Annotated in this window: 50 protein-coding genes and 1 pseudogene (2 of these 51 cut by a window edge); 17 read left to right on the forward strand and 34 right to left on the reverse strand. The window is 73.4% G+C overall.

The annotated features are described in order from the left end of the window. A protein-coding gene (locus ABZ865_RS08435; protein ID WP_361225873.1) for an aldo/keto reductase crosses the window boundary here: on the forward strand, positions 1–161 show its 3' portion. Its footprint begins 676 nt before the window's first position; only the last 161 of its 837 coding nucleotides appear in the window; its start codon lies off the left edge, out of view; its stop codon occupies positions 159–161. Between the two features lie 71 nt (positions 162–232). Here ABZ865_RS08435 and ABZ865_RS08440 read toward each other — a convergent pair whose 3' ends face one another. After that, positions 233–835 carry a hypothetical protein gene (locus ABZ865_RS08440; protein WP_361225876.1) on the reverse strand — a complete coding sequence of 201 codons (603 nt, stop codon included), beginning with the start codon at positions 833–835 and terminating at the stop codon, positions 233–235. A 192-nt stretch (positions 836–1,027) separates the two neighbouring features. On the opposite strand from ABZ865_RS08440, the gene ABZ865_RS08445 reads away from it, so the two are divergent. Further along, a complete protein-coding gene (locus ABZ865_RS08445; RefSeq protein WP_361225879.1) occupies positions 1,028–1,732 on the forward strand; it encodes a glycoside hydrolase family 75 protein in 705 nt (234 codons plus the stop codon). Positions 1,733–1,745: 13 nt separating this feature from the next. Here the strand turns inward: ABZ865_RS08445 and ABZ865_RS08450 are convergent, their stop codons facing one another. After that, the gene (locus tag ABZ865_RS08450; protein WP_361225882.1) at positions 1,746–2,447 is read right to left on the reverse strand and encodes an SDR family oxidoreductase; all 702 of its coding nucleotides are present in this window, start codon (positions 2,445–2,447) and stop codon (positions 1,746–1,748) included. Positions 2,448–2,522: 75 nt separating this feature from the next. After that, entirely contained in the window at positions 2,523–5,903 is a 3,381-nt protein-coding gene (locus ABZ865_RS08455) for a hypothetical protein (RefSeq protein ID WP_361225885.1), read from the reverse strand. Between the two features lie 270 nt (positions 5,904–6,173). On the opposite strand from ABZ865_RS08455, the gene ABZ865_RS08460 reads away from it, so the two are divergent. Continuing rightward, positions 6,174–7,748: a glycosyltransferase family 39 protein gene (locus tag ABZ865_RS08460; RefSeq protein ID WP_361225888.1), complete on the forward strand. Its 1,575-nt coding sequence runs from the start codon at positions 6,174–6,176 to the stop codon at positions 7,746–7,748. A 33-nt stretch (positions 7,749–7,781) separates the two neighbouring features. Here ABZ865_RS08460 and ABZ865_RS08465 read toward each other — a convergent pair whose 3' ends face one another. Beyond that, complete coding sequence (locus ABZ865_RS08465) at positions 7,782–8,690, reverse strand: methyltransferase (protein WP_361225891.1); 909 nt, start codon at positions 8,688–8,690, stop codon at positions 7,782–7,784. Between the two features lie 137 nt (positions 8,691–8,827). Here ABZ865_RS08465 and ABZ865_RS08470 point away from each other — a divergent pair, with 137 nt between their 5' ends. Together ABZ865_RS08470 and ABZ865_RS08475 are read left to right on the forward strand one after the other, a co-directional pair. Further along, positions 8,828–9,601 carry a phytanoyl-CoA dioxygenase family protein gene (locus ABZ865_RS08470; RefSeq protein ID WP_361225893.1) on the forward strand — a complete coding sequence of 258 codons (774 nt, stop codon included), beginning with the start codon at positions 8,828–8,830 and terminating at the stop codon, positions 9,599–9,601. A gap of 71 nt (positions 9,602–9,672) precedes the next feature. After that, a pseudogene (locus ABZ865_RS08475) lies at positions 9,673–10,054 on the forward strand (hypothetical protein); the annotation flags it as partial. A gap of 31 nt (positions 10,055–10,085) precedes the next feature. Here the strand turns inward: ABZ865_RS08475 and ABZ865_RS08480 are convergent. Beyond that, positions 10,086–11,036 carry a YafY family protein gene (locus tag ABZ865_RS08480; protein WP_361225896.1) on the reverse strand — a complete coding sequence of 317 codons (951 nt, stop codon included), beginning with the start codon at positions 11,034–11,036 and terminating at the stop codon, positions 10,086–10,088. A 40-nt stretch (positions 11,037–11,076) separates the two neighbouring features. Between ABZ865_RS08480 and ABZ865_RS08485 the strand changes: the two genes are divergently transcribed. Then, the gene (locus tag ABZ865_RS08485) at positions 11,077–11,556 is read left to right on the forward strand and encodes a hypothetical protein (protein ID WP_361225898.1); all 480 of its coding nucleotides are present in this window, start codon (positions 11,077–11,079) and stop codon (positions 11,554–11,556) included. Continuing rightward, entirely contained in the window at positions 11,553–12,032 is a 480-nt protein-coding gene (locus tag ABZ865_RS08490) for a hypothetical protein (protein ID WP_361225901.1), read from the forward strand. The genes ABZ865_RS08485 and ABZ865_RS08490 overlap by 4 nt, the downstream gene beginning before the upstream one ends. Here the strand turns inward: ABZ865_RS08490 and ABZ865_RS08495 are convergent. The 3 genes from ABZ865_RS08495 to ABZ865_RS08505 are packed head-to-tail and all read right to left on the reverse strand — an operon-like array spanning position 12,010 to position 14,195. Continuing rightward, entirely contained in the window at positions 12,010–12,759 is a 750-nt protein-coding gene (locus tag ABZ865_RS08495; RefSeq protein ID WP_361225904.1) for a class I SAM-dependent methyltransferase, read from the reverse strand. The two genes, ABZ865_RS08490 and ABZ865_RS08495, sit on opposite strands and share 23 nt — an antisense overlap. A gap of 5 nt (positions 12,760–12,764) precedes the next feature. Further along, positions 12,765–13,070, reverse strand: a complete 306-nt coding sequence (locus ABZ865_RS08500; protein ID WP_361225907.1) for a 4a-hydroxytetrahydrobiopterin dehydratase — start codon at positions 13,068–13,070, stop codon at positions 12,765–12,767. Positions 13,071–13,118: 48 nt separating this feature from the next. Then, positions 13,119–14,195 carry an ADP-ribosylglycohydrolase family protein gene (locus ABZ865_RS08505; protein ID WP_361225910.1) on the reverse strand — a complete coding sequence of 359 codons (1,077 nt, stop codon included), beginning with the start codon at positions 14,193–14,195 and terminating at the stop codon, positions 13,119–13,121. A gap of 153 nt (positions 14,196–14,348) precedes the next feature. Between ABZ865_RS08505 and ABZ865_RS08510 the strand changes: the two genes are divergently transcribed. The 3 genes from ABZ865_RS08510 to ABZ865_RS08520 all read left to right on the forward strand — a co-directional run bounded on the left by ABZ865_RS08510 (position 14,349) and on the right by ABZ865_RS08520 (position 17,050). Then, the gene (locus ABZ865_RS08510) at positions 14,349–15,197 is read left to right on the forward strand and encodes a helix-turn-helix transcriptional regulator (RefSeq protein ID WP_361225914.1); all 849 of its coding nucleotides are present in this window, start codon (positions 14,349–14,351) and stop codon (positions 15,195–15,197) included. A gap of 98 nt (positions 15,198–15,295) precedes the next feature. Then, positions 15,296–16,159 carry a helix-turn-helix transcriptional regulator gene (locus ABZ865_RS08515; protein ID WP_361225917.1) on the forward strand — a complete coding sequence of 288 codons (864 nt, stop codon included), beginning with the start codon at positions 15,296–15,298 and terminating at the stop codon, positions 16,157–16,159. 90 nt (positions 16,160–16,249) lie between these two features. Next, positions 16,250–17,050, forward strand: a complete 801-nt coding sequence (locus ABZ865_RS08520; protein ID WP_361225920.1) for an SAM-dependent methyltransferase — start codon at positions 16,250–16,252, stop codon at positions 17,048–17,050. Between the two features lie 99 nt (positions 17,051–17,149). Here ABZ865_RS08520 and ABZ865_RS08525 read toward each other — a convergent pair whose 3' ends face one another. The 3 genes from ABZ865_RS08525 to ABZ865_RS08535 all read right to left on the reverse strand — a co-directional run bounded on the left by ABZ865_RS08525 (position 17,150) and on the right by ABZ865_RS08535 (position 20,325). Beyond that, positions 17,150–17,575, reverse strand: a complete 426-nt coding sequence (locus ABZ865_RS08525) for an OsmC family protein (protein ID WP_361225923.1) — start codon at positions 17,573–17,575, stop codon at positions 17,150–17,152. Between the two features lie 118 nt (positions 17,576–17,693). After that, positions 17,694–19,736 (reverse strand): alkaline phosphatase family protein, encoded by a 2,043-nt coding sequence (locus ABZ865_RS08530; protein ID WP_361225925.1) that lies wholly within the window; start codon positions 19,734–19,736, stop codon positions 17,694–17,696. A gap of 157 nt (positions 19,737–19,893) precedes the next feature. After that, complete coding sequence (locus ABZ865_RS08535; protein ID WP_361225928.1) at positions 19,894–20,325, reverse strand: hypothetical protein; 432 nt, start codon at positions 20,323–20,325, stop codon at positions 19,894–19,896. Between the two features lie 84 nt (positions 20,326–20,409). On the opposite strand from ABZ865_RS08535, the gene ABZ865_RS08540 reads away from it, so the two are divergent. Together ABZ865_RS08540 and ABZ865_RS08545 are read left to right on the forward strand one after the other, a co-directional pair. Beyond that, positions 20,410–21,183: an MBL fold metallo-hydrolase gene (locus ABZ865_RS08540; protein WP_361225931.1), complete on the forward strand. Its 774-nt coding sequence runs from the start codon at positions 20,410–20,412 to the stop codon at positions 21,181–21,183. Further along, complete coding sequence (locus ABZ865_RS08545) at positions 21,180–21,815, forward strand: VTT domain-containing protein (RefSeq protein WP_361225934.1); 636 nt, start codon at positions 21,180–21,182, stop codon at positions 21,813–21,815. Before ABZ865_RS08540 ends, ABZ865_RS08545 begins: the two co-directional genes overlap by 4 nt. Positions 21,816–21,834: 19 nt before the next feature. On the opposite strand, the gene ABZ865_RS08550 is transcribed toward ABZ865_RS08545, so the two are convergent. The 6 genes from ABZ865_RS08550 to ABZ865_RS08575 all read right to left on the reverse strand — a co-directional run bounded on the left by ABZ865_RS08550 (position 21,835) and on the right by ABZ865_RS08575 (position 28,265). After that, entirely contained in the window at positions 21,835–22,956 is a 1,122-nt protein-coding gene (locus ABZ865_RS08550; RefSeq protein ID WP_361225937.1) for an MBL fold metallo-hydrolase, read from the reverse strand. Continuing rightward, positions 22,953–24,209, reverse strand: a complete 1,257-nt coding sequence (locus ABZ865_RS08555; protein WP_361227245.1) for an aminotransferase class I/II-fold pyridoxal phosphate-dependent enzyme — start codon at positions 24,207–24,209, stop codon at positions 22,953–22,955. The genes ABZ865_RS08550 and ABZ865_RS08555 overlap by 4 nt, the downstream gene beginning before the upstream one ends. Before the next feature lie 274 nt (positions 24,210–24,483). Next, on the reverse strand, positions 24,484–25,230 hold the full coding sequence (locus ABZ865_RS08560; protein ID WP_361225940.1) for a hypothetical protein: 747 nt from the start codon (positions 25,228–25,230) through the stop codon (positions 24,484–24,486). 226 nt (positions 25,231–25,456) lie between these two features. Then, positions 25,457–25,744: a DUF6158 family protein gene (locus tag ABZ865_RS08565; protein WP_100829159.1), complete on the reverse strand. Its 288-nt coding sequence runs from the start codon at positions 25,742–25,744 to the stop codon at positions 25,457–25,459. A gap of 103 nt (positions 25,745–25,847) precedes the next feature. Further along, complete coding sequence (locus ABZ865_RS08570; protein ID WP_361225944.1) at positions 25,848–27,467, reverse strand: ATP-binding cassette domain-containing protein; 1,620 nt, start codon at positions 27,465–27,467, stop codon at positions 25,848–25,850. 141 nt (positions 27,468–27,608) lie between these two features. Then, positions 27,609–28,265, reverse strand: a complete 657-nt coding sequence (locus tag ABZ865_RS08575; RefSeq protein WP_361225947.1) for a histidine phosphatase family protein — start codon at positions 28,263–28,265, stop codon at positions 27,609–27,611. 188 nt (positions 28,266–28,453) lie between these two features. On the opposite strand from ABZ865_RS08575, the gene ABZ865_RS08580 reads away from it, so the two are divergent. After that, positions 28,454–29,299 (forward strand): class I SAM-dependent methyltransferase, encoded by an 846-nt coding sequence (locus tag ABZ865_RS08580; RefSeq protein WP_361225950.1) that lies wholly within the window; start codon positions 28,454–28,456, stop codon positions 29,297–29,299. A gap of 45 nt (positions 29,300–29,344) precedes the next feature. Here the strand turns inward: ABZ865_RS08580 and ABZ865_RS08585 are convergent, their stop codons facing one another. From ABZ865_RS08585 to ABZ865_RS08595, 3 genes are all read right to left on the reverse strand, one after another. Then, positions 29,345–30,019 carry a GvpL/GvpF family gas vesicle protein gene (locus ABZ865_RS08585; protein ID WP_361225952.1) on the reverse strand — a complete coding sequence of 225 codons (675 nt, stop codon included), beginning with the start codon at positions 30,017–30,019 and terminating at the stop codon, positions 29,345–29,347. Between the two features lie 146 nt (positions 30,020–30,165). Continuing rightward, a complete protein-coding gene (locus ABZ865_RS08590) occupies positions 30,166–32,181 on the reverse strand; it encodes a transketolase (RefSeq protein ID WP_361225955.1) in 2,016 nt (671 codons plus the stop codon). Positions 32,182–32,237: 56 nt separating this feature from the next. Further along, positions 32,238–32,648, reverse strand: a complete 411-nt coding sequence (locus ABZ865_RS08595) for a phage holin family protein (RefSeq protein WP_361227248.1) — start codon at positions 32,646–32,648, stop codon at positions 32,238–32,240. A 160-nt stretch (positions 32,649–32,808) separates the two neighbouring features. Between ABZ865_RS08595 and ABZ865_RS08600 the strand changes: the two genes are divergently transcribed. Next, a complete protein-coding gene (locus ABZ865_RS08600) occupies positions 32,809–33,156 on the forward strand; it encodes a VOC family protein (RefSeq protein ID WP_361225959.1) in 348 nt (115 codons plus the stop codon). A gap of 16 nt (positions 33,157–33,172) precedes the next feature. Here the strand turns inward: ABZ865_RS08600 and ABZ865_RS08605 are convergent, their stop codons facing one another. From ABZ865_RS08605 to ABZ865_RS08670, 14 genes are all read right to left on the reverse strand, one after another. Beyond that, positions 33,173–35,134, reverse strand: coding sequence for a DUF5107 domain-containing protein (locus ABZ865_RS08605; RefSeq protein ID WP_361225962.1), 1,962 nt, complete (start codon positions 35,132–35,134; stop codon positions 33,173–33,175). Positions 35,135–35,174: 40 nt separating this feature from the next. Continuing rightward, positions 35,175–35,744, reverse strand: coding sequence for a GNAT family N-acetyltransferase (locus tag ABZ865_RS08610; protein ID WP_361225965.1), 570 nt, complete (start codon positions 35,742–35,744; stop codon positions 35,175–35,177). A gap of 133 nt (positions 35,745–35,877) precedes the next feature. Next, positions 35,878–36,123, reverse strand: coding sequence for a LapA family protein (locus ABZ865_RS08615; protein WP_361225968.1), 246 nt, complete (start codon positions 36,121–36,123; stop codon positions 35,878–35,880). Positions 36,124–36,231: 108 nt separating this feature from the next. Continuing rightward, on the reverse strand, positions 36,232–37,158 hold the full coding sequence (locus ABZ865_RS08620) for an LD-carboxypeptidase (RefSeq protein ID WP_361225971.1): 927 nt from the start codon (positions 37,156–37,158) through the stop codon (positions 36,232–36,234). Further along, on the reverse strand, positions 37,155–39,107 hold the full coding sequence (locus ABZ865_RS08625; protein ID WP_361227250.1) for a prolyl oligopeptidase family serine peptidase: 1,953 nt from the start codon (positions 39,105–39,107) through the stop codon (positions 37,155–37,157). The genes ABZ865_RS08620 and ABZ865_RS08625 overlap by 4 nt, the downstream gene beginning before the upstream one ends. Positions 39,108–39,145: 38 nt before the next feature. After that, the gene (locus tag ABZ865_RS08630) at positions 39,146–40,450 is read right to left on the reverse strand and encodes a M20/M25/M40 family metallo-hydrolase (protein WP_361225974.1); all 1,305 of its coding nucleotides are present in this window, start codon (positions 40,448–40,450) and stop codon (positions 39,146–39,148) included. Further along, complete coding sequence (locus ABZ865_RS08635; RefSeq protein WP_361225977.1) at positions 40,443–41,276, reverse strand: M55 family metallopeptidase; 834 nt, start codon at positions 41,274–41,276, stop codon at positions 40,443–40,445. Before ABZ865_RS08635 ends, ABZ865_RS08630 begins: the two co-directional genes overlap by 8 nt. 56 nt (positions 41,277–41,332) lie before the next feature. Next, the gene (locus ABZ865_RS08640; protein ID WP_361225979.1) at positions 41,333–43,213 is read right to left on the reverse strand and encodes a glycosyltransferase family 39 protein; all 1,881 of its coding nucleotides are present in this window, start codon (positions 43,211–43,213) and stop codon (positions 41,333–41,335) included. A gap of 13 nt (positions 43,214–43,226) precedes the next feature. Then, complete coding sequence (locus ABZ865_RS08645) at positions 43,227–44,249, reverse strand: glycosyl hydrolase (RefSeq protein ID WP_361225982.1); 1,023 nt, start codon at positions 44,247–44,249, stop codon at positions 43,227–43,229. Then, the gene (locus ABZ865_RS08650; RefSeq protein WP_361227253.1) at positions 44,246–45,661 is read right to left on the reverse strand and encodes a glycosyltransferase family 2 protein; all 1,416 of its coding nucleotides are present in this window, start codon (positions 45,659–45,661) and stop codon (positions 44,246–44,248) included. Before ABZ865_RS08650 ends, ABZ865_RS08645 begins: the two co-directional genes overlap by 4 nt. Positions 45,662–46,047: 386 nt before the next feature. Then, a complete protein-coding gene (locus ABZ865_RS08655) occupies positions 46,048–46,788 on the reverse strand; it encodes a class I SAM-dependent methyltransferase (protein WP_361225985.1) in 741 nt (246 codons plus the stop codon). 148 nt (positions 46,789–46,936) lie between these two features. Further along, positions 46,937–49,486, reverse strand: a complete 2,550-nt coding sequence (locus ABZ865_RS08660; RefSeq protein WP_361225988.1) for a SpoIIE family protein phosphatase — start codon at positions 49,484–49,486, stop codon at positions 46,937–46,939. Between the two features lie 154 nt (positions 49,487–49,640). Further along, positions 49,641–52,034, reverse strand: coding sequence for an MFS transporter (locus ABZ865_RS08665; RefSeq protein ID WP_361225991.1), 2,394 nt, complete (start codon positions 52,032–52,034; stop codon positions 49,641–49,643). A gap of 176 nt (positions 52,035–52,210) precedes the next feature. Next, a complete protein-coding gene (locus ABZ865_RS08670) occupies positions 52,211–52,654 on the reverse strand; it encodes an SRPBCC family protein (protein WP_361225994.1) in 444 nt (147 codons plus the stop codon). 147 nt (positions 52,655–52,801) lie between these two features. On the opposite strand from ABZ865_RS08670, the gene ABZ865_RS08675 reads away from it, so the two are divergent. The 3 genes from ABZ865_RS08675 to ABZ865_RS08685 all read left to right on the forward strand — a co-directional run. After that, on the forward strand, positions 52,802–53,866 hold the full coding sequence (locus tag ABZ865_RS08675) for an Rv2578c family radical SAM protein (RefSeq protein WP_361225997.1): 1,065 nt from the start codon (positions 52,802–52,804) through the stop codon (positions 53,864–53,866). A 136-nt stretch (positions 53,867–54,002) separates the two neighbouring features. Beyond that, positions 54,003–55,583, forward strand: a complete 1,581-nt coding sequence (locus ABZ865_RS08680) for an alpha/beta hydrolase (RefSeq protein WP_361226000.1) — start codon at positions 54,003–54,005, stop codon at positions 55,581–55,583. Positions 55,584–55,662: 79 nt separating this feature from the next. Beyond that, on the forward strand, positions 55,663–55,769 hold the 5' portion of the coding sequence (locus ABZ865_RS08685) for a RidA family protein (protein WP_361226002.1). The gene runs 292 nt beyond the window's last position; only the first 107 of its 399 coding nucleotides appear in the window; the start codon lies at positions 55,663–55,665; the stop codon falls past the right edge of the window.

A 55,769-nucleotide genomic window follows, 5' to 3' on the forward strand; every position in this document is an offset into this window, starting at 1 on the left:
TCGGCAACATCGTGATCCCGAAGTCCGTGACGCCCTCGCGGATCAAGGAGAACATCGAGGTGTTCGACTTCAGCCTGGACGCCGAGGACCTCGGGGCGCTCGGCGCGCTGAACGAGGACCGGCGCCTCGGCCCGGACCCGGCCACGTTCGACGTGGGCTGACGCCCGCGCCCGTACGGCACAGGGCCGTGTGGCCCGTACGGCACAGGGCCCTGTGCCGTACGTCGGTCGCGTCACGCGTCCGCGTGGACGACCTCGAACTCCTCCAGACCGACCACGTTCACATGGGCCTTGGCCGCGCCCTCGTGCCGGGCGGCCGCCTGGCCGCCCCGCGCCGCCGCCATGGACTCCCGGTCGACGAACAGGATGCCGGCCTGACCCACACCGCGCTCCCGGTCGATGAGCAGGCCCGCCCTGGCCAGACCCGGCAGGGTCTCCAGCCGCGGGACCACGGTCGACCGGAAGGTCTCGGCGATCAGGTCGGCGTCACCCGGCTCGAACTCGACTCGGGTGACGCGCAGTCCGCCGCCGATCCTGGGCGGCTGGACCACGTGGTGGACCACCGCCTCGAAGTTCTGCACCGTCAGCGTGCCCGCGAACGGCTCCAGCAGGTCCCCGCGGTGCTCACGCATCACCTGGTCGCTGTTGCGCCGTGCCTCCACCGAGTCCCACCAGCTCATCCCGAGCAGCTTGCCGAGCTCCCGGTCCACGAAGACGCCGGCTCCCCGGTATCCGGGACGCTCCTCGAGCAGTTCCCGGCCTCCCGTGTTGAGCGCTCTGATGGCGATGTCGATCTTCGCGGGGTCACCGGTCGCATAGATGGTGCGTACGAACATCACGTTTCGCCTCCCACCTCCACATGACCAGTCTTGTCCCGGGGAGAGAACCCCGCAAAACAGAACCGGAGTCACGGCTCACCCGGAGGGACGCTCCTGACTTGCCCTCCAGGTCTTGACGAGGGCATGTGGAAAGCGCCACCTTGTACGGCACCCGGTAAGGAAACTTTCCTAACAGAAGGGTCCCCCACAGTGCGCCTTCGTTCACTGACCCTCGCCGCGGCCTCCGGGGCCGCTCTGCTCGCCGCCGGAGTACTCCCCGCGAGCGCCTCCGGCAACTCCCCGGGCAACGCCCCGACTTCGGCCCAGGAGGGCACGGTCAGCGCCGCCGACCTGCTCGCCAAGGTCACATCCTGTTCGCAGATCTCCCACGGCAAGTACAAGACCGACGACGAGACTTCGGCCACCGTCCCCGTCTGCGGCAAGAACGGCGCGGTCTTCTGGAAGGCCGACATGGACATCGACTGCGACGGCCAGCGCACCACCAACTGCAACGAGAACCGCGACCCCTGGTTCCAGGCCGACACCGCCTTCCACCAGTCCGACGGCAAGCCCCTGCGGGCCGAGTCCCTGCCGTACGTCGTGGTGCCCAGCTCCAGCAGCATCTGGAACTACTCCGGAGCCGGCATCAAGGGCGGCGGTGTCGTCGCCGTCATCTACAACAACAAGGTCGAGTACGCCGTCGTCGGCGACACCGGCCCCACGAAGATCATCGGCGAGGCCTCGTACGCCACCGCCAAGGCCCTCGGCATAGACCCCGACCCGGCCACGGGCGGGACCGACTCCGGCGTGACGTACATCCTGTTCAAGAACTCCAAGGTCTCCCCCATCGAGAGCCACAGCGCGGCCGTCTCCCTCGGGGACCAGCTGGCCAAGCAGTTCCTCGCCAACAACTGACGCCGTCCGTCCGTCAGTTGGGCTGACCCAGCGGACGTACGACCATGGTGTTGACGTCGACCCCGGCCGGCTGCCGGATCGCCCAGACCACCGAGTCGGCGATCTGGTCCGCGGTCAGGAGGTGCCCCGGGGGCAGGCTGCCGTAGCTGTCCCAGAACGGGGTCTCCACCCGGCCGGGGGCGACCAGCGTCACGCCGATGCCGAACTCCGTGACCTGGCGCCGGGTGTTCTCGGCGAGGCCGGTGACCGCCCACTTGGTGGCGCCGTAGATGTTGCCCGGAGTGTTCACGAACCCGGCGACGCTGCCGATCAGCACGATCCGGCCGCCGGTCTCCTTCAGCGCGTCGACGGAGGCGCGGATGAGGAGGGCGGGGCCGAGGACGTTGGTGAGCACCATCTCGGTCCAGCCGGCCGGGTCGCCCTCGGCGACGGTGTCGTGCGTGCCGAAGCCGGCGTTGGCGACGACCGTGTCGAGTCGGCCGTACGCCTTGAGCGTTCGGTCGACGGCGTCCTGTACGTCGTCGAAGCTCGACGCGCTGCCGACGACCGTCTGCAGCTCGGCGGGATTGCCCAGACCGTCCGCGAACTCCCGCAGGCGCTGCTCCCCGCGCCCCGTGACGGTGACCCGGTGTCCCGCGGCCAGCAACTGCCGTGCGACGGCGGCGCCGATGCCGCTGCCGCCACCGGTGATGAGCGCGACCGGAGCATCGTTCATGGTGTCCCCCTGTGTGTCGGTGACCCCCGTGTGTCGGTGATCGAAGCGAGTCCATCACTTCGAGAGGACTCCAAGTCAAGGTCGGCCGCAGGTGCGGAGGTAGGGCACCGAGGGCAGGTAGCGGTGCCACTCCACCTCGGTCAGTCCCCTCCCGGCCCGCGCGCACACCGTCGCCGCGGCCCGGGCCGGCGCCAACGGGCTCGTACGGTCCGCCAGATGAGCGGTCGCCACGTGCAGGTCCTCGACGTCACCGGGCGGGAAGCCGAAGGCCAGGACCGGCCCGTCCCCGACCGGCAGCCGCGCCGCCGGCAGGCGCGGTGAAGCCGTCTCCCACACCTCGACGGACCCGTCCGGCGCTCCGGCCGTGACCAGCGAGCCGTCGGCCGGGAAGGCCAGGGCCGTCCGCTGCGTCGTGGAGCCGGCCGTCCGCAGCACGGCGGTCCGGCGCCAGCTCCGCGCGTCCCACAGGGTGACCCGGCCCCGGAAGTCGGCGACCGCGGCGTACCTTCCGTCGGCACTGAAGGCGCCCGCGACCAGAAGGTCCTCCCCCGTCACGCCCCCGACGCCCGTGCGGCGCCTGCCCGTTGCGGCATCGACGAGCGTGCCGTCGGCGGTCAGGGCGAGACGGCCGGACGGATCGACGGCCAGGCGTTCCCCGGTCGGCGGCGGACCCGGCCGCACGGGCCGGCCGTGCCGGTCGAAGGCGGCCCGGGTCACCGCCTTCTCCCGCCACCCACCGCCCACGAGTCCGTGCAGCGCGACGGTGCCCACGACCGGGGTGCGCGACTGCTCCTCGTACCGCAGCACGCCGTCGGCGAGGTCCAGGCGCAGCCCCGTGAGGGACGGGGTGGCGAGGGGGACGGTGAGCAGGGGTTGGCGCGGACCGTCGTCGGCGGGGGCCGGCAGGTCCGTGCGCCACAGGGCGAGGGAGGAGTGCGCGGTCCAGGTCAGCGCGTAGTCACCGACGAACTCCACGGCCGTGCCGCCCGGCAGGGGCAGCCGGGGGCGTTCCCGGCCGGTGTGGAAGTCCCAGGTCACGACCGCGTCGGAGGCCACGGTCGCCACGGCCCGGCCGTCGGAGGTGAAGGTCAGCTCGTCGCCCCGGCACAGCGACCGCTCGGTCGCCGCGGGGACCGGGACGGTCACCGGGCGCCGTTCGGCGACGTCGAGGACGCGCAGCCGCCTGTTATGGCCGGTGCACCAGGCGAGGTGGCGCTCGTCGGGGCTGAGCACGGGCAGCGGGCCGTCAGGGTCGGCCCGGTCGTAGCGGAGCAGGACGCGCTGTCTGCCGATGTCCCACAGTTCCAGCGTCGCGTGCTCGCCTGCCGTCTGGCGTCGTAACAGGTAGGTGCGGCCGCTCGGCCCGAACGTGCCGTCGGTGTCGGTCCAGGAGCCGGTGCCGAGGCGGTGAGTGCTGCCGTCCGTCAGGTCGGCGATGACCATGTCCCGGTGGTTCGGGCCGCGGTAGGCGATCAGCCGGCCGTCGTCGCTGACCGCGCTCACGCCCGCGGACAGCCCGTCATGTCGTACGGCACGGACACGGCGGTGAGTGCGCACGTCCCACTGCACGGCCCGGTCGTGCGCCACCGTCGTCAGGACGCGGCCGTCGGAGCTGAGCCAGGAGGGCGCGTTGAGCGAGCGGCCGCCCTCCTCGGGGACGGTGAACACGTCCTGTTCGCTCTGTGCCGCGGCGGCGCGCAGGGCCTGCCGGGTCTCGGGCAGGTCGGCGGTGCGCCAGGCGGCGAGGGCGAGACGCATGGCGGTGCGGGGTTCGGTGCCGCGCAGGGCGGCGGCGTAGGCGGCGACCCGGCGGGCCTCGGCCTCGTCGCGCTGCCGGGCGCTGACCCCGCTCTGCCGCCAGGCGACCGCGCCGGTGACCAGGGCCGCGCTGAGCAGCACCGCGAGCGCGACGACGAGCCCGCGCAGCCGGCGCGCGGCCCGTGCGGCACCGCGTCGGCCGCGTTCGTACGACTCGACGCTCGCCGTGAGGAACTCGCGTTCGAACCGGTTCAGGTCCCGTGCGGCGGGCCGCTCGTGGAACAGCTCTCGGGCCTCGGCGAGCCGCACGCCTCGGTACAGCGCGCCCGGGTCCCGCTGCAGCCCCTCCCAGGCCCGGGCGGCTTCGGTGAGGCGGCGGTGGGTGCGCAGGCGTTCGCGGTCGGTGTCGATCCAGCCGCGCAGCCGGGGCCAGGCGTGCAGGAGGGCCTCGTGGGCGAGGTCGACCGTGCCGCCGTCGACGGTCAACAGGCGGGCGCGGACGAGGCGTTCGAGGACGCGCGTGGTGGTGTCGTCCGTGTCGAGTTCGGTGCGGTCGGCCGGACGGCGGGTGTCCTCGGTGCCGTCGCCGGGGCTGACCAGGCGCAGCAACAGCGCGCGGAGAGCGGTGGTTTCGGCCTCGGTGCAGCGGGCGTGGACGTCCTCGGCGGTGTGGGCGACCGCTCCCCGGACTCCGCCGATGGCTTCGTACGCGGCGAGGGTGAGCGTCTTGGCGGTACGGCGGCGCCAGACCTCGCGCAGGGCGTGGGCCATCAGCGGCAGTCCGCCCGGCTCACCGGCGACGTCCGCCACGATCCGGGCGCTCAGGGCGCGTTCGACGACGAGCCGGTGCGCGGCGGCGGGCCGTACGACCGCCTCGCGCAGTTGCCGCTCGGTCATCGGTCCGAGCAGGAGCGTGGAGTCGCGGAGCGCGTGAGCCAGTTCGGCGTGGTCCGCGCAGCGGCCGTAGAAGTCGGCGCGGACGGCCAGGACGACGCGCAGCCGGGACGCGGGGTCGAGTGCGGCGAGCAACCGGCCGAGGAACAGTGCGCGTTCGTCCGGGTCCGCGCACAGCGCGAAGACCTCCTCGAACTGGTCGACGACGAGGACGGTGTCGCCGGGACCGTCGTGCGGGGTGAACAGGGCCTCGTGGGTGCGGGCCGGGTGGGGACCGGGGGTGAGGACGCGGATCGCGGCGGGCCGCACGGCTGGGTCGGTGCTGCCGCTGAGTTCGGGGATCAGTCCGGCGCGCAGCAGGGACGACTTGCCGCTGCCGGAGGCGCCGACGACGGCGCAGACGCGGGTGCGACGGGTCAGGGCGGCGAGTTCGGCGATCAGGTCGTCGCGGCCGTGGAAGTGCTCCCGGTCCGCGGTGTCGAACCGGGCGAGCCCCGGATAGGGGCCCTCGGCCTCGTCGTCGGGGGCGGGGGTGGCGGCGGCCTCGGCGGCGGCCGCGTGCCAGCGGCGTTCCCATTCCTCGGTGTCGCCGCCGCAGGCGGTGACGTAGGCGCGGAGCACGGGCAGCGTGGGCAGCCGCTCGCCGGCGGCCGCGGCGGACAGGGTGGGGCCGGAGTAGCCGGCCCGTGCCGCCATGGCGCGATAGGTCGGGGTGCCCGCCTCGTCGCGCAGTTTGCGCAGGGCGTACGCGAACCGCTGCACCGCCCCCGCCCCCGGATCCAGCGGTTTCTCCCGGCGCCCCATGCAACGTCTCCCCCGTCGACTGTGAACGGCTTCCACGCTACGGCCTGACAACGCCCGTGCGGCGATTGATCGGTGGGCCGGGCGGGGGCTGCCTATCAACGGTCCGGCGCCTGGACTCGGGGGTGTACCCCGGCGCGCCCTCCTCGCGGGGCCGCGCCCTCCCGACCCGCACCGGAGTCCGTCATCGCCACCGTCCAGATTCCCGGCACACCGCGCCCGCCCGCCCCGCCGGCCGTCCCGCGCCGGGCCCGTCCGCTCCCCGTGCTCGCCGTGCTCGTCCCCGTCCTGCTCTCACTCGCCCTGGGTCTGTGGCGGGTCCGGCGTGCCGGCAGCCTGTGGCGGGACGAGGCGGTGACGTACGACATGGCGCGCCGCTCGCTGCCGGACCTGGGCCGGACCCTGGAGCACGCCGACGCGGTGCACGGCCTGTACTACCTGCTGATGCACGGCCTCTTCCGGCTCGTCCGCGTCTTCGGCACCGCCGATCCGCTGCTGGTGCTGCGGCTGCCGTCGGTGCTGGCGACCGCGGCGGCGGCCGGGCTGCTCGCCCTGCTCGGGCTGCGGCTCGCGGGACCGCGGGCGGGGCTGCTCGCGGGGGTGGTGTTCGGGCTGCTGCCGCCGGTGCAGCGGTACGCGCAGGAGGGCAGGTCGTATGCGGTGGTCTGCGTGCTGGTGATCTGGGCGTCGTATCTGCTGGTCCGCGCGGCGGACGTGCGGACCGTGCGGGCCTGGGCCGGCTACGCGGCCGTCCTGTGGACGGCCTGTCTGCTGCACGAGTTCGCCGTGCTGGTGCTCCCCGCGCATGCGTTGGCCGTGCCCCGGGCGGCCCGGCGCGGGTGGGCACGGGCCGCGGGTGCGGTGACGGCCGGCGTCGTGCCGTTGGCCGTGTGCAGCGCGCGCCAGTCGGAGCAGGTCGCCTGGATCGGCGGCCTCGGCGCCGGATCGCTGCTCGGCTTCGCCGGGGTCGCCCTGCTCGCAGCGGCCTGCGCCGCGCTGCTGTCGGGACGGCGCATACCCGGGCTCGGAAAGGGCGTGGGCATGCCCGAGCCCGGTAAGGCCGTGGGCACACCGGGGCCCGGGAAGGGCGTGGGCGCACCCGGGCCCGGTAAGGCCGTGGGCACACCCGGGCCCGGAAGGGGCGCCGGCACACCCGGTCGGTACGGCGGCGCATCCGGCCGGGGCGAGGCCACCCCCGTCCTGGGCGGGAGTCTGGTCGCTCTCGCCCTCCCCTTGTGCGTGCTGCCGGGGCTGCTGCTGATGCTGGTGTCCCTGGTCAAGCCGCTCTACGTCGACCGGTACGTGCTGTACGGCCAGGCCGGGACGGCGCTGCTGGTCGGCGCGGCACTGGACCGGCTGCTGCGGGGCGGCGGCGCGCTCCGGGCGGGAGCCGTGCTCACCGCCGGGGCGGCGCTGGCCGCGCTGGTGCCCGTCACCCTGTACCTGCGCACCCCGGCCAGCCGTCTCGACGACGTGAGCGCCGTGGCCACCGCCGTCCGGGCGTCCGGCGGCCGCGCCGACGGGGTGCTGTACCTGCCGGGCCGGCGTCGTGTGTGGTCGCTGGTCGACCCGCGGGCGGTGTCCGGTCTGCGCGACCTCGCCCTGGAGCGCACCCCCGACGACTCCGGCACGCTGTACGGCACGGAGGCACCGCCGTCGGTCGTCCGCGCCCGGATGCTCGCCGCCCGGCGGGTCGTTGTCCTGCGGGACCCCGCCGGGCAGCCCCTCGACGCGAACCTCCGGGAGGCGGTGAAGGAGCGGGTGCTCGCCGCGCACTTCGAGGAGTGCCGGACGCGGACGGTGCGAGGCGCGCGGGTGAGCGTGTACGCGCGGCCGGGCCGGTGCTGAGCATCCGCACGCGCACCCGCCGCCCCGGATACGTCAGGCCGGGCGGACCGCCGTGTGCACGGTGTAGGCGCCCAGGACGAACACGTCCGGTCGCCGGTGCACGCTCGCCGGGTCGGCGGGGTCGAGGAGGCGGTCCAGGGTGGCCCGGTCCTCGGCGTCCAGGTCGTCGGCGAGGCCTTCGCGGAGGCGGGTGAGGGAGGCGGCGACGTAGGCGCGGGCGCGGTCGGACGCCGGGGCGGGGAGGTCGAGGAGGAAGCTGCGGGTGCGGGTGTGCTTCAGGCCGGCGGAGGTCAGCAGCGCCGGCCAGTCCTCGGTCACGGCGACGGAGCCGGGCAGGTCGGCCCGCATCCTGGCGAACCACTCCTCCTGCACCACGTCCAGCCTGGCCTGCAGGCCGGGCCGTCCGATGCCGATGTCGCGGGGCAGGAAGCGGGAGGGCAGGCCGCCTTCGAGAAGGGCGAGGGTGCCGCCGGGGGCCAGCCGGTCGGCGAACGCGGCGAGCCCGGCCCGCTGGTCGCCGAGGTGGTGCAGGCTGCGGCTGGCCCACAGCAGATCGGCCGGATAGTCCAACTCGGTCAGGACATCCGGCAGTTCACCGGCGAGGGTGTCGAAGCGGTCGGCCACGTCCAGGCGGGCGGCGCGGGCGCGGGCCCGCTCCAGCAGCGGTGCGGCGCTGTCGACGGCCACGACCCGGGCCCCGGGGAAGGCCTCGGCGAACAGGCACGCGACGACTCCGGGCCCGCTGCCCGCGTCCACGATCAGCCCCGGCTCGGTCACCTCGCGGGCCAGCCAGGCCATGGCCCGCTCGTAGACGGGGGTGAACAGCTCCGCCTGGGTCTCCAGCAGGGGGCCCATCTCGGACCAGTCGAGGTCCGTGCCGTGCGCGTGCCCGTGTCCGTGACCGTGCCGCTGCCGGTGGTGGTCGTGGTCCTCGTGCGCCATGGTGTTCAGCCTCTCGTCGGTGTGCCGTCAGCGTGCGACGGCGCACCGGCCGCGGGCCAGCCATGTTGCCGGTACGGCAAACGGGAGCGGCAAAAAACCAGGTGCTGCCGAGCCCGCCGGTGATCGACGATGGTCCGATGGACGACGGACTGGTGGAACGGTTCCTGACCGACGGCTTCGTGAAGATCGAGGGCGCGTTCCCGCCCCGCGTGGCCGAGGACTGCGCACGTCGGCTGTGGCAGGAGACGGGATACGACCCCGACGACCCCGGTACCTGGAAGGATCCGGTGGTGCGGATCAACGGGCTGGCGCAGGGGCCGTTCGCCGCGGCGGCCAACTCCCCCGCCCTGCATGAGGCGTTCGACGCGCTCGTCGGCGAGGGCCGGTGGGAGCCCCGCTACTCGCTGGGCACCTTTCCGCTGCGCTTCCCGCACCCCGAGGAGCCGGGCGACACCGGCTGGCACATCGAAGGCAGCTACCTGCCCGAGGGCGCCGCGCACTACCACACCAACCTGCGCTCCCGGGACCGTGCCCTGCTGATGCTGTTCCTGTTCAGCGAGGTCACCGAGGCCGACGCCCCGACCCGGATCCGGGTCGGCTCGCATCTGGACGTGCCCCGGATCATCGCGCCGTACGGCGAGGCGGGCGCGTCGTTCCTGGAGCTGGGCCCCCTGGTGGACGCCGCCTCCGGACACCGGCCGCTCGCCCACGCCACGGGCCGTCCCGGCGACGTCTACCTCTGCCATCCGTTCCTGGTGCACGCGGCCCAGCCGCACCACGGCACGCATCCCCGTTTCATGGCGCAGCCCCCGCTGCACCCGGCGGTGCCGTACGAGCTGGAGCGCCCGGACGGGGCGTACTCGCCGGTGGAGCGCGCGATCCGCCGGGGCCTGGCCCTCGGCGAGGGCTGACCCCGGCGGACGCTCACCGCGCCGGTGTCCTGCGACAGCGGCGTGCGGGTTTCCCGTTCTCCCGTGGGGAGATGTACACCTCCCCCGCGTTCACCACGACCACCAGCCTGGACTTCGCCGAGACCAACCCGAACACCGTGGTCCGCGTCGGCGATCTCGACTCCGGCCCACACATCGCGTTCTCGACGGACAACGGCGCCAACTGGTTCGCGGGAACGGACTTTTCGGGAGGCGGCGAGCGGCGCCTCGTACCAGACCCTCTACACCAGCGCGAAGATCGGCGGCGTACGCGGCATCTTCCGCTCCACGGACAAGGGAGCGACCTGGATGCGCATCAACGACGACGCCCACCAGTAGGGCTGGACGGGCGCCGCCATCACGGGTGACCCGCGGATCTACGGCCGGGTGTACGTCTCGACCAACGGCCGGGGCGTCATCCACGGCGACACCAGCCGGCGATGGTGTTCACGGACGGGTCAGCCTCTCAGTCGTCACAGCCTTTCGCCACGCCGCCGTATCTCTCGGCCAGTTCCGTCACCGTCCGGGCGATCTTCTCGCGCAGCTCGGCCGGTTCCAGCACCTCGATGTCCGTACCCAGGCGCAGGAACTCCCCGTGGGCGTGCTCGACGGACTCGACCGGGACCCTGGCGACGGTCCAGCCGTCGTGGTCCGTACGCCCGTCGAACGCCCTCGGCAGCTTCACCCCCGGTGCCAGCCGGACCAGCGCCTCGGCGCGGTACAGCCGGTCGTGGAAGTCCCGCTGGTACGCCGTCCAGTAGGCGGCCAGGTCGAAGTCGAGGGGGCGGACGAACTCCTCGTCGGAGGTGGTGAGCCGGAGGATCTGGTCGACGCGGAAGGTGCGCGGGCCCGGGCCCGCGACGACGTACCAGCGGCCCCCCTTGAGCACCAGTCCGTACGGCTCCAGGCGCCGTTCCACATCGGTGGGTTCGGCCCACCGGCGGTACAGGACGTGCAGCACCCGGCTGTGCCAGACCGCGGCCGCCACCGCCGTCAGATGCGGCACCTCGTCGGTGTCCGCGTACCAGCCGGGGGCATCGAGGTGGAAACGGCCGCTGATCCGGTCGGCATGGGCGCGCAGTTCCTCGGGCAGGGCGGCGCGGACCTTGAGCCGGGCGGCGGCGAGGACCGGACCGAGACCCAGCTCGGCGGCGGGGCCGGGGGCACCGGCGAGGAAGAGGGCCTCGGCCTCGTCGGCGGTGAGACCGGTCAGTCGGGTCCGGTAGCCGTCGAGGAGGCGGTAGCCGCCCGCGTGACCCGCGTCGCCGTACAGCGGGACGCCCGCCGCGCCGAGCGCCTCCACGTCCCGGTAGACCGTGCGGACCGAGACCTCCAGCTCCTCGGCGAGCTGGGCCGCGGTCATTCGGCCCCGGGTCTGGAGCAGGAGCAGGATCGAGACGAGTCGGCTGGACTTCACTGACACAGGATGTCAGTGAAGCGGGCCTAGCGTCGCGTTCATGGTCTTCCGAGAGAAATTGCTGACCGTGCCGCCGCCGATCGAGGTGGCCGGGCGGCACGTCAAGCGCTACCACGTCACCGCCGACCCGGCGGGCATCGCGCCCGACGTGGCGAAGGCGGCGTACGCGATCCTGCCCGAGTTGCTGCCGGAGCCGGACGGGACGCCGCCGGCGACGTTCGTCGTGCTGCACCGCGGCGGCGACGACGGCGCTTATCTCAACGCGTACAGCTGGGTGTGGGACAACGTGCTGCACTTCCGGGGCGCCGCGGCCGGCCAGCCGGTGCTGGGCTGTCCGGACCGCGATCCCACGCACTTCGTCAGGCCGGACCTGCCGTGGATCGGCTGTGTCTGGGAACTGCCGCCGATCCTGCACGAACGGGACGCCTGGGTACGGCACCTGCTCGCCGCCGAAGTCCCCGACCTGGACGCCTACCTGACCGACAGCCTGCCCGAGGGATCGACAGGAGACCGCTCATGAGCAGCCCGCACGACTTCGACTTCCTCCACGGCTCGTGGCGGGTCCTCAACCGTCGCCGCACCAATTTCCTCGACCCGGGCAGCGACTGGGAGGAGTTCCCCGCCACGAGCCACTGCCGGCCACTGTTCGACGGCGCCGCGAACATCGACGAGATCGACATGCCCCACCTCGGCGCCAAGGGCCTCACGCTGCGGCTCTTCGACCGGGAGACCGAGCAGTGGTCGCTGAACTGGTCCGCCAGCCGCACCGGCAAGCTCTTCCCGCCCGTGACCGGCCGCTTCGCGGGAGCCCGCGGCGAGTTGCGCGGCGAGTTCCACGGCGACGACAGACACGACGGCAAGGACGTGCGGGTGCGGTTCGTCTGGTCGGGGGCCTCCCCGACCGGTGCCCACTGGGAGCAGGCGTTCTCGGTGGACGGCGGTGAGACCTGGGTGACCAACTGGACGATGGACTTCAGCCGGACGCCGGCTTCCTGAAGGCGCGGACGCGGAAGACGGGGTCCGGGCGCGGGCGGTCCTGGTCCGGGAGGCGGGCCAGGAGCGCGGCGAACTCCTCGGTGCGCGGATCGCCGGGCGGCAGCACGGTGAACCAGCCGCGCCGCAGATCGGCGATGGTGGAGCGGGGGCTGCGGCCCTGGCCGAGGCCGGGAAAGGCGGCCTGCCCGGCGGGCCGCAGCCCGTGCTCGGCCGCGTGGTCCGTGAGGACTTCGGCGGCGTCGCGGGCGGGGCGGCGCGGGCGGGAGGCGAGGACGGCGTCGATGTCGCTGCCCACATCGTGCGCCGCGGCCTTGTCGACGGTGGTGACGTAGACCCCGCCGGGCCGCAGCACGCGGGCGCACTCGGCGACGACGGCGCGGACGTCGGCGGGGTCGGACAGCAGGTGCAGCAGCCAGATGCTGGTGACCGCGTCGAACGTGGCCTCGGCGAAGGGCAGCCGACGGCTGTCGGCGCGCAGGATCGCGCCGGGCAGTCGGGCGGCGGCCATGCGGGTCATGGCGGGGGCGAGGTCCGCGCCCGTGACCCGCAGACCGGGGCGGGAGGCGGCCAGGCACCGGGTGACGATGCCGGTGCCGCAGGCGATGTCGAGGAGACGGCCCGGCCGGTCGGGGACCAGGCCGAGGACGGCTTGTGCGGCGGCTTCGGCGCGCGGCTCGCCGCCGCGGGACGCGTCGTAGGCGTCGGCTTCCTTGTCGTAGTCGAGCACACGCCTCAGTGTGCCGCGTGACCTGGGGCGATGTCCTCCACCCTGCGGGCGAGTTCGAAGTCCTTCCCGGTGACGGCGCCGCCCGCGCTGTGGGTGTTCACGCTGAGCCGGACGGTGTTGTAGCCGAGGGTGAGGTCGGAGTGGTGGTCCAGCTCGTCCTGGACGGCCGCGATGTGCAGGACCAGCGTGGCCGCGGCGAAGTGCGAGCCGAGCCGGTAGGTGCGGGTGAGCCGGTCCCCCTCCAGCGCCCAGCCGGGAAGCTCTGCCAGCCGGTCCTCGATCTCCTTCTGCGACAGCGGTTCGACGGCCATGGCTGGTCTCCCTTCGGGGCGGGCGGGTACCCGTTCAGCCTGCCACGTTCAGTCCCGCGCGCACTCCGCCGCGAGGTCGTCCGCCAGTGCGGCGATGCGGGCCCGGCCCTCCACCCGCTCCACCCAGGTGTGGGGAAGGCCGACGTCGCCGTGCCGGGCGCCGAGCAGGTTGCCGCAGATCGAACCGGTGGAGTCGCTGTCACCCGAGTGGTTGACGGACAGCAGCAGGGCGTCCTCGACGCGAGGCTCGGCGAGGGCGCAGTAGACGCCGATCGCGAGGGCCTCCTCGGCGACCCAGCCCGCGCCGAGGGACTCGGCCTGCTCCGCGGTCGGCGCTCCCTGCGCTGCCAGGTCGAGGGCCTCGCGCAGGGCGGCGGAGGTCTCCTCGTGCCCGGGGTGGCGCTCCAGGAGCCGCAGGGTGCGCAGCACCGAACCCTCCAGGGAATCGCCGCTGACGAGATGCGCCACGATCGCGGCGAGGGCGCCCGCCGCGTAGTAGCCGGTGGGGTGGCCGTGGGTGATCTGGGCGCCGCGTGCCGCCATCGCGAAGGCCCCCTCAGGGGTGTTGACCAGGCCGAACGGGGCCGAGCGCATCACCGCGCCGCAGCCCTTGGAGTCCGGGTTGACCTGCCCCGGCCTGCCGTCGAGCGGGAGCTGGGGGTCGGGGGCGTACATCTGGGCGACCCCGGACAGGCAGGCGTTGCCCGGGGCTCGACGGGAGTACAGCCAGGCCTCGGCGAGCAGACCGGCGGCGGGCTGCGGTTCGGCCGCCTCGGGGCCCGGCTTCGACTGGGTCTGCAGCCACCGCTCGTACGCCTGGCGCAGCAGCAGGGCCCAGCCGCCGCCGATCCCCTTCTGCCGCTCCCGGGCATGGGCCTGGACGAGGGCCTCGACGGTGAACAGGGTCATCTGCGTGTCGTCGCTGATCCGGCCGGTCACGCCGTGTGCGCCGGGCACGAGACCGGTCACCCCTCGCTCGCCGTGCTGGGAGCGGATCCGGTCGAGGGAGGCGAACTCGACGGGGAAGCCGAGGGCGTCGCCGACGGCCCCGCCGAGCAGGCAGCCGCGGACCCTGGCCCGGTACACCGCCGCCGCCTCCCAGGACGACTTCCACGGCTGGTTCATGGGTGTGCTCCTCAACTCCGGTGCCTGGTCGCGGCCGTGACTCCGGTGCCTGGTTCCGGTCGTCACTCCGGTGCACTGCGGTGCCCGGTTTCGGTCGTCACTCAGGTGCCCGGTTTCGGTCGTTCGGCGGACGGGTCGACTACGGTCGTCCGTATGACCATTGTCGCGACCGGCCCCTCCGCATCCGCCACCGCCCCCGCAGCCAGGAACGACAAGGCCGACAAGGGCATCGGCCCGCTGCTGCGCTCCTGGCGGGAGCGGCGCCGGATCTCCCAGCTGGAGCTGGCGCTGCGCGCCGACTCCTCGGCCCGGCACATCAGTTTCATCGAGACCGGCCGGTCCCGGCCCAGCGAGGAGATGGTGCTGCGGCTGGCCGAGCATCTGGACGTGCCGGTGCGCGAGCGCAACGCCCTGCTGCTCGCGGCCGGTTACGCCCCGCACTACCCGGAGACCCCGCTGGACGATCCGGCGCTGGACGCGCTGCGCGACGGCATGGAGCGCCTCATCCAGGGCTACGAGCCCTACCCCGCGCTGGTGGTCGACGCCTCCTACACCGTCGTCGCCGCGAACCGGGGCATCACGATGCTGCTGGAGGGCGTTCCGGACAAGCTGATGACTCCGGCGCCGAACGCGATGCGGCTCACCCTGCACCCGGAGGGTCTCGCGCCGCGCATCCGCAATCTGCGCGAGTGGCGCGGGCATCTGCTGGCGCAGATGGAGCGGGAGATCGCCCTGCACCGCTCGGACCAACTGCGCGCCCTGTACGAGGAGGTGTCCGCGTATCCGGTTCCCGAGGACGCGCCGGGCGACGAACCGGCCGAACCGGTGCCGTACTTCGCGCTGCCGCTGCGCATCGAACACGACGGCCGGATCCTGTCGTTCGTGTCGTCCATCTCCACCTTCAACACGCCGATGGACGTGACGGTCGCCGAACTCGCCATCGAGACGTTCCTGCCGGCGGACCCGGCGACCACCAAGTACCTGCACACGCTGGCCGGTTGAGGCCGGGGACGCCGAACGTCCCTCCTCGACCACGTGTGCGACACGGCCGTCGCATGGCAGACTGCCCGGGTACGACGGCGCGTAGGGGAGGGCGTGGCGTGAGTGAGCGGCGGGCCGCGCCCACCGTGGGCCAGGTGGTGCTCGGCAAACGGTTGCAGGAGCTGCGGGAGGCGGCCGGCCTCAGCCGTGAGGAGGCCGCCAAGGTCCTCCGGGTGGCGTCGGCGACCGTACGGCGGATGGAGATGGCCGACGTCGCGCTGAAGATCCCCTACGTGCAGGTGCTGCTGTCCGCCTACGGGGTGGGCGAGGACGACGCCGGGGCGTTCGTGCGGCTGGCCGAGGAGGCGAACCAGCCGGGCTGGTGGCAGCGGTTCCACGACGTGCTGCCGGACTGGTTCAGCCTGTACGTGAGCCTGGAGGGAGCCGCCCGGATCATCCGCTCCTACGAGCCGCACTTCGTGCCCGGTCTGCTGCAGACGGAGGCGTACGCGCGGGCGGTGCTGGAGGCCGGGACCATAGGGCAGACCGGCCGGGAGTCGGTCGAGCGGCATGTGTCGCTGCGCATGGAGCGGCAGCGGCTGCTGGAGGGCAGCGATCCGCCGCACCTGTGGGTGATCATGGACGAGACGGTGCTGCGGCGGCCGGTGAGCACGCGCGGCGAGGTGATGCGCGAGCAGTTGGACCGGCTGCTGGAGTACGCCGAGCGGGACCGGATCACCCTCCAGCTCGCCGAGTTCGCGGCCGGCCCGCACCCGGGGACGTACGCGCCGTTCACGCTGTTCCGGTTCGGCGAGCCGGAGTTGCCGGACATGGTGTTCACCGAGTATCTGACCGGCGCCCTCTATCTGGACTCCCGCCAGGAGGTGGCCGCGCACCTGGAGGTGCTGGACCACATGACGGCCCGGGCGGCGTCTGCACGCCGCACCCAGAAGATCCTGCGGGAGTACCGCGAGAATCTGTGACCCCCGGCCCCTGACCCTGACGTCCCCGCGCCCCTTCTGTTCCGCGCCACCGTCCACAACCCCTTGTGACACCTGAGGAGCACACAGCGCATGACCGGTTCCGAGACCGCGCCCACGACCGTCGACACCAGCAGGCCGCACCCTGCGCGCGTGTACGACTGGTGGCTGGGCGGCAAGGACAACTACCCGGTGGACGAGGAGCTGGCCCGCCGGATCCTCGCGGTCGACGGCACGGCCGTGCGCGGTGCCAAGGCCAACCGGCGGTTCATGCACCGGGCGGTGCGCACGCTCGCCGAGCAGGGCGTGCGCCAGTTCCTGGACATCGGCACCGGCATCCCGACCGAGCCGAACCTGCACCAGGTCGCGCAGGGCGTGGCGTCCGGTGCGCGGGTGGTGTACGCGGACAACGACCCGATCGTGCTGCGGCACGCCCAGGCGCTGCTGACCGGCACCGCCGAGGGCAGCACCGACTACGTGCACGCCGACGTCCGCGACCCGGACACGATCCTGCGGCTCGCCGCCGAGTCCCTCGACCTCGAACAGCCGGTCGCGCTCTCGCTGGTGGCCCTCACGCACTACCTGGACGACGACGCCTACGACCTGCTCGCCGGGTACGTCGACGCGCTCGCCCCCGGCAGCTTCCTGGTGCTCTCCCAGGTCAGCCCGGAGCTGGACCCGCCGGCGATCGAGCGCGTCTCCGACTTCTTCCGCACGAGCGGCACCCCGTTCTTCCCGCGCACGGCTGCGGAGTTCGGGCGGTTCTTCGCCGGTCTGGATCTGCTCGAGCCGGGAGTGTGCCCGGTCCTGGACTGGCGTCCCGAGGCGGAGGACGAGGCCGCCGCGAAGGAGGGCGCGGTGCCGGTGATCGCGGGCGTGGCACGCAAGCGGTGAGCAGTGCGTGCACGAACAGCGTTGAGCAGTGCGTGTAAGAACGAACGGCGATGCCGCGCCCCTTGCGGGGCGCGGCATCCGGGGACGTACGTGCGGGCGTCAGGCCAGTTCGGCCGTCAGCGTGATGGTCGTGCCGGTCAGGGCCTGGCTGACCGGGCAGTTCTTCTTGGCGTCCTCGGCCGCCGACCGGAAGCCGTCCTCGTCCAGGCCCGGGACCGTGCCGCGGACGGTGAGGTGGATGCCGGTGATGCCCTCGCCCGGCTGGAAGGTGACGTCGGCCTTGGTCTCCAGGCGGGTGGGCGGGGTGCCGGCGCCGGCCAGGCCGTGCGAGAGGGCCATGGAGAAGCAGCTGGAGTGGGCGGCGGCGATCAGCTCCTCGGGGCTGGTCTTGCCGTTCGCCTTCTCGGCGCGCGACGGCCACGACACCGGCTGGTCGCCGATGCCGGAGGAGTCGAAACTGACGACGCCGCTGCCCTCGAGCAGGTTGCCTTCCCAGACGGTGTGTGCGGTGCGCGTGGTGGCCACGATGGTTCCTTTCGCGTGTGATGCCGTATCCGGGTCCTGTGGTCCCCATCCGATCACATCCGGGCCCCCCGCACCCTGCGGACCGGCCCACGGAGGGTGAACAACCGGCGCTCGGCCCTCAGGCGGCGCGCTCCTCCTCGGCCTCAGCAGACTCCTCGGGCTCCTCGGTGAGCGGCACCTGGGGGCCGTTCGTCTCGCGCAGCCAGCGGTGCAGGACGTCGTGCACGTGCTCGGCGCCGGACAGCTCCGCCCCGTCCCCGGCCGGTTCGGACAGGGTGAGCGGGGAGAGCAGGAACGGGCGGGACTGGGCGCCGCCGAGACCGCCGTGGGAGCCGATCTGCTCCTCGAAGGCGAGGACTTCGCCGTCGGCGGGGTCGTGGACGGAGTTGACCATGATGTCGGCGGTGTGCGGGAAGGAGTGGGTACGGCGGACGGCGTCGGCGGCGCCGGGGCCGAAACGGGCCAGCGGTCCCGGTCTCTCGTCCAGCTCGGCCAGCGGGATCTCGGTGCCGTACGGGCCGAGCAGCACACCGTCGTGCTCCTCGCTGCGCACCAGCAGGAAGCCGATGCCGGGGTGGTTGGCGAGGGTGGTGAGCAGGGCGGGGTGGCGGGCGTCGATCTCCTCCTTGCTCATCCGGTGGTGGACGTCCGGGAAGGAGACCAGGCCGAGGTTGCCGGAGGCGAGCACGACGGGTTCCGAGCGGGGCACGGGCCGGTGCTGTCCGTCCTTCTCCTCGACCGGTCGGCGCAGCGCGGCGCGGACGGCGGCGCGGGCCTCGGCCCCGCTGTGTGTGCGTTCGGCCCGGCGCGGCACCGGCAGCCCGCAGCCGGCGCGGACCAGGTCGGCGAGGGTGAGGCCGTAGCGGGCGCGGAAGGTCTCCCCGGGGCTCTGGCCGTGGTCGGACAGGATCACCAGGTGGTAGGGGCGCGGGGCGTGCTCGGCGGCCTTCTCGATGAGGGCGAGGGAGCGGTCGAGGCGCTGCAGGACCTTCTCGGCGTCCCCGCTGTGCGGCCCGGAGTGGTGGGCGACCTCGTCGTAGCCGACCAGGTCGGCGTAGATGGCGGTGCGGCCGGCGAGCAGGTCGCCCATCACCGCGGCGACGACGACGTCCCGTTCGACGACGGTGGCGAAGGCGCGCACGAAGGGGTAGAGGCCGCCGCGGCTCACCCGGGGGCGCTGCTTCCGGATCCGGGCGCGGGTGGACTGGCCGATCTCGCGGGCGACCTCGGCGACGAAGGACAGGGCGGTGCGGACCGCGTTGGCCGGGTCGGAGAAGTAGGCGAAGTAACCGGCGCGGGACCGGTAGTCCCGGCCGCGGCGGCGGGTCGCGATGGAGAGCACGAGGGCCTGTTCCCCGGCGCCGCCGCTGAACAGGTTGCCCCGGCTGGCGCCGTCGACGGTGAGCAGTCCCCCGTCGCCGGTGTGCGCGATGGCGCGGCGCTGGAGTTCGGCGGCGCTGGTGGGGCGGTTGCACACCATCACCTCGCCCCGGTCCTTCTCGTACCAGCGGAAGGCCGGCACGTCGAAGGTGCTGCCGTGCAGGATGCCGAGCTGGCTGGCGCCGGTCTGGCTGGACCAGTCGGTGCGCCAGGGGGTCAGCCGGTGGGTGGGCCGTGCCCCGTCGCCCGTCGCCAGCAGGCGGGCGACGGTCGGCATGAGGCCCTTGCGGACGGCGGCGTCGAGGACGTCGTGGCCGACGCCGTCCAGCTGGACGCAGACCATGCCGGGGGTGTCCGGGCAGGGCGGGGTGGATCTGCGGCGGCGGTCGGCGAGCCGCAGCAGGCGCCGGCGGTAGGCGTCGTCGTCGCGCACGGCGAGGGCGGCGCCGGTGGCCGAGGCGACGGCGGACATCACGGCGGCGACGATGACGGCGGTCTCCGGGGCCACCTCGCCCCGGCCGGAGGGATTGACGCGCAGGGCGACCAGCAGCAGCGAGCCGTTGAGGAAGAAGACCAGCAGGCCGAGCACGAGGGCGGGTACGAGCAGCAGCAGCCGGACCAGGAGCGGCCAGACCACGGCCGACAGGACGCCGAAGGCCCCGGCGCCGCACGCGGCGGTGACGCCTATGCGGGTGGCGCTGTCACCGTCGGCGGACTGGAGCTGGAAGTCGGGCAGGAGGCCCGCCAGGACGAGCATGGTGACCGTGGAGACCGCCCACACCGTGACGCTCCGCCCGATCTGACTGGCAATCCGCCGCCAACGCACGCCCCGTACACCTCACGTCCCGGCCCGCTCGACGACAGGGCCTTGCTCCACCTTGTCATACCGGTCGCGCCAACTCCGGGGCCGTCGAGCGGCGGCGGGCGCCCGGGCGGGGTCAGCGGCCGTCGTACCCGGCCGTCGGCATCGACAGCCTGCGGTGGACACAGGCCTTCATCTGCGCGTCGTACGACGGCTCGGTGTGCCCCACCGTCTCCACGCGCACCCCGCGCCGCGCGCACTCGGCGGTGAACTCCTCCACCGAGGACAGGGCGCGCTCGAGCACCCGCCGGCTGGGGGCAACGAACACGTCCACGCCGGGCCGCACTCCGTCCCACAGGGCGCCATGGTCGAAACGAACGCCGCCGACGAGGAGTTCCCGGGCGACGACGTACCCGCGTTCCTCGGCCCAGCGCGCGCACATGGCGTGCTGGCTGCGGGAGTCGACCAGGAAGGGGTCGGCGTCGAGCTCCTCCAGCGGGGTCAGGCTGGCGATGGCGGTGACCCGCACCGGCGCGCGCCCGCCGGAGGCACCCCGCAGCTGTCCCATGGCGTCCCCCTCACCTCCGGGTTTCGCCGCCGACCCTACTCCTGCCCGTAGGCTTCGGGGAGTCGCGCGGAGGAGGCGAAAAGGGTGCCGGTGGAGATCACCTGGTGGGGTCACGCCACCTGCACGATCGTGGACTCGAACATACGTGTGCTCACCGATCCTCTGTTCGCCCGCAGGCTGGCGCATCTGCGGCGCCGCCGGGGCGCCGTGCCGCCCGCCGCGGCCCACCGCGCCGACGTGGCGCTCGTCTCCCATCTGCACGCCGACCATCTCCACCTCCCCTCGCTGGCCTCCCTCGCCCCGGGCACGCGCCTGCTCGTGCCCCGGGGCGCGCCCCGGGCGGTGCCCGGACTGCGCCGGCTGCGGCAGCTGCGGGTCACGGAGGTGGTCCCCGGGGACGAGGTGGCGATCGGGGACGTACGGGTCCGGGTGGTGTCCGCGCTGCACGACGGGCGGCGGCTGCCGGTCGGACCGCACCGCTCCCCCGCGCTCGGGTACGTCGTCGAGGGCGAGGCACGGACCTACTTCGCCGGGGACACCGGCCTGTTCGACTCCATGGCCGAGGAGGTCGGGCCGGTGGAGGTGGCGCTGCTGCCGGTGGGCGGCTGGGGGCCGTATCTCGGGGAGGGGCATCTGGACGCGGGGCGGGCGGCACGGGCGCTGGCCCGGCTGGCGCCGCACAGCGCGGTGCCGGTGCACTACGGGACGTACTGGCCGATCGGACTGGACGCGGTCCGCCCGCACGAGTTCCACGCGCCGGGGGACGAGTTCGTGCGCCTGGCGGCCGAGCTGGCGCCGCTGGTGGCGGTGCACAAGCTCGGGCACGGGGAGAGCGTGCGGCTGGAGGTCGCGCGATGAGATGGCTGCCGGCCGTCGTCACGCTCGCCGCCGCGTCGCCGCGGAGTGTGCCGCCGGAGTCCACTCAGCAGGCGATCGGGTACCCGTCGCTGTTCCTGCTGGTGTTGATCGGGGCGCTGGTGCCGGTGGTCCCGACGGGGGCGCTGGTGAGTTCGGCGGCGGTGGTGGCGTTCCATCAGACGGCGCCGTTCTCGCTGGCGCTGGTGTTCGTGACGGCTTCGCTGGCGGCCTTTCTCGGTGATGCGACGCTGTACTGGCTGGGGCGGCGCGGGATGCGGTCGAGGAACGGGTCGCGCTGGCTGGAGGCGATCCGTTCGCGGGCCCCGCAGGAGCGGCTCGCGCAGGCGCAGTCGAGGCTGGCCGAGCACGGGGTGGTGGTGCTGGTGCTGTCCCGGCTGGTGCCGGCGGGGCGGATTCCGGTGATGCTGGCCTGTCTGGTGGCGGACTGGCCCCTGCGGCGGTTCAGCCGGGGGAATCTGCCGGCCTGTCTGGCATGGGCGGTGACGTATCAGGTGATCGGGATTCTGGGTGGGTCGCTGTTCGAGGAGCCGTGGGAGGGCGTGGTGGCGGCGGTCGGGCTGACGGTGCTGATCAGCGTGCTTCCGAGTGTGGTGCGGCGGGCTTCGCGGTAGCGCCGCCGCGTTCGGCCGGTCAGTCCAGCACCTGCGAGGCCCCGATCGGGAGATCCCACAGGTCCTCCCGGTCCAGCCCGGCCTTCTCCCACGCCGCCCGCACGCGTGTCAGCGGTTCCAGGACCGGTTCCGCCGACAGGACGAACGTGCCCCAGTGCATCGGGGCCATTCTGCGCGCGCCCACGTCCAGCGTGGCCTGGACCGCCTCCTCCGGGTCACAGTGGACGTCGCTGAGCCACCAGCGGGGATCGTAGGCGCCGATGGGCATGAGGGCCAGGTCGATGCCGGGGTAGCGGCGGCCGATGCGGGTGAACCAGTGGCCGTAGCCGGTGTCGCCGGCGAAGTAGAGGCGCTGTCCGTCGGGTGCGGTGAGGACCCAACCGCCCCAGAGGCTGTGGCAGGTGTCGGTGAGGGTGCGCTTGGACCAGTGGTGGGCGGGCACGAAGTCGAAGCGGACGCCGGACAGTTCGGCGCCCTCCCACCAGTCCAGCTCGGTGACGCGGGTGAAGCGGCGGCGCCGGAACCAGCGGGCGAGACCGGCGGGCGCGAACACCGGCGTGTCACGCGGGAGTCGGCGCAGGGTGGGGGCGTCCAGGTGGTCGAAGTGGTTGTGGCTGATGACGACCGCGTCCACCGGCGGCAGGCTGCCCCAGGCGACCCCGACCGGGGTGATACGGGCGGGCGTGCCGAGGATGCGCCGGGACCACACGGGGTCGGTGAGCACGGTCAGGCCGCCGATCCGGACGACCCAACTGGCGTGCCCCGCCCAGGTGACGGCGAGGGTACGGGCGCCCACGCGGGGCAGCGGGCCGGGTTCGTAGGGCAGTCGGGGGATGTCGGCGAGGCCGTCGGGGCCGGGGCGTACGGCGCCCTCGCGGGCGAAGCGGGCGAGGGCCTTGAGGCCGGGCAGGGGCGCGGTGAGCCGGTCGTGGAACGTCCGCGGCCACACCCGGAGTTCGTCCAGGGGGCGGGGCTCGGCCAGCGGGGGGAAGGGCGGCGCGAGCGGGGCCGGCGCCGCGATGGACGGAGTCGTGGTGGTCGGGGTCGCAGTGGACGGTGCCGGGGTGGTCGGGGTCGTGGTGGTCGAGGTCGTGGTGGACGTCGTGGCGGTGGACTCGGGCTCATGCGTCTGCTGCGTCATCGAGGAGGCTCCCATCGCTGAGCGTCGTCGCGGAGATCGTCGAAGACCGACTTCAAGGAGATCAACGCACGGTGCACATGTGGCAGTTCCAACGGTGAGGGCGACGTGAGGCATTCCGTCCGTTCCTCGTCGCTGCCGCCCAGCAGGGGCCCCGTCGCGAGCCGCACGCGCAGTGCCCCGAGGTCGTCGCCGAAGCGGTGACCGCCGGGCGCGGGCATGCCGAGCCGGGCGGTGAGGAGGTCCTCCAGTTCCTGTGCGTCGCCTACGCCCTGCTCCGCGAGCGCTTCGCGCAGCGGGCCGAGGTCGGCGTACAGGTGGCGGCCGGCCTGCGGCGGCCGCGCGACGGCGCCGGCCGCCACGACCACGGAGTGCGCGGCGGCGGCCACGCGCGCGTGCAGGCGTACGGCGGCCTCGCGCCGCTCGGTGACCGGCTCGGGTTCGTCGAGCGCGTACCCGGCCGCGGCGGCGACCGGCGCGGCGACGCGGGCGTCGAGCGCGGTGAGAACGTCGAGCACGCGCGCGTGGAGCCGCTCCCCCGCCTCGCCGGCGGGGAACCGGGCCACGGCCGCGGGCCAGCCGGCCGGCAGCGACGCCCCGGCGAGGTCGGTGACGACCGTGACCCGGTCGGGCAGCATCTCGGCGGGGCTGAGCAGCACGGTCTCGTGCGGGTCGTGCACCGTGTCGCGCCAGGTCTCGTCGCTGACCAGGTACAGGCCCTCGGCGGCCGCGGCCTCGACGGTCTCGTGCAGCAGTTCGGGCGGGGCGACGGTGGCGGTCGGGTCGTCCGCGACGGACAGCACCAGCAGCCGGGGGTCGCCGCCCTCGGCACGGACTCTGCGCACGGTCTCCAGCAGCGCGTACGGGTCGGGTACGCCGCCGCCCTCGGCCGGGGTGGGCACGTGGAAGACCGGCCGACCCAGCAGCCGGGCGTAGGGGGCCCACCAGGCGGCGCAGGGGCGGGGTACCAGGATGTCGCCGCCGTCACCGGCGATGGCGGCGGTCAGGGCGAGCAGCATGGCGGGGGCGCCGGGCCCGGCCGCCACCCGGTCGGGGACGCAGGACAGTCCGCGCCGCGTCCAGTACCCGCAGGCCGCCTCCAGCAGGGCGGGGGCGCCGCCGACCGGCTGGGCCTCGGCGCGGTGTGCGGCGGCGGCGAGGTGCGCGGCGAGTTCGGGGAGCACGGGCAGCCCGTCCGAGGGCAGGGGCGGCCCGTAGCGGACGGGGCCGTGGTCCTCGGGGTCCGTCCGCCGCATGTCCGCCTCCGCGCAGTCCGTGTGCCGCATGGTGTTCCGTCCGGGCCGTGCTCGTGTCGTCGGCTGCTCCTGTTCCGGCCGCCGGTGTGGTGCGGGCCGTGTGGCTGGTGAGCGTGGTGCGTACGGCGCGTGCAGTGCGTGCGGTGCGTGGGCTGAGTACGGCGGCTGCGGGTGGTGCCCTCGGGATGGTGTGTACCCGGTCGGCGGCGCTCCAAGGCCCACGGCCCTGACCGGCGCCGTCTCCGCCGGTCAGGGCGCCGCCGGGCGCCGCGCGTCAGCCCCGGGCGAAGCGCCTGCGGCCGGACAGCCGGTAGACGGCGCCTGCGCACGCGGCGACGATCAGCACACCGCCGATGACCAGGGCGGGAACCGAATCGCTGAACGTTCCCCCCGCTCCGGCCTCGACACCGCCCTGCACGGTCGCCGGATCATCGCTCTCCCACCCTTGCCCCTGCCCCTGGCCTTGTCCCTGGCTTTGCCCCTGCCCCTGGTCCTGTCCGTCCCCCCGCTCCCCCTGTCCCCCGGTGCAGTGCTGTCCCTGGGCGCACGATCCGCCGTCGTCCGCGCCGTCGCCCTCGGTCTCGCCCTCGGTCTCGGTCCCGCCGGGGACGCTGTCCGGGGTCCACGCCTTGCTGCCCTGCTCGTCCGGGGGCTCGAGCGTGCCCTCCTTGTCCGGGGCCTGGAGCGTGCCCTCCTTGTCCGGGCCGGCGGGGCAGTCGCCGGCGCCGCTGCGCGCGGGGGCGGGCCCGGAGGCGCCTTCGGTGCCGGGCTTCCGGCTCAGGCGCACGGGGAGGTCCTCGAAGGCCTGTGGGATGGCCTCGTGGGCCTCCGGTGCCAGTCCGGTGGGGGTGTCGCAGGCGGCGGACGCGGAGGCCGGGCCGCCGGGCTGGACGATGCCGGGGCTCGCGTCGGCGGAGGGATCAGCGCCGATGGCGGGGTCCGCGAACGAGGCGGGCCCCGCTATGACGAGCGCGGACCCGGCCAGGACGGCGACGGACAGGGCACGGGCGGTGCTGCGCATGGGACGGGCTCCTCGGCAGGACGGGGTCACGGCTCTCGTGTCCTCGCTGCCATCACAGCCCCCGGGGCGCGGCACCGCGCGCGGCCGGACCCCATTCGCGGGACGCGAACGGCCTAACGGGTGACTCCCCCACCCCGCCCCACCGGCCCCCGTACCGGAACACCGCGGAGCCGGTCCGCGTCGGTCGCGGGCCGGCCCTTTCGTCTGCGAGGGGGCGGAGGCCGCCTCAGGTGCCGGACGGCCCCGGAGTCGCCGATTCGCCGCAGCAGCGCTCGCGGGCGCCCTCGCGGGTGCGGCCGGCGCTGACCAGGCGGCGCGGGTTGCGGCGCAGGTATTCGCCCTCGAGCTGGGCCATGCGCTCGTTGTGGGTGCGCAGAGCGTCGTTCGAGCCGTACAGGAGGGTGTCGTGGCGTGTGCGGTGGATCGTCTCCAGCTCCTTCATGAGCTGCTGGTCGTCCAGTCGGCTGGGGTCGACTCCGGTCATCGTGGTACCCCGCTCGTCGTATGCGTCCATGCGGTCCGGGTACCCGCCCGGCGTGCACTTCCCCCGAGCGGTTCCGGAGGGGAGCCTTGGAGCTCGCGTTCCTGCAATCACCTCCACTGTACGAACAACAGCGTCAGCGGGCGCGCTCCACGCGGCGCTCGTCCCAGACGGGCTCCGGGGTCTCGCGGAGGCGGCCGTCCGAGCCGAAGACCAGGAAGCGGTCGAAGGAGCGGGCGAACCAGCGGTCGTGGGTGACCGCGAGGACGGTGCCCTCGAAGGCTTCCAGGCCTTCCTGGAGTGCCTCGGCGGATTCCAGGTCGAGGTTGTCGGTGGGCTCGTCCAGGAGCAGGGCGGTGGCACCGGCCAGTTCCAGGAGCAGGATCTGGAAGCGTGCCTGCTGGCCGCCGGAGAGCCGATCGAAGGCCTGTTCGGCCTGGCCGGTGAGTTCGTAGCGGCGCAGCCGGGACATGGCCGCGCCACGGTCCTGGGAGTGCTCCTTCCAGAGGATGTCGAGCAGGTTGCGGCCGATCAGCTCGGGGTGCGCGTGGGTCTGTGCGAAGTGGCCGGGCACGACCCGGGCGCCGAGCTTGAACTGCCCCGTGTGCGCGACGTCCTCGCCGGCGAGCAGACGCAGGAAGTGGGACTTGCCCGAGCCGTTGGAGCCGAGGACGGCGACCCGTTCGCCGTAGAAGACCTCCAGGTCGAAGGGTTTCATCAGGCCGGTGAGTTCGAGCCCGGCGCAGGTGACGGCCCGTACGCCGGTGCGCCCGCCCTTCAGCCGCATGGTGATGTCCTGCTCGCGCGGCGGCTCGGGCGGCGGTCCGGCCTCCTCGAACTTGCGCAGGCGGGTCTGCGCGGCCGCGTAGCGGGAGGCCATCTCGTGGCTGACGGCGGCGGCCTGCCGGAGGTTCAGGACGAGCTTCTTCAGCTGGGCGTGCTTCTCGTCCCAGCGGCGGCGCAGTTCCTCGAAGCGGGCGAAGCGCTCGCGGCGGGCTTCGTGGAAGGTGGCGAAGCCGCCGCCGTGCACCCAGGCGTCGGCGCCGGCCGGGCCGGGTTCGACGGAGACGATCTTCTGGGCGGCGCGGGCGAGGAGTTCACGGTCGTGGGAGACGAACAGGACCGTCTTCCGGGTCTCCTTGAGCTGTTCCTCCAGCCATCGCTTGCCGGGTACGTCGAGGTAGTTGTCCGGCTCGTCGAGCAGCAGCACCTCGTCGGTCCCGCGCAGCAGCGCCTCCAGGACGAGGCGCTTCTGTTCGCCGCCGGAGAGGGTGCGCACCTGGCGCCACTGGGCGCGTTCGTACGGCATGCCGAGCGCGGCGGTGGTGCACATGTCCCACAGGGTCTCGGCCTCGTAACCGCGCACCTCGGCCCAGTCGGCGAGGGCCTGGGCGTACTGCAGCTGGGCGGCCTCGTCGTCGACGGTCATGATCGCGTGCTCGGCCCGGTCGACGGCCGCGGCCGCCTCGCGGATACGGGGCGGTGCGACGGAGACGAGGAGGTCGCGTACGGTCGTCTCGTCCCGTACGGAGCCCACGAACTGGCGCATGACGCCGAGGCCGCCGCCGACCGTGACGGTGCCGCCGTGCGGCTTCAGCTCGCCGGAGACGATGCGCAGCAGGGTCGTCTTGCCCGCGCCGTTCGGTCCGACCAGGGCGACGACGGCGCCTTCGCCGACCCGGAACGACACATCGCCGAGCAACGTCCTCCCGTCGGGGAGGTGGTACTCGAGATGCGCGGCTTCCAGGTGTCCCATGAGGAGGCATTCTGTGGGGCGCGCCCGAGCCGGGGCAAACAGATATCCGGCCCGGCCCGCGAGCGGCACCTGCTCACCCGGCCCGGTCCACGGGGGTCACCGGCCCGGTCGCCGGACGTCACCGGGCCGAGTCCACGCACGTCACCCGGCCGTGTCCACGGGTTCTCCCGTCGGGCCGCTCTCGCCCGCCGGTACGACGGTGGCGCCGGCCCAGGACAGGACCTGGAAGCCGGTGGCCGGGGTGCCGTCCAGGACGACGACGCCCGTGTTCGCCAGCGGGTGGGCGGCGGCGTAGGCGACATCGACGTTGCGGGCGCGGGCGGCGGTCCACATGCGGATGGCGGCGCCGTGGCTGATCATCGCGACGGTGTCGGCGCCGCTCCCGGCGGCCTCGTCGATCACGGCGTCGTACCGGGCGAGGGCCGCCGCGCCGTCCTCTCCGCCGGGGATGCGCAGCCCGGTGTCCCCGGCGGCCCAGGCGAACACGGTGCGCATGTAGCGCTCGCCCTCCGGGGAGTCGCCCGGCTGCATCTCCAGGTCGCCGGCGGACAGTTCGCGGATGCCGTCGCGGACGAGGACGTCGAGGCCGCGCACGGCGGCCAGCGGGGCGGCGGTGAGCCGGGCGCGCAGGAGGGGTGAGGCGTAGAGGGCCTGGATGTCCTCGTGGGCGAGGGCCCGGGGCAGGGCGGCGGCCTGCCGCTCACCGAGAGGGGTCAGGCCCGGTCCGGGGACGCTGGTGTCGAGCAGCTGGTCGATGTTGGACGGGGTCTGGCCGTGGCGGACGAGGAGCAGGCGCATGCTCAAGGGTAACCGCCCACAGCTGACGGCACGGAGTGACCTGCCCTCATTACTGACACTCCGTCAGTCCATATACCAAAACACAGGTCTCATAATTCGACACACCGGAGTAGCGTTCGACGCATCGCGGAACGGGGCCGGGACGGGCCTTGTTCCGCTCCGTCGACGAGGGCGAAGGGGCAAGTGTCATGCCGGACGCGCAGCAGCACACGCAGCCGAAAGCGCGGGAGACCGCCGTCTACACGCACGGGCACCACGAGTCGGTGCTGCGTTCGCACACCTGGCGGACCGCCGCCAACTCCGCCGCCTATCTGCTCGGTTCGCTGAAGCCGCACATGAAGATCCTGGACATCGGCTGCGGTCCGGGCACGATCACGGCCGACCTGGCGGAACTGGTGCCCGACGGCCATGTCACCGGCGTCGACCGCGCGCCGGGCGTCCTGGAGCAGGCCCGGGCCACCGCCGCCGGACGCGGACTGACGAACGTGGACTTCGCGGTCGCGGACGTCCACGCCCTGGACTTCCCGGACGACACCTTCTGCGTGGTCCACGCCCACCAGGTGCTCCAGCACGTCGGCGACCCGGTGCGGGCGCTGCGCGAGATGCGCCGGGTGACGAAGCCGGGCGGGTTCATCGCGGTCCGTGACGCGGACTACGCGGCGATGACCTGGTACCCGGCCGTACCGGGCCTGGACGACTGGCTGGACCTGTACGAGCGGGTCGCGCGGGCCAACGGCGGCGAACCGGACGCCGGACGCCGGCTGAAGGCGTGGGCGCTGGCCGCCGGTCTGACGGACATCACGGCCACCTCCGGCACGTGGACCTACGCGACCGCCGAGGAGCGGGCGTGGTGGAGCGGGCTGTGGGCGGACCGCACCCTCGCCTCGGCCTATGCCGAGCGGGCCACGGAGGGCGGTCACGCCACCCCTGAGCAACTGCGGGCGGTGTCGGAGGCCTGGCGGGACTGGGGCCGGCGCGAGGACGCCTGGTTCGCGGTCCTGCATGGGGAGATCCTGTGCCGTAAGGAGGTCTGACCCGGGGTCGGGCCCTCCACTCGGGCTGCCACGCGGGCCAGCCCGTCACGGCTCCTCCCCCGTGAACGAGTACGGCGCCCACGGCCCGCTGAGTTCCACCCGCATCCCGGGCTCCTCGCTCTTCGTGCGCTCGACCACCTCCACGAACTGCTCGCAGTGCGTCCGGGGCACCAGATAGGCCGCGTCGAGCACCGTGCGTCCCGGCGCCCCGGGGGGCGGGGTGTGTCGCGGGGTGTGCAGCCGGCAGTCCTCGGCGTGCCGGCAGAGCCGCTCGTGCAGCGTCCGCGCGCACTCCTCGCCCCGCCGCACCGCCCCGGCGGACTCGCTGTCCGCGTACAGCCGCACGCCCCACTCCGCCCGGTCCCGCAGCCGGTGCAGCGTGCGGCGGAACTCGTCCTCCCGGGACTCGATCATGACGCGGACCGCGCTGTCGTCCCGGAAGACGGTGCCGAGCGGGAGCGGCAGCGGCGTGGTGACGGTGGTGAGCGCGTCGATGACGCCCTCGTGGGCGCGGGCGGTCGCGGCCCGCCAGTCCGGGTCCTCCAGGCGGATGTGCAGCGTCTCCTCGCCGAAGTCGGCCTCCGGGACCCTGCTGACGACCGCGACCAGCCCGTGGTGGTTCAGCAGCGCCGGCGGGACGCCCGCGACGCCCGTGATCTGGGCCTGCAGGGGCGCGTCGAGGGGGCGGCAGACGGCGTAGACGTACCGCAGTCCGGTCATGGCGCCTCCTTCGGCGTACGGCCCGCGATCCGGGGCCTTGGGATCCGGGGCCCAGGATCCGGGCCCAGGCCCGGGGCCCGGGCGTCCTCAGGATCGGTGCTCACCGGGATCGGTGCTCGCCGAGGCGGCGATCACCGGGCCGGCGATCACCGCACGATCGCCTCCTCGACCAGCAGTTTCGCGGTGGCCTCGATGTTCACGGCGTCGATGCCGGCGGCGTGCAGCTGCTCGTCGGGATCGGCGGAGCCCGGCATCGTGCGCACCGCGAGGCGGACCAGGCGGGGCACGGGCCGGCCGTCGCCGAAGGCCTCCGCGACGGCGTCGCCGAGGCCGCCCTGCTCGTGGTGGTCCTCGACGGTCACCAGACAGCCGGTCTCCTCGGCGGCACGGCGCAGCGTCTCGGCGTCGACGGGCTTGACGGAGTACAGGTCGACGACGCGGATCGGGATGTCCTCCTGGGCGAGCCGGTCGGCGGCGACCAGCGCCTCGTGCACGGTGACCCCGGCCGCGACCACGGTGAGCCGGTCCTCCTCGCTCGACCGCAGCACCTTGCTGCCGCCGGGCGCGAACTCCTCGTCGGGGCCGTAGATCACCGGGCCGGCGCCGCGGGAGGTGCGCAGGTAGCGGATGCCGTCCAGGTCGGCCATCGCGGCGACGAGCCTGGCGGTCTGGTTGGCGTCGCACGGGTAGAGCACGGTGGAGCCGTGCACGGCCCGGAACATGGCCAGGTCCTCCAGGCCCATCTGCGAGGGGCCGTCCTGCCCGATCGCGACGCCCGCGTGCGAGCCGACCAGGTTGATGCCGGAGCCGCTGATGGAGGCCATGCGCACGAAGTCGAAGGCGCGGGTGAAGAAGGCCGCGAACGTGGCGGCGTACGGCAGCCAGCCGCGCACCGCCATGCCGACGGCCGCGGCGACGAGCTGCTGTTCGGCGATGTAGAACTCGAAGAACCGGTCGGGGTGTTCCTTGGCGAACAGCTCGCTGCGGGTGGAGTCGCCGACCTCGCCGTCGAGGGCGACGACGTCGCCGCGGGCGCTGCCGAGCGCCGCGAGGGCCTTGCCGAAGGCGTCCCGGGTGGCGACCGGGTCGCCGCCCTTGGGGTAGCGCGGGAGCTGGAGGACCTCGGTGGTGAGCGAGCGCAGGACCGCGGCGGCGGGCGGCTCGCTGACGGTGACGCGCAGGTCGCGCCGGCCGCCGAGTTCGGCGACGGCCTCCTCGGGGTGGGGCAGGGGCTTGCCGTGCAGGCCCTCGCGGTCCTCGGCGGAGGCGACACCCCTGCCCTTGAGGGTGCGGGCCAGGATCACGGTGGGCCGTCCGGTGGTCGACCGTGCCTCGGCGTACGCCCGGTCGATCGCCTCGACGTCGTGGCCGTCGGTCTCGACGGCGTGCCAGCCGAAGGCCCGGAAGCGACGGGCGTAGGCATCCAGGTCATGGCCGTGCCGGGTGGGGCCGCGCTGGCCGAGCCGGTTGACGTCCACGATCGCGGTGAGGTTGTCGAGGTGCTCGTACGACGCGGTCTCGGCGGCCTCCCACACCGAGCCCTCCGCCAGCTCGCTGTCCCCGCACAGCACCCACACGCGGTAGCCGGAGCGGTCCAGCCGCTTCCCGGCGAGGGCGATGCCGACGCCGACGGGCAGGCCCTGGCCGAGCGAGCCGGTGGCCGTCTCCACCCAGGGCAGCCGGCGCGGGGTGGGATGCCCCTCGAGCCGGCTGCCGAGCTTGCGGAAGGTCAGCAGTTCGCCGTCGTCGATCGCGCCGGCCGCCTTGTACGCGGAGTACAGCAGGGGCGAGGCGTGGCCCTTGGAGAGGACGAAGCGGTCGTTGGCGGGGTGGTCGGGGCGTTCGAAGTCGTAGCGCAGATGGTGGGCGAGGAGTACGGCCATCAGGTCGGCTGCGGACATCGAGGAGGTCGGGTGCCCGGAGCCGGCCGCGGCGGCGGCCCGCACGCTGTCCACCCGCAACTGCTGTCCCAGTTCGGCGAGTTCGTCGGTGTTCATAGGTCTCCTAGTGCGGTGGGCCTCCGGCGGGGGGCTCGTCCGGGGTCTTCCGCGTAACCGGGGCCCGGGCACCCAAACGCCGCGCAGGTCACCGGGACGCCGGCCGGACGCTGCGCGGGCCGTTTCACGGCGGTCGTCATCGTCACGGGCGTCGCGGACCGTCACGACCGGTCACGCGTGGTCGCGGCCGGCCGGTACGGTGCCGCGGCGCCCGCGCGGTCTCAGGCCCGGTGATGCGGGCCGCCCGGGTCGAGGTCCGGCCGGCCGGGGGGCGTCGTGGGCATGGGCGGGTAGGGCGTGGGGAGGGCACCGGTGGGGCCGGGGGTGGTGCCGTGCGGGTGCTTCGGGTGTGCGGCGCCGCGCAGCACCTGGGCGAGGACGCCCAGGATCGCGGCGGTGATCAGGGCGGCCGCCCAGGCGGGCAGGGCGATCGCCAGGGCCAGGCCCACGGCGAGCGCGACCGCGGCGCCCGCGTACAGGGCGAGGGTGCCGGAGGCGGCGTAGAGCATGGCCGTGCGGCGCTGCTTGCGGCTCTGCTCGCGCAGCTCGTCGCGCACCGTCTCACGTGCCACCTGAGCCAGCTCGTCGACGAGGTCCTTGTCCAGATGTTCCAGATGATCCAAGCGCTCCATGACCTGCGGGTACCCGTCGGCCATGACGTGTAACGGCACAGGTCAGAGCGAGGTCCGGGCCGTGCGGCCCCGTGCGGGGGCGTGATCCGCGCGGGGCCGGGAGGCGGGTGCGGGGGCGGTGGCCTGTGCCGGACCGGGCGGCCCAACTAGGCTCGTCCGTATGGAGATTCTGGGCGCCTCGCTGCGCATCTGCGTCGACGACCTCGATACCGCGATCCCGTTCTACGAGCGTCTGGCGGGCGGCAGAGCGCTCCGGTTCGAGCGGGGTGGCGTGCAGGTCGCCGCGGTCGGCTCCTTCCTTCTGATGAGCGGGCCCGAGTCCGAGCTGGAGGTGCTGCGCCGGGTGACGGCGACGATCGCGGTGAAGGACGTCGACGAGGCCCACCGGCTGCTGACCGAGCTGGGCGCCCGGATCGTCGCGGGCCCGGTGCCGACGCCCGCGGGCCGGAATCTGCTCGCGGTCCACCCGGACGGCTCGGTCTTCGAGTACGTCGACCAAGCCGACTGATCCACGAAACGCCTGGTCAGGCCATGTCCGGGCGCATCCGGAAGTCGTGGTGGGCGGGCAGGGGCTCGTCGGTGAGGCGGGCCCAGAGCCGACCGATCGCGTCCGCGCCCTCCCGCAGGTCGGCCACCTCGAACCCGTCGTCGAAGACGGCCCGGGCGTCCGCCGGGCGTCCCTCGGCGAGCAGCAGTTCCGCCTCCAGCAGCCGGAACCGGCCGCGCTGCCGCACGGCGGGCAGCAGCCGCTCCCAGACGGCGCGGGCGTCGGCCGCCCGCCGCACCCGGAGCAGCGCCTCCAGGGTCTCGCGGCCGAGCCCGGCCAGGGCGGCGGTCCAGGCCTCGCCGTCGTCGCGCCGCTCGCGGCACAGGTCGTCGAAGGCGTCGGCATACCGCTCGGCGGCGCGCTGGTGGTGGCCGGTCTCCTGGTCGGCGACGGCCAGGCAGCGCAGCAGCGGCCACTGGGAGGGGGCGAGCGGGAGGCCGCGTTCCCAGCTGCGGACCGCCTGGGCCCGGTCTCCGGCGTGCCACTGGGCGATGCCGAGGTGGTACTCGGTGTGCGGGGTGGTGGGCGCGGTCTCCAGCATGTCCCGCCAGTGCGGGGCGACGAGCGTCTCGCCGGGCGGGCGGACCCGGCGCGGTTCCGGCAGCGTGCCGGTGCGCAGCAGCTCCCGCCAGGGTGCCTGCGCCTCGCCGAGCGTGGACTCGGGGAAGGGGGTGCCGGGCAGCTTCCAGTCGGCCCGCAGCACTTCGAGCGCGCCCCAGCCGGTGCCTGTGGCCAGGACCTCGCCGGGTTCGGTGTCGGCGCACGGCTTCCAGGCCGCGTACGCCTCCTCGACGCGGGCGCGGGGCAGCACCGCCTCGAGCCGCTCCTCCGCTTCCCGGACGACGTCTGCCCAGGCACCGTCGGCGGGTGCGTCGAGCGGGCCGTACGCCTCCAGCCAGGAGATCTCGCTCTCCGCGTCCATGCGCACGTGTTCCAGCTGGGTGCGGGCGAGGCCGGCCTGGATCTCACAGTAGCCCTCGGTGCCGGGTTCGGTGAGCCACTGCTGCCAGCGGCGGCCGCCGGGTCCGCCGCCCCACACGAACAGCTTGCGGCCGCGCAGCACGTCGGTGGAGGTCTGCACCAGCCCGTGACCGTCGGCGGCCTGCGCGGCGATCCAGCGGCGCCGGCCGTCCGGCACCTCGTAGAAGTAGTCGGCGGCGTACGTGCTGTTGAGCGGGTAGGTGCGGTCGATGCCGTCGTACGACGGGACGGGCACCCGGCGCAGGCGGCGCTCGTAGCCGAAGTGCCAGGCCTCATCCGCGGGCGCGAGGACCCTGCGGTCCTCGGGGACGGCGATGTTGGACCACCAGTACGTGGCCGCGGGCCGCTCGTGCGGGTTGCGGATACGGACGCCGACGAGGAGGAAGTCGGAGCCGTCCGGGAGCCACAGGTCGACCTGGAACGGCAGGTCGCGCAGCCGCTCCCACTCCCACAGGCGCAGCATCTCGCCGCCGTCGGGGGCGGGGACGCGGGCGGCGTGCACGGGTGAGCAGGACAGGGTGGTGTGGCCGGTGGCGCCGATGTTCCATTCGATGCCGCCGGAGTACCAGGCGCCGTTGAGGGCGAAGTTGGCGGGCTGGAACACGGGGTTGCGGTAGGGGAGTTCGCGTCCGGTCGGCAGGTGGACGAGGGAGGCTACGCGGCCGCCGAGGGCGGGCAGGACGGTGGCGCGCAGCCGGTCGTTCTCGATCACCAGCGCGTCGAGGGTGCCGGGTTCGCGCTGCCGGCCGTATCCGTCGCGGATCCGTACCGGGAGCAGGCTGGTCAGCGGCGCGAGGCCGAGCTGCCGGGCCATGTCCCGGGGCATCTCCTCCCGTTCCCGGTCGTCGATGCGGTGGACCTCGTCGAGGGGGAGCAGCGGGGGCAGGGGGTTGTCGGGGCCCAACTGCGCGGCGGGCAGGGTCAGTACCTCACGTCGGATCCTCGTCACGATGACCATGGAACCTCCCGCGCGGCGAGAGGGCCAGAGTCGGGACGGGTCAGGATTGCGCAAAGGGCCCGTCGGCGGCCCGCATCTCGGCGGTGAGCGCCCAGCGTTCGTGGTCGCGCCACCCGCCGTCGATGTAGATCATGGCGGGTGAGAAGCCCTCCAGGCGGAAGCCGGCACCGCGCGCGAGGGCGATGGACGCGGTGTTGCCGGGCTGCACGTTGATCTCCAGCCGGTGCAGGCCGAGCGGCCCGAACGCGTACCCGATCACCAGGTCCAGCCCCTCGCGCATCAGCCCCCGCCCGGCCGCGTGCGCGAAGGCGCCGTAGCCGAGGGCACCGCACTGGAAGCCGCCCCGCACGATGTTGTTGATGTTGATGAACCCGGCGATGTCCCCGGAGTCCTTCTCGCACACCAGGAACCCGGCCCGGGCCGGGTCCTCGATCAGCCGGCCCGCGTAGCCGGCGTACGCCTCCTCGGTGTCGGGCGGGAACAGCCACGGCCGGTGCAGGTCCTTGCTCTCCCTGACCCGTGCGGTGAACTCGGGGCCGTCCTCCAGCGTGAAGGAGCGGATGCCCACGCGTGGGCCTTCGGCGAGGTAGTGGGGCGTGGTGTGCGGCATCGGCCCAGCGTACGCGCCGGCCGGGTCCCGGTCCCATCGGCCCCGGCGCTTCGCGGTCCCACCGGCCCCGGCGCTTCGGGGGCCCGCCGGCCGGGCCGGGGCGGCGCCGGCACCCCACGGGGGCTACGACCCCTCACTGACCCCGGCGCTTCATCGCGTACGCCCCGCACAGGGCTCCGATGAGACCGGTGGCGAGCAGGGCCGTCCACAGGGGCAGGGTGACGTCGGAGCCCAGCAGCCGGATGCGGACGGTGCCGGTGTTCTGGAAGACGAAGACCAGGGTGAGCAGCGCGAGGGCCAGCACGGTCGTCCGGGTGAGCGTCGTGAGCTGGCCCTTGCCGCCTGTGGCGGCGCCGCTGTCCGGGGTCTTCGTGCTCATGCGACCAGGGTGGGACCGGGGGCCCCGCCCCGCACACCGGGTGCCGCCCTCCGGGTGACCACGGGGATACCGGCCGGTAGGCGCCGGCCCGGGGACCGCTGGTGATCCTCAGCGCAGGGCCGGCTCGTCCAGCGTCAACGTGCCCGCGTCCGCGTCGAGTTCGGCGGCCACACCGAAGGGGATGGTCAACGCGCCCGCGCAGTGCCCGAACCCGAACTCCTCGACGACGGGCACCCCGAGCGGGCCGAGCCGGTCGGCGAGCAGGGGCCGCACCCGGTCGTAGGGGTCGCACTCCTCCCAGGAGCCGAGCAGTATCCCGCGCACCCCGTCGAACCAGCCGGAGCGCAGGAGTTGGGTGAGGTACCGGTCCAGCCGGTACGTCTCCTCGCCGACGTCCTCCAGGCACAGCAGCCCGCCCAGCGCCGAGGGGCGGGCGCCCGGGGTGCCGCGTTCGGCGGCGAGCAGGGACAGGCAGCCGCCGAGGGTGATCCCGCGGGCCCGGCCCGGGACGAGGGCCCTGCCGGCGCCGGAGGCGATGGTGCGCACGGTCTCCGGCGCGAAGAGGGTCGCCTTCAGATGGTCCCGGGCGCGCTCGTTCTTGACGAAGTCGATGCCGGCGGCCATCGGCCCGTGCAGAGTGGCGAGGCCGAGGCGGGTGGCGAAGGCCTCGTGCAGGACGGTGAGGTCGCTGAAGCCGACGAACACCTTGGGGCCGGCCGCGCGCATCGCCTCCCAGTCGAGCAGGTCCGTCATCCGCTGCGCGCCGTAGCCGCCACGGGCGCACAGCACCGCGTCCACCGCCGGATCGCACCAGGCGTTCTGGAAGTCGGCGGCCCGGTCGGCGTCCGTGCCCGCGAGATAGCCGAACTCGCCGTGCCGGTCCAGCACATGAGGGGCGACCACGGGGTCCAGGTCCCAGCCGCGCAGCACGTCGAGGCCGGCCTGGAGCCGTTCCTCGGGCACCGGCCCGCTGGGGGCGACCACGGCCACGCGTGCTCCGGGGGCCAGCCGGGCGGGCCGTACCAGCTCTCTCATGTGCGCAGCTCCAGCGTCGGGGCATCGGGCGTGTCAAGCCCGAACACCTGGGCGTACAGGGACAGTTCGGCCTCCAGAGCGCGCACCATGGTGTCGGCGCGCCGGAAGCCGTGCCCCTCCCCCGCGAAGGTGAGGTAGGCGTGCGGGACGCCCCGGCCCTGGACCCGGTCGAGGAAGCGTTCGCACTGGGCGGGCGGGCAGATGACGTCGTCCAGGCCCTGCAGCAGCAGGAACGGCGCGGTGAGCCGGTCGGCGTGCGCGGCGGGCGAGCGCTCGGCGTACCGGGCGGGCACCTCGGCGAGCGGGCCGACCAGCGACTCCAGGTAGCGGGACTCGAAGTCGTGGGTCTCCCCCGTCGCCCAGGCGGTGAGGTCGAGGACGGGGTAGATGATGGTGCCGCAGGCGTAGACGTCGGTGGTGGTCAGGGAGACGGCGGTGGTCCAGCCGCCCGCGCTGCCGCCGCGGATCGCCAGCCGGTCGCGGTCCGCGGTGCCCTCCTCGGCGAGGGCGAGGGCCACGGCCGCGCAGTCCTCGACGTCGACCACGCCCCACTGCTCGCGCAGCCGCTCCCGGTAGGCGCGGCCGTATCCGGTGGAGCCGCCGTAGTCGACCTCGGCGACGCCGATGCCACGGGAGGTGAAGTAGGCGATGGCGAGGTCCAGCACGAGCGGCGCCCGGCCGGTGGGGCCGCCGTGCGCCCAGATCACGTAGGGCGGCAGCTCGCCGTCGGGGGCGGCGCGGCCGGGGTGGTGCGGCGGGTAGACATGGGCGTGCACCTCGCGGCCGGCGGGGCCGGTGAAGGTGCGGATCTGGGGTTCCGGGTAGTAGGCGGGGTCGACGGGGTCCCGGTGGCGGGCGCCGATCGCGCGGGCGCGTCCGCTGCGGGTGTCCAGTTCGACCACCTCGTAGGCGGTGCGCGGGCTGGCGCCGACCGCGACGACACGGGTGCCGTGGGTGGCGAGGGTGCCCGCGAACTCGGTCCACGGTCCGGCGGCGTCGACGACCTCACCGGATTCGGGATCGAGTACGCCGAGGAGGGTCGACCCGCGCCCGTGGACGACCGCGATCAGCCCGTTGTCCAGCGGCGCGAACCACCGTGTGCCGAGCTTCCACAGCGGCCCGGCGAACTCCTCCTCGCGGGGACACAGCGGGGTGCCGTCGCGGTACAGGTTCCACCAGCCGCCGCGGTCGCTCGCGTACAGGAGCGCGCCGTCCGGGGTCCAGTCCGCCTGCGCGACGGACTCCTCGGGACCGCCGGCGACCGTGCGGACCGCGTGCAGGGTGCCGTCGTCGCCGACCTCGCCGACGAGCAGCTCCGTCCCCTCCCAGGGCATCCGCGGATGGTCCCAGGCGAGCCAGGCGGCCCGGCGGCCGTCGGGCGAGAGCCGGGCGCCGGTGACGAACCGGCGCCGGTCGTCGGTGAGTTCGCGTACGGCGGCCCGGTCGTCGGCGGCCGAGCCGTCCAGCGGTACGGCGGCCAGGACGCGCCGCACGTCACCGGGGCCGTCCCCGGTGAACTCCTCCAGCACGCACCACACCTCACCGCGGGCGAGGTCCACCCGCGGCTCGGCCCAGCGCAGTCCGCCGCCCACCGCGGAGAGCGGGGTCAGCGGGACGGGTTCGCCGCCAGGCTCGTACCGGTACAGCCGCTGGTCGGCGAAGTGCGTGAACACCAGCAGCGGCGCGCCGCCTTGGACCACCCCGTGCCAGGGCAGGCCGCCGTACTCGATGACCCGGCTGCGCACGTTCCACGGCGCGGGCAGCACCGACTCCTCCCGGCCGTCCGCCGTGCGCCGCACCAGCGCGCGGCGGCCGCCCTCGGCGGGCCGGGGCTCGGTCCACCAGACCTCGTCCCCGACGAACCCCACCCACTCGGGCTGCCCGTCGTGCGCGGCGGCCAGCGTCGCGTCGATGGGCGACGGCCAGGAACCGTACGCCGACTTCAGCACTTCGTCCCCCCTCGTCTCGAGCACCTGCTCCCCCTCGCCTAGGCCGTCCGCAGGAAACGGTCGAGGACCCGGACGCCGAAGTGCAGCGCCTCGACGGGCACGCGCTCGTCGACGCCGTGGAACAGCGACTGGTAGTCGTAGCCCTCGGGCAGCTTGAGCGGCGCGAAGCCGTAGCCCGTGATGCCGAGCCGCGAGAACTGCTTGGCGTCGGTGCCGCCGGACATGCAGTACGGCACCACGTGCCCCTCGGGCGCGAACTCCTGAACGGCCGCACGCATCCTGGCGAAGGTCGGCCCGTCCACGGGGGCCTGCAGGGCGACCTCCCGGTGGTGGAACTCCCAGTCGACGTCCGGCCCGGTGAGCCGGTCCAGGGTGGCGGTGAACTCCTCCTCGCCGCCCGGCAGATAGCGCCCGTCCACGAAGGCGACGGCCTCCCCGGGGATCACGTTGACCTTGTAACCGGCGTCCAGCATGGTCGGGTTGGCGCTGTTGCGGACGGTCGCCTCGACCAGCTCGGCGGCCGGGCCGAGCTTCTCCAGCAGGCTGTCGACGTCCCCGAAGTCCGGCTCGAATCCGTAGAGGGCGGCGAGTTCGGTGAGGGCGGCCCGCACGGTCGGGGTGAGCCGCAGCGGCCACTCGTGGTCGCCGATGCGGGTGACGGCGGCGGCGAGCCGGGTCACCGCGTTCTCCCGGTTCACCTTGGAGCCGTGTCCGGCCCGGCCGCGCGCGGTGAGCCTGAGCCAGCCGGTGCCGCGCTCGCCTGCCGCGATCGGGTAGATGTGGCGCCCGGCGCCGTCGTGGAAGGTGAACGCGCCGGACTCGCTGATGCCCTCCGTGCAGCCCTCGAACAGCTCGGGATGCCGGTCCGCGAGGAACCCGGAGCCGTCCTCGGCGCTGGCCTCCTCGTCGGCGGTGAACGCGATCACGAGGTCGCGCCGGGGCCGTACCCCCTGCCGGGCCCAGGCGCGGACGACCGCCAGGATCATCGCGTCCATGTTCTTCATGTCGACGGCCCCGCGCCCCCACACCACGCCGTCGCGGACCTCCCCGGAGAACGGGTGCACGCTCCAGTCGGCGGCCTCGGCGGGCACCACGTCGAGGTGGCCGTGGACCAGCAGGGCGTCGGCGGACGGGTCGGTGCCCTCGATCCGGGCGACCACGTTGGTCCGTCCCGGCGTGCGCTCCAGCAGCACCGGCTCCAGGCCCGCGCCGGCCAGCCGCTCGGCCGCGTACTCGGCCGCGGGCCGCTCCCGGCAGTCGCCGCCACCCCGGTTGGTGGTGTCGATCCGGATCAGGCCGGAGGTGAACTCGACGACCTCGTCCAGGGCCTGCTGGTCAGCCATACTGCTCCTCCACGGCGGCCGAGGCGATCGTGGTGACCGCCTTGAACGTACGGATCCCCTCGTACATGGTGGCGGTGGTGTACGCAACCTTCCGCTCCCCGACGCGTGTCACGCCCGGGACGACGGTGGCGGCCATCGCCAGATGCTCGGCGTCGAACTCCACCGCGACGGTGAACGGCCCTGCCGTCACGGGCTGGTGACGGACCGCCAGCCGGGCACCCTCCTTGGCCGCGGCGCGGATGTCGGCGGCGGTCCGGGCCGGGGTGCGGCACACCGCCGCATAGCGCGACACATGGTCCTTGACCGCGACCTTCGGCGCCTCGGGCGCGTAGCCGAGCGCGTCCTCGCAGGCCACGTCGTCGCCGGTGACCAGCACGACCGGGACGCCGTACTCGGCGACGACGTGCGCGTTGAGCAGGCCCTCGCTCGCGCGGACGTCGTTCAGCCACACCCCGGTGATCTGGTTGGCGAGGTAGGTGTGGGCGAGGACGCCCTCCATGCCGGCGCCGGCGTGGTAGCCGATGAAGGCGATGCCGTCCACGTCGCCGTTCTGGACGCCCTCCACCATGGACAGCGCCTTGTGCCGCCCGGTGAGCATCTCGACCCGCTCGTCGAGATGCTCCAGCAGCAGATTGCGCATGCTCCAGTGGGCCTCGTTCACCAGGACCTGGTCGGCGCCGCCGTCGAAGAAGCCCAGGGCGGCGGCGTTCACGTCCGAGGTGAACATCGACCGGCACCGCTCCCACTGCGGCGTCCCCGGCAGCACGTCGGCCGGCCAGGTGACGCCGGTGGCGCCTTCCATGTCCGCACTGATGAGGATCTTCATGCTGCGCACGTTACGCGCCCGGCGGGCGGCAGGCTACGACACGGCGCCCGCGGACCTCAGTCCTTGCCGCCTCCGTGTCCCGCGGCGGCCTGTCTGACCCAGATCTCGAAGTGGCCGCCGCCCGTGGACGTCCGGTAGGGCAGCGAGCTGGTGAGCCGGTAGAGGCCGCTGGTGCGCATCTCCTCGCGTACGGCCTCCTCGGGGGCCGGCAGCCCGCCGGAGTAGTTCAGCACCACGCCGTCGAAGTAGCCCTCGCGGACGGCGGCGCGGTAGCCGGGGATGCCGGACAGATGGCGGCCGTCGCGGGTCTTGTAGTCGATGAAGAAGAAGGACACCCAGTCCTGGTAGTTGGAGCGGCGCTCGCGGCTGAGGTAGTAGACCGGGCCCTCCTTCGGATCGCCCAGCCAGTGCTGTCCCGGCCGCACCGTGTAGGACAGCTGCGGGATCAGATAGCGGGTGTCGGGCCAGCTGCCGAAGTAGGCGGCGGACTGGCTCAGGCCGAGGGTGAGCGCGACGACCCCGATGGCGATGGCCCACTGCGGGAACTTGAAGTGGGCGCCCATCAGCCGGGTCACCCCGACACCCGCCATGGGCGCGGCGAAGAACAGCCCGAAGCCGATGTGCTTCTGCAGGGACGTCTCGGTCTGCAGATGGATCTGGTACGCGGGCGCGAGCAGCGCGGTGCCGGTGAGCAGCACGCCCAGGCAGGTGCGCCAGCGGCGGCCCGGGACGGCCCGCCGCCAGCCGGGTATCTCGGCCAGCCGCGCGGTGCGGGCGTAGGTGACCGAGCCGACCAGGGAGACGGCGATCAGCAGCCCCGCCCAGCGGCCGGTGTCCTGCACGATCTGCCAGGCGGGCGTGTCCCCGTGGGCGCGTGCGGTGGTGGTGCTCTGGATCGCGGTCAGGTAGCCGCTGGCCGCGAGGCCGCCGAGGAGCGCCCCGATGGTGGCCGCGCTGAGGGCCGCGCCGCGCAGCAGGGCGCGGCGGGTGTGGTGGTGCCGGTAGGCGGCCAGCACGTACAGCAGCACCAGGGTGGGCAGGAACAGCGCCGAGGCGTACTTCACGGCGACCGCGAGCGCGGCCACCAGCCCGACGGGCGCGGCCAGCAGCCAGTGCCGCGGGGCGATCACCACCACGAGCCAGGCGGTCAGGGCCAGCAGGCAGACGGCCATGGCGTCGTAGGTGGCGAAGTGGCCGAGGAACAGCGTCGGCATGGAGACGGCGAACAGCGCACTGGCGCACAGTCCGGCGCGCTCGTTGAACAGGCGCCGGGTGAGCCCGTACAGGCAGGCGGTGGCCGTCAGCATGAAGAGCAGGCTGAGCGCGCGCACCCCGGCGAGGCCGAGGACGGAGTCGACGGCGGCCGCCAGCACGGGGTAGAGGACGGGGGCGCCGGAGAAGTACGTGTCGAAGCCGCCGTAGTCGGGTGCCCCGTAGAAGAGGTGGCCGATCTCCACGTGGCCTGCGTAGACGTACAGCGCCTCGTCCTCGAACGCGGAGTTCGTGAGCCGCAGCGACAGCGCGGCCTGGACGAGCAGGATGACGACGAGCAGCGCGAGGCCGACCATGCGGCGCCGGCGCCCGGTGTCGGCGGCCCAGCCCATGGGGGCGGGCGGCGGCAGCGTCCAGCCGGGCAGCGGCTGCTCGACGAAGGAGAAGCCGGGGTCCGCCTCCACGGGCGGGGGCGGCAGGAACCGCAGCTGCATGGTCTCTTCGTGCACGGGGAGCGGGGGCAGCGCGGACAGCTGCATGGTCTCTTCGTGCACCGGGTGCGGGGACGGAGCGGACGCCTCGCCGTAGCCGTGGCCGGAGCCGTGGCTGTCGCCGCGGTCGCGGTCGCGTTTGCCTCCGAACCAGTCGTGGCTGCCCTGGCCGTCATGGCCGTCATGGCCGTCGTCGCCGGTGCGAGCCTTGGTCGGGGGCTCGGTGTAGGTCATGGTTCTGTCTCGTCTACTTCAGAGCGGTGAAGTCGAGGTCATAGCGGTGGTCCCGGGCCGCGGCACGGAACGCGGCGAGCGTGGCGGGGCTGCTGTCGACCCGCCAGTCGGTCTCCTTGTTCAGGTTGAACCAGATGAAGCCCACGATGTCGCGGCGGCCGGCGACGGTCTTCAGCAGCTCGGTGATCTGCGCGCTCTTGCGGGGGTTGGGCTGGGATCCGGTCTCGGCCAGCAGGAAGGGACGCTGGGTGAACGTCCTGATCTGCCGGAAGGTCGGCCCGAAGAGGCTCTGGAAGTCCTGGGCGCCGGTGCGCGCGTAGTAGCCGACGACGCCGATCCAGTCGACGTAGCCGTCGCCGGGGTAGTACGGCTTGAGGGCGACCTGGGGCACGGGGTTGATGACGTTCGGGCTCCAGACCCAGATGACGGTGGAGACGCCCTCGTCCTGGAAGACGTCGTGCACGTGCCGCCAGGCCTTCACGAACTGCGCGGCGGTCGCGTCCTTGGTGCCCCAGGGGTACCAGGCGCCGTTCATCTCGTGGGCGAAGCTGATGGCCACGGGCACGTTGATGGCGCGCAGTGTCCGTGCGGTGTCGACGATGTACGGGTCCTCGCTGCCGGAGGCGATCTGCGCGAGGGTGGCCTTGTGGGGCTCCCAGGCGATGTACGGCAGCTGGCCGTTCTCCCACACCGCCCGGGTCTGGTCGGCCTGCGGCGCGTCGCCCCAGCCGAGGTAGTACTCCAGCATGGTCGGGGTGCGCCCGACCTGGGAGGCGTAGCTCTGGACGGGACCCAGGTCCTTGGGGACGCCGTCGAACGTGGCGCCGAAGTACTTCTTCTCGGGGTGCAGCAGCGGCGTGACGTTGTACGGCTGGGTGGGCGCGTACAGCTTGCCGCCGCCGGGCAGGGTGGCGGCCGGCTGGGCGGCGTCGCCGCCGGCACCGACGGGCTTCTCGCCGGTGCTGACGCAGCCCGACAGACAGACGATCGCGGTCAGCAGGGCCGCCAGCGTCCGGGCGAGGGCGGTGGCCTTCACGCGGTCACCTCCTTGGGCTGGATCAGTACCCGGCCGACGGCCACCGCGTAGAACAGGCCCAGGGCCAGCATCAGCGCGAAGTTCTCCGGGTGGGCGCCGTTCATGCGCCACACGGCGAGGACCGGCCAGAGCACGGCGGTGGGGGCGCTCCAGATCCACATGCCGCCCCAGAAGCGCCGGGTCTTGTTCTTCTTCGCGCCGCTGGACCCGGTGGGCTGCCAGCCCATCGGGCGGCGGCGTACGACGTCCCAGATGGCGAAGACGTGCGCCCAGCCGTACATGATGCGGGTCGCCCAGGCCTCCAGCCGGTAGGGGTTGCGGTGCCACAGGGGGTAGACCACGGTCAGGTAGAGCACGCTGGGCAGGACCATCCAGTAGTTGGTGGCCTGGAGCTGGTCCGGGTAGTGGATCAGCAGGGTCAGCGCGATCAGCGGGGTGGTGAAGGTGAGCAGGGCCGTCTCGATGTAGTAGATGAAGCCGGACATGTAGCAGAGCCGGCTGGCGAAGCGCATCTTCACCTGCCAGAAGTCCCGCAGGCTGCCGAGCATGCTCATCGAGGCCATGCACCAGCGGTACTGCTGGTTGTAGTAGGCGCCCACGGTGTCCGGGCAGATGCCGGTGGACAGGGCGAGCGGGACGTAGCGCAGGTCCCAGCCGCGGGCCCGCAGGTCGAAGCCGGTGTGCATGTCCTCGGAGTGCTCGATGAGGCTGGTGCCGCCGATCTCGTCCAGGGCGGCGCGCCGGTAGACCGCGCAGGAGCCGACGCAGATGGAGCCGTCGCTGCGCTGCCGGGAGACCTGCACCGAGCGGTAGAACAGCTCCTGGACGGCGCCGGCGCCGCGCTCGATCCAGTTCTGCTGGTCCAGCACGCGGAAGAACTGCGGGGACTGGACGATGGCGCAGCGCGGGTCGTCGTCCAGATACGGCATCAGTTCGTGCAGCAGGTCGGAGCGCGGGACGAAGTCGGCGTCCAGGATGAGGATCGCCTCGCCGTTCGAGTTCTCGAAGCCGTGGCGGAGGTTGCCGGCCTTCTTCATCCAGCCCCGGTTGGGCCGCACCAGGTGCCGGAAGCCGAAGTCGGCCGCCATGGCGGCCGCTTCCGCGCTGTCCCCGTCGTCCAGCACCAGGATCTCGACGTGGCCCGGGTAGGTGTCGGCCAGGGTCCGCACATGGCGCCAGGTGTTGTGCAGCACCTCGAGCGGCTCGCCGCACACCGGCAGGAAGACGTCGACGCTCGGGTAGTGCTCCGGCTGCCACCGGCGCACCAGACGGCGGTGCCCCTTGAGGTCGAAGCTGGGGGCGAACGCCTCCAGGCGCATCGATATGAGGAAGCCGACGACGGCCAGCAGCAGGGTGGGCGCGAACACCCAGATCCACGCGCTGTGCCGGGCGGTGTCGGCCTGGCTGAGCATCACACAGACGAAGCCGATGAGAGAACTGGACGTCAGCACCCAGGTGTGGCGCTTGACGTAGCTGTACTTCTCCCGCTCGTCTGGCGGCGTCGGCAGCAGCCCCTCCGGGGCTTGCGGGCGCCCGGAGCGCGGAGCACGCCGCCGCCCTCGGCTGCGTACTTCGGCCGTACGGACGGTCACGGCTGAGGGCCCCCCTCTACACCTGCGGGTGCACCTTCGGGTGCATGTGCGAGGGGAATGCTATAGGACGGATCTTCACTCAAGGGACACGGCTTCGTTACGGCACCCCGTGCGCCGGCACCGCCCGGTGCCCGTTCCGATTCCGCGCGCGGCCGAGCGCGCGGGACGGGGGCCACGACGCCTGCCCGTCCCGTGCGGTGGCGGGGTCACGAGGTCGCGTCCGCGTTCATTTTCCCGGCCAGCACGAACCAGCGCGCGGGCAGGTCGATGCGGGTGCCGTCGGCGAGGTATTCCGTCTGCGGCAGGGTCGTCTCGCCGGTGGCGAGGACGTCCAGCCCGGCGGCGGCCAGCAGCCGCGGGATCTCCTCGTCGTCGGCGTCGGCGGGCTTGAGACCGTGCTGGAAGACCCGGCGCAGCTTGGGGCCCGGGCCCTCCGGTCCGGAGGCGGCCCGCTTGAGCACGTCCCGGGAGCCGGAGGTGAGTTCGACGACGAACGCGCGGCCCTCGGCGCCGATGAGCTCGGCGACGGCGGCGGCGACCGCGGCACGGGCCTCCGGTTCGCTCTGGTGGATGACGGCGCGCATGTAGACGTTGCTGTCGCCGAGCCGGGTGTGCAGGGCCCGTACGGCGTCGGTGTCGGTGAGGTCGAGCTGCTGGAACTCGACGCCGGCCTCGCCGGCGGCGTGGCGGGCGTGCTCGATGGCGGCGTGCGAGAGGTCGACGCCGATGGCGCGGGCGAACCGGGTGGCGAGATAGCGGGTCTGGGTGCCGTTGCCGCAGCCGAGGTCGACGATGGTCCGTGTCGTGTCGGCGTGGGGCAGGAGCAGCGCGCTGTGCGGCTCGGCGGTCAGGGAGGGATCGGAGTCCCAGATGGCCTCGCCCGTCTCGTCGGAGGTCTCACGCCAGTAACTCTCCCACGCGTTGCGGTAGTTGTCCGAGACGTTCATCACGATCTCCCCACGGTCGGTTCCGTGATCGGGATATCGCGGTCGTCGTGCCTTCGGCAAGGGGCCGGTGGGCACCTTCACCGGATGTATGGACCCCGGCCACCCCGGGGGGCGCGCACGCAGGCCGAGCGCCCCCGTGGGTTGACGGTCAGCGGCCCGGGGTGAGGGCCTGTTCGAACCAGACGGTCTTGCGGTGTCCGCTGGCGGTGGCGCCCCACTCCCGGGCCAGCCGGCTGACCACACGCAGGCCGCGGCCGGAGTCGTCGGTCGGGCCGACGGCGAGCATGGCGGGCAGGGCGGGTTCGTCGTCGGTGACCTCGCACAGCAGCGCGTCGGTGCGGACCAGCCGGAGTCCGACGCGACCGCCTCCGCCGTACCGGACGGCGTTGGTGACGACCTCGCTGACCAGCAGCACCGCCGTCTCGACCGCGTGCGGCAGGCCCCACCGCTCCAGCTGCTCGCGGACCAGCCGGCGGGCCCGGGGCACGTCGCGCGGGTCGGCGTCGAGCTGCCACTCGGCGACGTGGTCGTCCGGGATGCCGTTGAGCCGGGCCATCAGGAGGGCGACGTCGTCCTTCCGGCCGCCGCGGGTGTTGAGGGCGCGGATGATGGTGTCGCAGGCGTCGTCCATGGAGGCGGCGGGGTGCGCGGCGGACTCGCAGAGCGCGGCGAGGCCCTCGCCGATGTCGGAACCGCGCACCTCGACCAGGCCGTCGGTGCACAGGACCAGCCGGTCGCCGGGCCGGACGCGGACAACGGTGGCCTCGAAGGGGACGCCGCCGACGCCTATGGGGGCGCCGGTGGGCAGGTCGAGCAGTTCGCTGCTGCCGTCCTCGGCGCGGACCAGGACGGGCGGGATGTGTCCGGCGTTGGCGAGCTGCAGCTCGCCGCGGATCGGGTCGTAGACCGCGTACAGGCAGGTGGCGAGGTAGTTCTCGCCGAGCCGCCGGGCCAGGTCGTCGAGATTGCGCAGCAGTTGGGCCGGCGGGGTCTCCATGGTGGCCATGGTCTGCACGGCGGTGCGCAACTGGCCCATCATGGCGGCCGAGTTGAGACCGTGGCCCATGACGTCGCCGACGACGAGCGCGGTGCGGGAGCCGGGCAGTTTGATGGTGTCGAACCAGTCGCCGCCGATCCGCCCGAGCCGGGTGCCGGGCAGATAGCGGGTCGCCACGTCACAGCCGGCCATCCGCGGGGAGACCTGCGGCAGCATGCTGTCCTGGAGGGTGTCGGCGACGTTCTCCTGGTACGTGTACATGCGCGCGTTGTCGAGCACGAGGCCCGCGCGGGCGGCGAGTTCGGCGCCGGTGGTACGGTCCATGTCGTCGAACGCCGGGCGGTCGGGGCGGCGCATCAGCACCATGAAGCCGAGGACGACATTGCGCGCCTTGAGCGGCACGATCAGCAGGGAGCGGCCGCCGATGAGAGGCCTGAGGTCGCGCTTCTCGAACTCGCCGGAGATGCGGTTGGACAGCTCCTCGGTGACCCTCGGGATGAGGACCGGTTCGCCCGTGACCATGCATTTGTAGAACGGGGTGTGCTCGGGGAACGCGAAGGCCTCGCCGACCGGCACGGTGTCGTCCCAGCGGCCCGGTTCGTCGTTGTGCTCGACCCAGACGCGGTACATCACCGTGCTGGCGTCGGGCGGCCCGTCCGGGAAGCCCTCACCGGCGAGGACGGCGGCCCGCAGGTGGGTGCCGGCGAAGTCGGCGAAGCGGGGCACGGCGGCGCTGGTGACCTCCCGGATGGTCTCGCCGAGGTCGAGGGAGGTGCCGATGCCGGAGCTGACCTCGTTGAGGAACTCCAGCCGCTCGCGCACGGCGGCGTACTCCAGGTCCTGTTCGGCGCCCGCCGGGATGACGGGGGCCGTGCGCTGCTGGGGTACGACGGCCGTCTCGGCGCGGCTGCGTCCGGCGCGGCGGGGCACGCCCCAGTACGGGGTGACGGGCACCCGGTCGAACTGGCTGAACTCCAGGACGGGGTAGCCGAGTTCGAGGACCTGGGAGACGATGCGGCCGCTCGTCCCCGGCCCCATGTTGGGCAGGATCTCGGGCAGCCGCCGCTCCAGTTCGTCGGAGGCGGGCAGTTCGGTGTGGCGGGCGAAGCCGGGCGAGATACGTTCGGCGGTCTCGTCGTCGTAGCCGCGTTCGTCGCGCAGCCGGGTGGCGTCGGCGGCGAGCACCAGCAGCCGGAACGGTTCCGGGCCGACCAGCGGGTACGCCCACCAGAGCACGTCGACCCGCTCGCCGTCTGCCGCCTCGGGGCCGGACGCCTCGGAGCCGGACGCCTCGGCACCCGGTGCCTCGCGGCCGGACGGTCCGTCCCCGTGGGGCGGGTTCCGGTGCGGGTAGAGGCGGGCGCGGCCCGCGGTCGGGTAGGCGGTGCGGCCGCCGAGGGAGGCCTCCAGGTCGGGGCCGAGTCCCTCGTACGGCTCGTACGCCTCATAGGGGTCGTAGGCGTCGGGCGGGGCGTCGCCGTGGAGATCGTCGGGGAGCGCGCCGGAGACCGGCAGCAGGTCGGCGGCGGGGCGCCCGACGGCGTCCTCGCGGCTCGCGCCGAACAGGCGGCGGGCGCCGCTGCTCCAGTGGGAGACCAGCCCGTCGCGGTCGACGACCACCACGGCCAGCGGGATCCGGCCCGCCGCGGGGTCACCGGCGCCGCGGCCGGGAGGTGTGTCCCGCTCGCTGCCACGGTCCATGGCCCAGGCCCTCTCTCCCCACGGCTGTTCGCAAACGATCTGTGCCGCCCACCACTACGGTACGGCGGCGGCCGGTCGCGATGTGTGGCAATCCTGGAATTGGTTTCACCTGATCGCACCGGCGCGCGGACCCGCGCCGTACGGGCGCCCCTCCTCAGTCCTCGTGCCCGAGCTGCAGGTCCCGTTCCGTGCGGCCGCCGCCCGCGACCTGCAGCACTGTGGCGACCGGCGGGTAACCTGCGGCGATCACGGTGTACTCGCCGGAGGACAGATCCACGAACCGGAACGTTCCGTCGGCTCCGGTGGTGAGAGTGTCGACGACGTTCCCGGCGGCGTCCAGAAGGGTGACGCGCGCGTCCTCCACCGGCCGTCCGCCGCCGGCCCGCACGGTGCCCTTCAGGACGGCGCCGCCCGCGAGTTCGACGTCCTGCCGGGTCTCCCTCGCGGCCTGCACGGTGACCGGGAGCGCGGCGGGCCGGAAGGCGGGCGCGCTGGCGGCGAGGGTGTACTCGCCCGCGACCAGTTCCGTGATGACGTAGCCGCCCTCGCGGCCGCTGCGGGTGGTGGCGACGACCTCGCCGTGCACGTTGGTGAGGGTGACCGTGGCCTCACGGACGGGGCTGCCGTCGGCCGTGAGCACACTGCCGGCGAGGCGTCCGGCGCCGCCGAGGACGACGTCGAGTTCGACGGGCCGCTCCCCGACGGTGACCGAGACGGCCTGCGGCTGGTGGCCGCCCGCGGCGGCGATCAGCACGTACGACCCCGAGCCCGGGGTGGCGAGCGCGTACCGTCCGTCCTCGCCGCTCGCGCCCCGGCCGATCTGCTGCCCGGCGACGTCGATGAGGGTGAGGGCGGCGCGGGGCACCACGGTCCCGTCGGGGTGCTGCACCGTGCCGCACACCGGGATTCCGGCGGCGTAGGGCGAACGGGCCCCCGGGATCGGGGCGTTCACCGGTGCGGTCTCCGGGTCGGTGGCGGGGGCGTTGTGGGACACCAGGGGTTTCTCCTTGAGGAAGAAGGCGATGAGCAGGCCGACGACGAGCACCGGGACGAGGTAGAGGAAGATCCGGGGCATCGCGTCGGCGTAGGCGCGGATGTAGGCGTCGCGCAGGGCCGGCGGCAGCGCGTGGACGAGCTGCGGGGTGAGCGACTCGGGGTCGGGCAGACCGGCGCCCGCGCGCGGGGGCAGCTCCCTGCGCAGGGAGTCGGTGAGCCGGTCGGCGAAGAGGGTGCCGAAGATCGCGGCGCCGACGCTGCCGCCGATCTGCCGGAAGTAGTTGTTGGCGCTGGTGGCGGTGCCGAGGTCGGCGGGGCGCACGGAGTTCTGCACGGCGAGCACCAGGACGGGCATGACCAGGCCGATGCCGGCGCCGAGGACCGCCATCCAGATGCTGTAGTGCAACCGGGGCGTGTCGGTCTCCAGCCGGGAGAGCAGCCACATGCCGAGGGCGGAGACGGCGCCGCCGAGGAGCGGGAAGATCTTGTAGCGGCCGGTGTGGCTGATGAGCTGTCCGCCGATGATCGAGGCGCCGACGATGCCGGCCATCATGGGCAGCATCAGCAGTCCGGACTCGGTGGCGCTGGCCCCGTCGACCATCTGCAGGAAGGTGGGCAGATAGCTGGCCGCGCCGAACAGGGCGACGCCGATCACCAGGCCCACCAGGCCGGTGACGTTGAAGACGGAGTCCCGGAACAGCCTGAGCGGGATGAGGGGTTCGGCGGCGAAGCGTTCGGCGACGAGGAACAGGACGACGGCGGCGAGCGCGCCCGCGCCGAGCCCGAGGATCTGCCGGGAGCCCCAGGCGTACTCGGTGCCGCCCCAACTGGTCAGCAGGACCAGGCAGGTGGAGGCCGCGGCGAGCAGCAGGGCGCCGAGGACGTCGAGCCGGGCGCGGACCCGCGGCCTGGGCAGCTTGAGGACCACGGTGACGACGGCGAGGGTGACCAGGCCGAAGGGCACGTTGATGTAGAAGCACCAGCGCCAGGAGAGGTGGTCGGTGAAATAGCCGCCGAGCAGGGGCCCGGCGACGGAGGCCAGGCCGAACGCGGCGCCGATCAGGCCCATGTAGCGGCCGCGCTCCCGGGGCGGCACGATGTCGGCGATGATCGCCTGCACGCCGATCATGAGCCCGCCCGCGCCGACGCCCTGCACGGCACGGAAGGCGATCAGCTGGTCCATGCTCTGGGCCCGTCCGGCGAGGGCCGAGCCGACGACGAAGGCCAGGATCGCGAACTGGAAGACGCCCTTGCGGCCGAAGAGGTCACCGACCTTGCCGTACAGGGGCAGGCCGATGGTGGAGGTGAGCAGGTAGGCGGTGATCGCCCAGGACATCTTGTCCAGGCCGTGCAGCTCGCCGACGATCTTCGGGAGCGCGGTGGCGACGATCATCTGGTCCAGCGCGGCGAGGAGCAGCGCCAGCATGAGGCCGACGAAGACCAACCGCACGCGGCTCCGGCCGAGTTCGGCGGGGCCGGCCGGTGGGGGTGGTGCGGGTGCCTCGACCGTCGCCGTGACCGGGTCGTGCCGCACCAGAGTCGTCCCGCCCACGTACCGCTCCCCTCGTCGCGCCTGTCGCATTTCCCGCGTAAGGCGACAACTGCGAACAAGTACGGCGAGTTACGGCAAGGCCCGCGGTTCGGGCGGGGATCCACTCGAACCGGTGAGGGGGTGCAACGCGCCCTCACCGGTTGGTGTTTGGGTTGCTTCCCGACTCGGCGCCCGGGTTACTTCTCGACCTCGGCGGCGAGCCTCGCGAGGATCGCGTCGTAGATCCGGCCGAGACCCTTGGGCGCGAAGGTCCGCTCGAAGAAGCCACCGATGCCGCCGGCGCCCTTCCAGGTGGTGGTGACGACGACCCGGGAGCTGCCCTCGCCGGCCGGGGTGACGCGCCAGGTGGTGACCATGGAGGAGTTGCGGTCCTTCTCGACCAGCTCGCCGTCGGTGGGCTCGCTGACCTCCAGCAGGCAGTCGCGGACGCGCTTGCTGGTGGCCTGGAGCTTCCAGTGGACGAGGGTGCCCTCGCCGTCACCGCCCTCGCGCACCTCGTACTCGCTGAACTGCTCGGGCAGCAGCTTCTGCCGCGTGCCGCTGTAGTCGGCGAGCGTGTCGAACACCGTGTCCGCGTCCGCCTTGACGACCCGCTCCGTCGTGGCTTCGACCTGCGCCATCGCGTTCCTCCAGGACCTGTTCTCTCGGGGCTGGGACAAGCCAACCACCCCGGCGCCCGGCCACCCAAATCGGGGGGCGCGATCGCAGGTCGCACGATCATGGGAACAGATGTTCTATTGTGTGCGGCGAGCTACCGAGGAGGCGTCATGCGCTGGGAGAACCTCACCGTGGAGTCCGAGGGGTCCGAGGGCTCCGGCGGCCACGGCCGGGCCGCCGATGCCGCGCTGTTCGGCGCGGACGCCGTCGTCAGCCGCACCTTCGACACGCCCGAGTTCCGCGGCATCACCTTCCACGAGGTGCGGGCCCGCTCGATCCTGAACCGGGTCCCGGGCGCCTCGCGCATGCCGTTCGAATGGACGGTGAATCCGTATCGCGGCTGTTCGCACGCGTGTGTGTACTACTTCGCCAGGAAGACGCACAGCTACCTCGACCTGGACACCGGCATCGGCTTCGACACCCAGATCGTGGTCAAGGTGAACGCGCCCGAGGTGCTGCGCCGCCAGCTGGCCTCGCGCCGCTGGCAGGGCGACCACGTGGCGATGGGCACCAACGTCGACTGCTACCAGCGCGCCGAGGGCCGGTACCGGCTGATGCCGGGCATCATCTCCGCCCTCACCGAGCACGCGAACCCGTTCTCGATCCTGACCAAGGGCACCCTGATCCTGCGCGACCTGGACCTGCTGGCCCGGGCGGCCGAGGTGACGGACGTCGGCATCTCGGTCTCCGTGGGCTTCACCGACGCCGAGCTGTGGCGCACGGTGGAGCCGGGCACGCCCGCGCCCGAGCGCCGCCTGGACGTCGTCCGCGCCCTCGGCGAGCGCGGCATCGGCTGCGGGGTGCTGATGGCGCCGGTCATCCCCTTCCTCAGTGACGACCCCGCCCAACTGCGGGCCACCGTGCGGGCGATCGCTGCGGCCGGGGCCACCTCGGTCACCCCGCTGGTGCTGCACCTGCGGCCGGGCGCCCGGGAGTGGTTCATGGCCTGGCTCGGGCGCCACCACCCGCACCTGGTGCGCCGCTACGAGCGGCTGTACGCGGAGGGTGCCTACGCACCGACCTGGTATCAGCGCCGGATCACCCGTCAGGTGCACGAGCTGGCCCAGGAGTACGGCATCGGGCCCACGCGCGCGGGCCTGCCCCGGCGCATCCGCCCCGCACAGGCGCCGGAGGGTCCGGAGGTGTCCGAGCCGACCCAACTCACTCTCATCTGAGAGCGTTCGAGGGCATCCGGCGACCCAATCGGGTCAACTCTGGCTGGAACACGTTCTGAAAAGCCCCAGCTCCGGGACGATGCGGCGAGAACCGTGATCCTCGCGGTTCGCGTCACCCTCCGTCCCGGGAGGACCCATGAGAACACGCGCAGCCGTGCTGTGCGCAACCGCCGCCGTCCTGGCCGGCTCGGTCACCGCCCTGCCCGGCGCCACGCCCGCCCAGGCCGCCCCCGCCCCGGCTCCGGCCGTGGCGAAGCTCGCCTGGAAGAAGTGCGGCACAAGCGACTATCCGACACTCCAGTGCGCGTCCCTGAAGGTGCCCCTGGATCACGCGCACCCGTCCGGACGGCAGATCAGTCTCGCCCTGTCCCGCGTCCGGCACACCGCGAAGACCTCCCAGGGCCCGCTGCTGGTCAACCCCGGCGGTCCCGGTGGCAGCGGTCTGTCGCTCGCCGGGTTCGTCGCGTCCGCGCTGCCCAAGAAGGTGGCGGCCCAGTACGACGTCATCGGCTTCGACCCGCGCGGCGTGGGCAAGAGCGCGCCCGCCCTCGACTGCTCCCCCGGCTACTTCGGGCGGGTGCGCCCGGACACCGTGCCGGTCACCCCGGCGACGGAACAGGCGAGCCTCGAGCGCGTCCGGTCCTTCGCCGCCGCCTGCGCCCGCGCCCACACGGACGTCCTGCCGTACATCGACACCGTCGACGCGGTCCAGGACATGGACGCCATCCGGAAGGCCCTCGGCGCCCAGAAGATCAACTACTTCGGTTACTCCTACGGCACCTACCTCGGCGCCGTCTACGCCAAGCTCCACCCCGACCGGGTGCGCCGCCTGGTGCTGGACTCGATCGTGGACCCGAGGGGCGTCTGGTACAACGACAACCTCGGCCAGGACTACACCTTCAACGACCGCCACCGCGCGCTGATGGCCTGGATCGCCAAGTACGACTCCACGTACAAGCTCGGCAAGGATCCCGAGAAGATCGAGGCCCAGTGGTACGCGATGCGGGCGGCCCTGGCGAAGGAGCCGGCGGACGGCAGGATCGGCGCCTCCGAACTGGAGGACACCTTCATCCCCGGCGGCTACTACAACGGCTACTGGCCCTACCTCGCCGAGGCTTTCTCCGCCTACGTCCACGACAAGGACACCGAGCCGCTGGTGACGGCGTACGACACCTTCGCCGCCGTCGACCCCGCCGGCGACAACGGCTACAGCGTCTACACGGCGGTGCAGTGCCAGGACGCCGGCTGGCCGCGCGACTGGGAGCGCTGGAAGCGGGACGCCTGGGCGGTGTACGAGAAGGCCCCGTTCATGGTCTGGAACAACGCCTGGTACAACGCGCCGTGCGCGTTCTGGACGGGCACGACCCGCAAGGCGACGAACATCGCCAACGGCAAGCTGCCGCCGACGCTGCTGTTCCAGGCGACGGACGACGCGGCGACCCCGTACTCCGGCGGGGTGACGGCCCACCGGCTGCTGGCCCGCTCCAGCCTGGTGGTCGAGCAGGGCGGCGGCAACCACGGCGTCACGCTGAGCGGCAACGCCTGCCTGGACAAGCACCTCGCCGCCTATCTCACCGACGGCACGGTGCCGCGCGGCACGGGCGAGGCGGACGCGGTCTGCCAGAAGTCCCCGGATCCCAAGCCCCTGAAGGCGAAGGTGGCCTCGGCGACGTCGCGCGGCTCGACCCTGCACGGCCTGCTGGGCTTCCGCCGGTAGGCCGATCCTTCCCGGCCGCGCAGGCCATCCTCCAGGCCCGTCGGGGGCGTTGTCAGTCCCGTGGTCCACCATGGACCCCATGACTGAACCGACCCGGATCCCCGCCCCCGACGGCGTCGCCCCCGCGGCCCAGTACGCCCATGTGGTCACGGCGTCCGGCCGTCTGGTCGCCGTCTCCGGCCAGCT

Source organism: Streptomyces sp. NPDC047085, assembly GCF_040643735.1.
Classification (GTDB): domain Bacteria; phylum Actinomycetota; class Actinomycetes; order Streptomycetales; family Streptomycetaceae; genus Streptomyces.

Excerpts from the sequence above, each read along its gene's own strand:
- ABZ865_RS08660 (WP_361225988.1), bottom strand. The coding sequence starts at position 49,486 with ATGGACCGTGGCAGCGAGCGGGACACACCTCCCGGCCGCGGCGCCGGT.
- ABZ865_RS08650 (WP_361227253.1), bottom strand. The coding sequence starts at position 45,661 with ATGCTCAGCCAGGCCGACACCGCCCGGCACAGCGCGTGGATCTGGGTG.
- ABZ865_RS08490 (WP_361225901.1), top strand. The coding sequence starts at position 11,553 with ATGAGCAGCCCGCACGACTTCGACTTCCTCCACGGCTCGTGGCGGGTC.
- ABZ865_RS08555 (WP_361227245.1), bottom strand. The coding sequence starts at position 24,209 with ATGCGGCGGACGGACCCCGAGGACCACGGCCCCGTCCGCTACGGGCCG.
- ABZ865_RS08565 (WP_100829159.1), bottom strand. The coding sequence starts at position 25,744 with ATGGACGCATACGACGAGCGGGGTACCACGATGACCGGAGTCGACCCC.
- ABZ865_RS08610 (WP_361225965.1), bottom strand. The coding sequence starts at position 35,744 with ATGCCGCACACCACGCCCCACTACCTCGCCGAAGGCCCACGCGTGGGC.
- ABZ865_RS08670 (WP_361225994.1), bottom strand. The coding sequence starts at position 52,654 with ATGGCGCAGGTCGAAGCCACGACGGAGCGGGTCGTCAAGGCGGACGCG.
- ABZ865_RS08570 (WP_361225944.1), bottom strand. The coding sequence starts at position 27,467 with ATGGGACACCTGGAAGCCGCGCATCTCGAGTACCACCTCCCCGACGGG.
- ABZ865_RS08655 (WP_361225985.1), bottom strand. The coding sequence starts at position 46,788 with ATGAACGTCTCGGACAACTACCGCAACGCGTGGGAGAGTTACTGGCGT.
- ABZ865_RS08675 (WP_361225997.1), top strand. The coding sequence starts at position 52,802 with ATGCGCTGGGAGAACCTCACCGTGGAGTCCGAGGGGTCCGAGGGCTCC.
- ABZ865_RS08440 (WP_361225876.1), bottom strand. The coding sequence starts at position 835 with ATGTTCGTACGCACCATCTATGCGACCGGTGACCCCGCGAAGATCGAC.
- ABZ865_RS08505 (WP_361225910.1), bottom strand. The coding sequence starts at position 14,195 with ATGAACCAGCCGTGGAAGTCGTCCTGGGAGGCGGCGGCGGTGTACCGG.
- ABZ865_RS08635 (WP_361225977.1), bottom strand. The coding sequence starts at position 41,276 with ATGAAGATCCTCATCAGTGCGGACATGGAAGGCGCCACCGGCGTCACC.
- ABZ865_RS08575 (WP_361225947.1), bottom strand. The coding sequence starts at position 28,265 with ATGCGCCTGCTCCTCGTCCGCCACGGCCAGACCCCGTCCAACATCGAC.
- ABZ865_RS08550 (WP_361225937.1), bottom strand. The coding sequence starts at position 22,956 with ATGACGCAGCAGACGCATGAGCCCGAGTCCACCGCCACGACGTCCACC.
- ABZ865_RS08630 (WP_361225974.1), bottom strand. The coding sequence starts at position 40,450 with ATGGCTGACCAGCAGGCCCTGGACGAGGTCGTCGAGTTCACCTCCGGC.
- ABZ865_RS08640 (WP_361225979.1), bottom strand. The coding sequence starts at position 43,213 with ATGACCTACACCGAGCCCCCGACCAAGGCTCGCACCGGCGACGACGGC.
- ABZ865_RS08545 (WP_361225934.1), top strand. The coding sequence starts at position 21,180 with ATGAGATGGCTGCCGGCCGTCGTCACGCTCGCCGCCGCGTCGCCGCGG.
- ABZ865_RS08470 (WP_361225893.1), top strand. The coding sequence starts at position 8,828 with ATGGACGACGGACTGGTGGAACGGTTCCTGACCGACGGCTTCGTGAAG.
- ABZ865_RS08500 (WP_361225907.1), bottom strand. The coding sequence starts at position 13,070 with ATGGCCGTCGAACCGCTGTCGCAGAAGGAGATCGAGGACCGGCTGGCA.
- ABZ865_RS08595 (WP_361227248.1), bottom strand. The coding sequence starts at position 32,648 with ATGGAGCGCTTGGATCATCTGGAACATCTGGACAAGGACCTCGTCGAC.
- ABZ865_RS08580 (WP_361225950.1), top strand. The coding sequence starts at position 28,454 with ATGCCGGACGCGCAGCAGCACACGCAGCCGAAAGCGCGGGAGACCGCC.
- ABZ865_RS08615 (WP_361225968.1), bottom strand. The coding sequence starts at position 36,123 with ATGAGCACGAAGACCCCGGACAGCGGCGCCGCCACAGGCGGCAAGGGC.
- ABZ865_RS08680 (WP_361226000.1), top strand. The coding sequence starts at position 54,003 with ATGAGAACACGCGCAGCCGTGCTGTGCGCAACCGCCGCCGTCCTGGCC.
- ABZ865_RS08485 (WP_361225898.1), top strand. The coding sequence starts at position 11,077 with ATGGTCTTCCGAGAGAAATTGCTGACCGTGCCGCCGCCGATCGAGGTG.
- ABZ865_RS08585 (WP_361225952.1), bottom strand. The coding sequence starts at position 30,019 with ATGACCGGACTGCGGTACGTCTACGCCGTCTGCCGCCCCCTCGACGCG.
- ABZ865_RS08465 (WP_361225891.1), bottom strand. The coding sequence starts at position 8,690 with ATGGCGCACGAGGACCACGACCACCACCGGCAGCGGCACGGTCACGGA.
- ABZ865_RS08450 (WP_361225882.1), bottom strand. The coding sequence starts at position 2,447 with ATGAACGATGCTCCGGTCGCGCTCATCACCGGTGGCGGCAGCGGCATC.
- ABZ865_RS08560 (WP_361225940.1), bottom strand. The coding sequence starts at position 25,230 with ATGCGCAGCACCGCCCGTGCCCTGTCCGTCGCCGTCCTGGCCGGGTCC.
- ABZ865_RS08600 (WP_361225959.1), top strand. The coding sequence starts at position 32,809 with ATGGAGATTCTGGGCGCCTCGCTGCGCATCTGCGTCGACGACCTCGAT.
- ABZ865_RS08620 (WP_361225971.1), bottom strand. The coding sequence starts at position 37,158 with ATGAGAGAGCTGGTACGGCCCGCCCGGCTGGCCCCCGGAGCACGCGTG.
- ABZ865_RS08510 (WP_361225914.1), top strand. The coding sequence starts at position 14,349 with ATGACCATTGTCGCGACCGGCCCCTCCGCATCCGCCACCGCCCCCGCA.
- ABZ865_RS08605 (WP_361225962.1), bottom strand. The coding sequence starts at position 35,134 with ATGGTCATCGTGACGAGGATCCGACGTGAGGTACTGACCCTGCCCGCC.
- ABZ865_RS08520 (WP_361225920.1), top strand. The coding sequence starts at position 16,250 with ATGACCGGTTCCGAGACCGCGCCCACGACCGTCGACACCAGCAGGCCG.
- ABZ865_RS08535 (WP_361225928.1), bottom strand. The coding sequence starts at position 20,325 with ATGGGACAGCTGCGGGGTGCCTCCGGCGGGCGCGCGCCGGTGCGGGTC.
- ABZ865_RS08455 (WP_361225885.1), bottom strand. The coding sequence starts at position 5,903 with ATGGGGCGCCGGGAGAAACCGCTGGATCCGGGGGCGGGGGCGGTGCAG.